Source organism: Glutamicibacter sp. JC586 (assembly GCF_009805585.1).
Classification (GTDB): domain Bacteria; phylum Actinomycetota; class Actinomycetes; order Actinomycetales; family Micrococcaceae; genus Glutamicibacter.
This window is the reverse complement of sequence record NZ_VHIN01000005.1, coordinates 230,687-288,357: the sequence shown is the minus strand read 5'-3', so window position 1 is coordinate 288,357 and position 57,671 is coordinate 230,687. Positions and strand designations below refer to the sequence as shown.

The 57,671-nt window shown below is 53.4% G+C and carries 57 protein-coding genes, 4 tRNA genes and 1 riboswitch (2 of these 62 running past the window's edge); of the genes, 41 read left to right on the top strand and 20 right to left on the bottom strand.

Annotation, left to right across the window (positions count from 1 at the left end; all coding sequences use genetic code 11):
• The 4 genes from yidC to rpmH form a co-directional block, all read right to left on the bottom strand.
• Positions 1-572, bottom strand: partial view of a membrane protein insertase YidC gene (gene yidC, locus FJV47_RS04885; RefSeq protein WP_159610585.1) — the 5' portion only. Its footprint begins 403 nt before the window's first position; 572 of the gene's 975 nt are visible here — the first part of the coding sequence; it begins with the start codon at positions 570-572; the stop codon falls past the left edge of the window.
• The gene (yidD, locus tag FJV47_RS04880) at positions 572-949 is read right to left on the bottom strand and encodes a membrane protein insertion efficiency factor YidD (protein WP_159610583.1); all 378 of its coding nucleotides are present in this window, start codon (positions 947-949) and stop codon (positions 572-574) included. The genes yidC and yidD overlap by 1 nt, the downstream gene beginning before the upstream one ends.
• Positions 949-1,302 carry a ribonuclease P protein component gene (gene rnpA / locus FJV47_RS04875; RefSeq protein WP_159610581.1) on the bottom strand — a complete coding sequence of 118 codons (354 nt, stop codon included), beginning with the start codon at positions 1,300-1,302 and terminating at the stop codon, positions 949-951. The genes yidD and rnpA overlap by 1 nt, the downstream gene beginning before the upstream one ends.
• A 65-nt stretch (positions 1,303-1,367) precedes the next feature.
• Entirely contained in the window at positions 1,368-1,505 is a 138-nt protein-coding gene (gene rpmH / locus FJV47_RS04870; protein WP_075972541.1) for a 50S ribosomal protein L34, read from the bottom strand.
• Between the two features lie 515 nt (positions 1,506-2,020).
• On the opposite strand from rpmH, the gene dnaA reads away from it, so the two are divergent.
• The 11 genes from dnaA to FJV47_RS04820 all read left to right on the top strand — a co-directional run bounded on the left by dnaA (position 2,021) and on the right by FJV47_RS04820 (position 13,030).
• Complete coding sequence (gene dnaA, locus FJV47_RS04865) at positions 2,021-3,457, top strand: chromosomal replication initiator protein DnaA (RefSeq protein ID WP_159610579.1); 1,437 nt, start codon at positions 2,021-2,023, stop codon at positions 3,455-3,457.
• Positions 3,458-3,925: 468 nt separating this feature from the next.
• Positions 3,926-5,053 carry a DNA polymerase III subunit beta gene (gene dnaN, locus FJV47_RS04860; RefSeq protein ID WP_159610577.1) on the top strand — a complete coding sequence of 376 codons (1,128 nt, stop codon included), beginning with the start codon at positions 3,926-3,928 and terminating at the stop codon, positions 5,051-5,053.
• Positions 5,054-5,110: 57 nt separating this feature from the next.
• Entirely contained in the window at positions 5,111-6,274 is a 1,164-nt protein-coding gene (gene recF / locus FJV47_RS04855; protein ID WP_159610575.1) for a DNA replication/repair protein RecF, read from the top strand.
• Positions 6,267-6,824, top strand: a complete 558-nt coding sequence (locus FJV47_RS04850) for a DciA family protein (RefSeq protein WP_159610573.1) — start codon at positions 6,267-6,269, stop codon at positions 6,822-6,824. The genes recF and FJV47_RS04850 overlap by 8 nt, the downstream gene beginning before the upstream one ends.
• Before the next feature lie 342 nt (positions 6,825-7,166).
• Positions 7,167-9,170 carry a DNA topoisomerase (ATP-hydrolyzing) subunit B gene (gene gyrB / locus FJV47_RS04845; RefSeq protein ID WP_200831956.1) on the top strand — a complete coding sequence of 668 codons (2,004 nt, stop codon included), beginning with the start codon at positions 7,167-7,169 and terminating at the stop codon, positions 9,168-9,170.
• 90 nt (positions 9,171-9,260) lie between these two features.
• A complete protein-coding gene (gene gyrA, locus FJV47_RS04840; RefSeq protein WP_235026363.1) occupies positions 9,261-11,855 on the top strand; it encodes a DNA gyrase subunit A in 2,595 nt (864 codons plus the stop codon).
• On the top strand, positions 11,852-12,439 hold the full coding sequence (locus FJV47_RS04835) for a DUF3566 domain-containing protein (protein WP_159610567.1): 588 nt from the start codon (positions 11,852-11,854) through the stop codon (positions 12,437-12,439). Before gyrA ends, FJV47_RS04835 begins: the two co-directional genes overlap by 4 nt.
• A 120-nt stretch (positions 12,440-12,559) precedes the next feature.
• Positions 12,560-12,633: transfer RNA gene (locus FJV47_RS04830), tRNA-Ile, on the top strand.
• Between the two features lie 31 nt (positions 12,634-12,664).
• Complete coding sequence (locus FJV47_RS16750) at positions 12,665-12,784, top strand: DLW-39 family protein (protein WP_211286071.1); 120 nt, start codon at positions 12,665-12,667, stop codon at positions 12,782-12,784.
• 7 nt (positions 12,785-12,791) lie between these two features.
• Positions 12,792-12,864: transfer RNA gene (locus tag FJV47_RS04825), tRNA-Ala, on the top strand.
• Between the two features lie 93 nt (positions 12,865-12,957).
• A tRNA-Ala gene (locus tag FJV47_RS04820) sits at positions 12,958-13,030 on the top strand.
• Positions 13,031-13,100: 70 nt separating this feature from the next.
• Here FJV47_RS04820 and FJV47_RS04815 read toward each other — a convergent pair.
• On the bottom strand, positions 13,101-14,243 hold the full coding sequence (locus tag FJV47_RS04815; RefSeq protein WP_235026342.1) for a glycosyltransferase family 1 protein: 1,143 nt from the start codon (positions 14,241-14,243) through the stop codon (positions 13,101-13,103).
• A gap of 110 nt (positions 14,244-14,353) precedes the next feature.
• Here FJV47_RS04815 and FJV47_RS04810 point away from each other — a divergent pair, with 110 nt between their 5' ends.
• Positions 14,354-15,349, top strand: a complete 996-nt coding sequence (locus FJV47_RS04810; RefSeq protein WP_159610563.1) for a bile acid:sodium symporter family protein — start codon at positions 14,354-14,356, stop codon at positions 15,347-15,349.
• 105 nt (positions 15,350-15,454) lie between these two features.
• Complete coding sequence (locus FJV47_RS04805) at positions 15,455-16,327, top strand: DMT family transporter (protein WP_159610561.1); 873 nt, start codon at positions 15,455-15,457, stop codon at positions 16,325-16,327.
• Between the two features lie 3 nt (positions 16,328-16,330).
• On the opposite strand, the gene FJV47_RS04800 is transcribed toward FJV47_RS04805, so the two are convergent.
• On the bottom strand, positions 16,331-16,537 hold the full coding sequence (locus FJV47_RS04800) for a hypothetical protein (RefSeq protein WP_159610559.1): 207 nt from the start codon (positions 16,535-16,537) through the stop codon (positions 16,331-16,333).
• A gap of 171 nt (positions 16,538-16,708) precedes the next feature.
• Between FJV47_RS04800 and FJV47_RS04795 the strand changes: the two genes are divergently transcribed.
• Entirely contained in the window at positions 16,709-17,254 is a 546-nt protein-coding gene (locus FJV47_RS04795) for a peptidylprolyl isomerase (protein WP_159610557.1), read from the top strand.
• A gap of 237 nt (positions 17,255-17,491) precedes the next feature.
• Positions 17,492-18,202, top strand: coding sequence for a rhomboid family intramembrane serine protease (locus FJV47_RS04790; RefSeq protein ID WP_235026341.1), 711 nt, complete (start codon positions 17,492-17,494; stop codon positions 18,200-18,202).
• Between the two features lie 481 nt (positions 18,203-18,683).
• Here FJV47_RS04790 and FJV47_RS04785 read toward each other — a convergent pair whose 3' ends face one another.
• Positions 18,684-19,301 (bottom strand): LysE/ArgO family amino acid transporter, encoded by a 618-nt coding sequence (locus tag FJV47_RS04785; protein WP_159610553.1) that lies wholly within the window; start codon positions 19,299-19,301, stop codon positions 18,684-18,686.
• Positions 19,302-19,372: 71 nt separating this feature from the next.
• On the opposite strand from FJV47_RS04785, the gene FJV47_RS04780 reads away from it, so the two are divergent.
• Together FJV47_RS04780 and FJV47_RS04775 are read left to right on the top strand one after the other, a co-directional pair.
• Entirely contained in the window at positions 19,373-20,257 is an 885-nt protein-coding gene (locus FJV47_RS04780; RefSeq protein WP_159610551.1) for an ArgP/LysG family DNA-binding transcriptional regulator, read from the top strand.
• A 2-nt stretch (positions 20,258-20,259) separates the two neighbouring features.
• Positions 20,260-20,328: riboswitch (guanidine-III (ykkC-III) riboswitch) on the top strand.
• A 13-nt stretch (positions 20,329-20,341) separates the two neighbouring features.
• Positions 20,342-20,659 (top strand): multidrug efflux SMR transporter, encoded by a 318-nt coding sequence (locus tag FJV47_RS04775; protein ID WP_159610549.1) that lies wholly within the window; start codon positions 20,342-20,344, stop codon positions 20,657-20,659.
• A gap of 57 nt (positions 20,660-20,716) precedes the next feature.
• Here the strand turns inward: FJV47_RS04775 and FJV47_RS04770 are convergent, their stop codons facing one another.
• On the bottom strand, positions 20,717-20,974 hold the full coding sequence (locus FJV47_RS04770; RefSeq protein ID WP_159610547.1) for a cell division protein CrgA: 258 nt from the start codon (positions 20,972-20,974) through the stop codon (positions 20,717-20,719).
• A 220-nt stretch (positions 20,975-21,194) separates the two neighbouring features.
• Between FJV47_RS04770 and FJV47_RS04765 the strand changes: the two genes are divergently transcribed.
• Positions 21,195-21,998, top strand: coding sequence for a class E sortase (locus tag FJV47_RS04765; RefSeq protein ID WP_159610545.1), 804 nt, complete (start codon positions 21,195-21,197; stop codon positions 21,996-21,998).
• Between the two features lie 176 nt (positions 21,999-22,174).
• Positions 22,175-22,819 carry an aminodeoxychorismate/anthranilate synthase component II gene (locus FJV47_RS04760; protein WP_159610543.1) on the top strand — a complete coding sequence of 215 codons (645 nt, stop codon included), beginning with the start codon at positions 22,175-22,177 and terminating at the stop codon, positions 22,817-22,819.
• A 10-nt stretch (positions 22,820-22,829) separates the two neighbouring features.
• On the opposite strand, the gene pknB (FJV47_RS04755) is transcribed toward FJV47_RS04760, so the two are convergent.
• The 7 genes from pknB (FJV47_RS04755) to FJV47_RS04725 are packed head-to-tail and all read right to left on the bottom strand — an operon-like array spanning position 22,830 to position 32,160.
• The gene (gene pknB, locus FJV47_RS04755; protein ID WP_159610541.1) at positions 22,830-24,779 is read right to left on the bottom strand and encodes a Stk1 family PASTA domain-containing Ser/Thr kinase; all 1,950 of its coding nucleotides are present in this window, start codon (positions 24,777-24,779) and stop codon (positions 22,830-22,832) included.
• Positions 24,776-26,626 carry a Stk1 family PASTA domain-containing Ser/Thr kinase gene (pknB, locus tag FJV47_RS04750; protein ID WP_159610539.1) on the bottom strand — a complete coding sequence of 617 codons (1,851 nt, stop codon included), beginning with the start codon at positions 26,624-26,626 and terminating at the stop codon, positions 24,776-24,778. Before pknB (FJV47_RS04750) ends, pknB (FJV47_RS04755) begins: the two co-directional genes overlap by 4 nt.
• Positions 26,623-28,083, bottom strand: coding sequence for a penicillin-binding protein 2 (locus FJV47_RS04745; RefSeq protein WP_159610537.1), 1,461 nt, complete (start codon positions 28,081-28,083; stop codon positions 26,623-26,625). The genes pknB (FJV47_RS04750) and FJV47_RS04745 overlap by 4 nt, the downstream gene beginning before the upstream one ends.
• A complete protein-coding gene (locus FJV47_RS04740; protein ID WP_159610535.1) occupies positions 28,080-29,477 on the bottom strand; it encodes an FtsW/RodA/SpoVE family cell cycle protein in 1,398 nt (465 codons plus the stop codon). Before FJV47_RS04740 ends, FJV47_RS04745 begins: the two co-directional genes overlap by 4 nt.
• Entirely contained in the window at positions 29,474-30,871 is a 1,398-nt protein-coding gene (locus FJV47_RS04735) for a PP2C family serine/threonine-protein phosphatase (protein ID WP_159610533.1), read from the bottom strand. Before FJV47_RS04735 ends, FJV47_RS04740 begins: the two co-directional genes overlap by 4 nt.
• 3 nt (positions 30,872-30,874) lie before the next feature.
• Positions 30,875-31,354 (bottom strand): FHA domain-containing protein, encoded by a 480-nt coding sequence (locus FJV47_RS04730; protein ID WP_159610531.1) that lies wholly within the window; start codon positions 31,352-31,354, stop codon positions 30,875-30,877.
• Positions 31,351-32,160, bottom strand: coding sequence for a DUF3662 and FHA domain-containing protein (locus FJV47_RS04725; protein ID WP_159610529.1), 810 nt, complete (start codon positions 32,158-32,160; stop codon positions 31,351-31,353). Before FJV47_RS04725 ends, FJV47_RS04730 begins: the two co-directional genes overlap by 4 nt.
• Before the next feature lie 281 nt (positions 32,161-32,441).
• On the opposite strand from FJV47_RS04725, the gene FJV47_RS04720 reads away from it, so the two are divergent.
• Together FJV47_RS04720 and FJV47_RS04715 are read left to right on the top strand one after the other, a co-directional pair.
• Positions 32,442-32,525: transfer RNA gene (locus FJV47_RS04720), tRNA-Leu, on the top strand.
• 346 nt (positions 32,526-32,871) lie between these two features.
• Positions 32,872-33,408, top strand: coding sequence for a YdeI/OmpD-associated family protein (locus FJV47_RS04715; protein ID WP_159610527.1), 537 nt, complete (start codon positions 32,872-32,874; stop codon positions 33,406-33,408).
• 12 nt (positions 33,409-33,420) lie between these two features.
• Here FJV47_RS04715 and FJV47_RS04710 read toward each other — a convergent pair whose 3' ends face one another.
• On the bottom strand, positions 33,421-34,470 hold the full coding sequence (locus FJV47_RS04710) for a LacI family DNA-binding transcriptional regulator (protein ID WP_159610525.1): 1,050 nt from the start codon (positions 34,468-34,470) through the stop codon (positions 33,421-33,423).
• A gap of 176 nt (positions 34,471-34,646) precedes the next feature.
• Between FJV47_RS04710 and FJV47_RS04705 the strand changes: the two genes are divergently transcribed.
• From FJV47_RS04705 to FJV47_RS04690, 5 genes are all read left to right on the top strand, one after another.
• Positions 34,647-35,618 carry a nucleoside hydrolase gene (locus tag FJV47_RS04705; RefSeq protein WP_159610523.1) on the top strand — a complete coding sequence of 324 codons (972 nt, stop codon included), beginning with the start codon at positions 34,647-34,649 and terminating at the stop codon, positions 35,616-35,618.
• Positions 35,619-35,705: 87 nt separating this feature from the next.
• Positions 35,706-36,413, top strand: coding sequence for a dienelactone hydrolase family protein (locus tag FJV47_RS04700; protein WP_159610521.1), 708 nt, complete (start codon positions 35,706-35,708; stop codon positions 36,411-36,413).
• A 49-nt stretch (positions 36,414-36,462) separates the two neighbouring features.
• Positions 36,463-36,894: a universal stress protein gene (locus FJV47_RS04695; RefSeq protein WP_159610519.1), complete on the top strand. Its 432-nt coding sequence runs from the start codon at positions 36,463-36,465 to the stop codon at positions 36,892-36,894.
• Between the two features lie 95 nt (positions 36,895-36,989).
• Positions 36,990-37,472: a helix-turn-helix domain-containing protein gene (locus tag FJV47_RS16420; protein ID WP_200831943.1), complete on the top strand. Its 483-nt coding sequence runs from the start codon at positions 36,990-36,992 to the stop codon at positions 37,470-37,472.
• Positions 37,358-38,323: an IS3 family transposase gene (locus FJV47_RS04690; RefSeq protein WP_200831954.1), complete on the top strand. Its 966-nt coding sequence runs from the start codon at positions 37,358-37,360 to the stop codon at positions 38,321-38,323. Before FJV47_RS16420 ends, FJV47_RS04690 begins: the two co-directional genes overlap by 115 nt.
• A gap of 81 nt (positions 38,324-38,404) precedes the next feature.
• Here the strand turns inward: FJV47_RS04690 and FJV47_RS04685 are convergent, their stop codons facing one another.
• Complete coding sequence (locus tag FJV47_RS04685) at positions 38,405-38,857, bottom strand: DUF3515 domain-containing protein (protein WP_159610517.1); 453 nt, start codon at positions 38,855-38,857, stop codon at positions 38,405-38,407.
• A 135-nt stretch (positions 38,858-38,992) separates the two neighbouring features.
• On the opposite strand from FJV47_RS04685, the gene FJV47_RS04680 reads away from it, so the two are divergent.
• The 4 genes from FJV47_RS04680 to rsmD are packed head-to-tail and all read left to right on the top strand — an operon-like array spanning position 38,993 to position 43,815.
• Entirely contained in the window at positions 38,993-40,036 is a 1,044-nt protein-coding gene (locus FJV47_RS04680; protein ID WP_159610515.1) for an LCP family protein, read from the top strand.
• A 22-nt stretch (positions 40,037-40,058) separates the two neighbouring features.
• Positions 40,059-41,027, top strand: coding sequence for a DAK2 domain-containing protein (locus tag FJV47_RS04675; protein WP_159610513.1), 969 nt, complete (start codon positions 40,059-40,061; stop codon positions 41,025-41,027).
• Positions 41,020-43,206 (top strand): ATP-dependent DNA helicase RecG, encoded by a 2,187-nt coding sequence (locus FJV47_RS04670; protein ID WP_159610511.1) that lies wholly within the window; start codon positions 41,020-41,022, stop codon positions 43,204-43,206. The genes FJV47_RS04675 and FJV47_RS04670 overlap by 8 nt, the downstream gene beginning before the upstream one ends.
• A gap of 18 nt (positions 43,207-43,224) precedes the next feature.
• Complete coding sequence (rsmD, locus tag FJV47_RS04665; protein ID WP_159610509.1) at positions 43,225-43,815, top strand: 16S rRNA (guanine(966)-N(2))-methyltransferase RsmD; 591 nt, start codon at positions 43,225-43,227, stop codon at positions 43,813-43,815.
• Here rsmD and FJV47_RS04660 read toward each other — a convergent pair.
• Both FJV47_RS04660 and FJV47_RS04655 read right to left on the bottom strand, forming a co-directional pair.
• Positions 43,786-44,565, bottom strand: a complete 780-nt coding sequence (locus tag FJV47_RS04660) for a spermidine synthase (RefSeq protein ID WP_159610507.1) — start codon at positions 44,563-44,565, stop codon at positions 43,786-43,788. The genes rsmD and FJV47_RS04660 overlap by 30 nt on opposite strands.
• Entirely contained in the window at positions 44,562-45,773 is a 1,212-nt protein-coding gene (locus FJV47_RS04655) for an aminotransferase class I/II-fold pyridoxal phosphate-dependent enzyme (RefSeq protein WP_159610505.1), read from the bottom strand. Before FJV47_RS04655 ends, FJV47_RS04660 begins: the two co-directional genes overlap by 4 nt.
• 111 nt (positions 45,774-45,884) lie before the next feature.
• Between FJV47_RS04655 and coaD the strand changes: the two genes are divergently transcribed.
• Both coaD and galU read left to right on the top strand, forming a co-directional pair.
• Entirely contained in the window at positions 45,885-46,352 is a 468-nt protein-coding gene (coaD, locus tag FJV47_RS04650) for a pantetheine-phosphate adenylyltransferase (RefSeq protein WP_159610503.1), read from the top strand.
• Positions 46,353-46,441: 89 nt separating this feature from the next.
• The gene (gene galU / locus FJV47_RS04645) at positions 46,442-47,341 is read left to right on the top strand and encodes a UTP--glucose-1-phosphate uridylyltransferase GalU (RefSeq protein ID WP_159610501.1); all 900 of its coding nucleotides are present in this window, start codon (positions 46,442-46,444) and stop codon (positions 47,339-47,341) included.
• 156 nt (positions 47,342-47,497) lie between these two features.
• On the opposite strand, the gene FJV47_RS04640 is transcribed toward galU, so the two are convergent.
• The gene (locus FJV47_RS04640; protein WP_159610499.1) at positions 47,498-48,136 is read right to left on the bottom strand and encodes an SGNH/GDSL hydrolase family protein; all 639 of its coding nucleotides are present in this window, start codon (positions 48,134-48,136) and stop codon (positions 47,498-47,500) included.
• 501 nt (positions 48,137-48,637) lie between these two features.
• Here FJV47_RS04640 and FJV47_RS04635 point away from each other — a divergent pair.
• The 9 genes from FJV47_RS04635 to FJV47_RS04595 all read left to right on the top strand — a co-directional run.
• Positions 48,638-49,705 carry an LCP family protein gene (locus tag FJV47_RS04635; RefSeq protein ID WP_159610497.1) on the top strand — a complete coding sequence of 356 codons (1,068 nt, stop codon included), beginning with the start codon at positions 48,638-48,640 and terminating at the stop codon, positions 49,703-49,705.
• A 135-nt stretch (positions 49,706-49,840) separates the two neighbouring features.
• Positions 49,841-50,689: an ABC transporter permease gene (locus FJV47_RS04630; protein ID WP_159610495.1), complete on the top strand. Its 849-nt coding sequence runs from the start codon at positions 49,841-49,843 to the stop codon at positions 50,687-50,689.
• A 10-nt stretch (positions 50,690-50,699) separates the two neighbouring features.
• Positions 50,700-51,557, top strand: coding sequence for an ABC transporter ATP-binding protein (locus FJV47_RS04625; RefSeq protein ID WP_370514950.1), 858 nt, complete (start codon positions 50,700-50,702; stop codon positions 51,555-51,557).
• Between the two features lie 7 nt (positions 51,558-51,564).
• Positions 51,565-52,602, top strand: a complete 1,038-nt coding sequence (locus FJV47_RS04620) for a glycosyltransferase family 2 protein (RefSeq protein ID WP_159610493.1) — start codon at positions 51,565-51,567, stop codon at positions 52,600-52,602.
• On the top strand, positions 52,599-53,420 hold the full coding sequence (locus FJV47_RS04615) for a CDP-alcohol phosphatidyltransferase family protein (RefSeq protein WP_235026340.1): 822 nt from the start codon (positions 52,599-52,601) through the stop codon (positions 53,418-53,420). The genes FJV47_RS04620 and FJV47_RS04615 overlap by 4 nt, the downstream gene beginning before the upstream one ends.
• A 44-nt stretch (positions 53,421-53,464) precedes the next feature.
• Positions 53,465-54,355 carry a glycosyltransferase family 2 protein gene (locus FJV47_RS04610; protein ID WP_159610491.1) on the top strand — a complete coding sequence of 297 codons (891 nt, stop codon included), beginning with the start codon at positions 53,465-53,467 and terminating at the stop codon, positions 54,353-54,355.
• 323 nt (positions 54,356-54,678) lie between these two features.
• Positions 54,679-55,932, top strand: a complete 1,254-nt coding sequence (locus tag FJV47_RS04605; protein WP_159610489.1) for a stealth family protein — start codon at positions 54,679-54,681, stop codon at positions 55,930-55,932.
• A gap of 169 nt (positions 55,933-56,101) precedes the next feature.
• Entirely contained in the window at positions 56,102-56,563 is a 462-nt protein-coding gene (locus FJV47_RS04600) for an adenylyltransferase/cytidyltransferase family protein (protein ID WP_159610487.1), read from the top strand.
• Positions 56,564-56,610: 47 nt separating this feature from the next.
• Positions 56,611-57,671, top strand: the 5' portion of a protein-coding gene (locus FJV47_RS04595; protein WP_159610485.1) for a CDP-glycerol glycerophosphotransferase family protein. 214 nt of this gene lie beyond the right edge of the window; 1,061 of the gene's 1,275 nt are visible here — the first part of the coding sequence; the start codon lies at positions 56,611-56,613; its stop codon lies beyond the right edge, outside the window.

Here is a 57,671-nt window from a genome sequence, read left to right as displayed (position 1 = left end):
AGGATCATGATGATAGCCACGACGACTACGGACCAGTTGGTGTGTCCCGAATTGAAGGTGCCTAGGAACGTCTCAGACAGTGGAGCGCCAAAAATCTGAGCGCTATCAAAGCTACGGATGTTGTCAACAGACAGAGCACCAACTGACTGATGGTTCTCACTAGCGTGGGAAGCGTTATTCAGCACGCGGAACAGCGCGAAGAAGAACGGCATCTGAATCAACAGAGGCAAGCACGAGGACAGCGGGTTAGTCTTGTGCTTCTTGAACAGCGCCTGCTGTTCTTGCACCATGGCCTGACGCGACATCTGGTCGGTCTTACCCTTGTACTTAGCCTGAAGCTTACGCAGGTCCGGCTGCAGGGCCTGCATGGCGCGCTGCGACTTGATCTGCTTGACGAAGACTGGAATCAGCAAGGTACGAATCAGCAACACAAGGAAGATGATCGACAGAGTCCAGGTAACACCTGAACCCTCATCCATCCCAATCTTGGTGAACAGTTCGTGGAAAGCCCACAAAACCCACGACACCGCGTAAGTAAACGGAGTCAGTATGGTGTCTAGAAAGTTGTTCATCAGTGGTCGAGCTCCTTGCGGCCGCTTTCCGCGGCGTCTTCATCGTCGGGAATCACAGGATGATTCAGAACTATGATCCTCGGCAGTTTGCCTTCTGGCCAAATCCTCGGTCCCTCAGGAACATGATCGACGCCCCCGTGAGACCACGGATTGCACCGAAGGATTCGCCAAGTGGTCAGTCCGGCACCTTTAACAACACCGTGCTGAGTCACTGCTTCGAGCCCATAGGCAGAACAGCTAGGAAAGTATCGGCATACATCGCCATATAAGGGCGAGATGATTTTTCGGTAAATCTTAAGCAACCCGATGACAGTGTTGCGTGGAATATCAATGATGAACCACAGCAAACCAGTGCGGGGAGCTGAATCTTTACGCATCAGCGATCCTCGAGCTTTCGTAACGCAGCTGAAAATGATGCGTTGATTTGGGAACGAAGTTCGTCCCAAGAAAGTTCCGAGGCACCAGGAAGTGCGCGTATAACAACGTCAACATCGCCGTGTGTTCGCCGAAGCTCATGGGCAATTTCTCGCATCCGTCGTTTGGCGAGATTCCTTTTAACAGCAATACCAACAGCCTTGGAAACTATGAATCCAAACCGGTCCCCCACAACCTCATCGGTTTCGCGGCGGCGTGCATATAGCACGACGTTCCGGCGTCCGCTTCGGACGCCGGAACGTACTGTGACTGTTAGGTCCTGCGCTAAGCGCAGTCGCTGATTCTTTGGCAACATGATGTTTCAACCAGCTCTTTAGTTGAGCTCGTTGAGATCATGAAGCCAACAGCTGAGTCGCAAATTTATGCTGAGAGTTCGGTACGGCCCTTGCCGCGACGTGCCGAAAGGATGGCACGACCTGCACGGGTACGCATACGAAGACGGAAACCGTGCTTCTTCGAACGACGACGGTTGTTTGGCTGAAAAGTCCGCTTGCTCACGGTGACACTCCAAGACGATGTAGATGATGCGCACTACCCGTGGACTATCTAACCAAGACCACTAAGTTGACGCTCGTAACTTATAAAATGTGCGCGTATTTCGCGGGCTCTTCGAAAATGAGCAAGTCGCAAATGAAGCACACAGGACTAAATAACAATAGAAAAATGTTCGCCACAGGTCAAATTGGCGCGTTAACTCCACCAACACGACTCGCTTCGAGTGTTGGCCTGTGAATAATCTACCTCAAACTTGTGGATTACTTCCGTGTACAACGAAAGAAAGTTCACATATTCTCACGAAAGCGCAAGTCATCTCGGAGCTTAAAACGCTTATTATCAAGGGAAAACCCCTTTTCCACAGCTTGGAGCTCAACTTTTTCCACTTGGCTGTGCATAAGTTTGTGGATGGTAGATAGAATCAATGGTGACGTCGTCCAAAAAACGGCGTTTTCGGGCCTTGGAAACAAGATCCGTGTGACCAAGATTGCATTTTTATCGAGAGTGGGGCGCCCTTAGTGAGCAGCGACGAAACCAATAGCATTGGTAGCTCCTGGCGCCAGGTGATTCGCAAGATCGAGGACGACGATCGCGTTAAAGCCCGCTACCGTGCCTTCGTATCGTTGGCTAAGCCACAGGGGCTGATCGGAACGACGTTGCTCGTTGCCGTTCCGAACGACTTAACGCGCGATATCCTGCAGACCCAACTTCGTGAACCTCTAGATGAGGCTCTACGTGAAGTTTTTCAGGACGATATCCGCTGCGCTGTCAGCGTCGATCTTTCTCTTTCTGACGAACTCGAAGAGGAAGCGCCAGAAACATCCGCTCCGGCTCCTGCGACTCCTTCGGTCACTGAGACTCCAGGTCCTCGGCCACAGCCAGCGCCTCAGCCGACTCCCCCATCGAACTCGCAAGAGTTTGGCCGGCTAAACCCTAAATACATTTTTGACACCTTTGTCATTGGCTCTTCGAACCGTTTCGCCCATGCTGCAGCGGTGGCAGTGGCCGAAGCACCTGCCAAGGCCTACAACCCGTTGTTCATTTATGGTGATTCCGGGCTAGGTAAGACCCACCTGCTTCATGCTATTGGTCACTACGCTCGTCACCTATACAAAGGCATTCGCGTGCGTTACGTGAATTCGGAAGAGTTCACCAACGACTTCATTAATTCCATCCGTGATGATGAGGGTGCCAGCTTCAAACAGACGTACCGCAACGTCGACATTCTGTTGATTGACGATATCCAGTTCTTGGCCAACAAGGACGCCACGCAGGAAGAGTTCTTCCACACTTTCAACGCGCTGCATAATCACAACAAGCAGGTTGTGATTACTTCTGACCTGCCTCCCAAACAGCTGCAAGGCTTCGAAGATCGCATGCGTTCTCGCTTCGAATGGGGCCTGCTCACTGATATTCAGCCACCTGAGCTGGAAACTCGTATCGCGATCCTGCGCAAGAAAGCCGACGCTGAGAACCTTTCAGCTCCTGGAGATGTCATGGAGTACATCGCTTCACGCATCTCCACCAACATTCGTGAGCTCGAGGGAGCACTGATCCGAGTCACGGCCTTCGCCTCGCTGAACAACCAAATAGTTGACTTGGCTCTAGCGGAAACCGTGCTCAAGGATCTAATCAGTGAGGATGGTGCGCAAGAGATTACCCCATCCACCATCATCAAACAGACTGCTGAATACTTCGGTCTGACTATCGATGAGCTTAATAGCAAGTCTCGGACGCGCACATTGGTCACCGCCCGACAGATCGCTATGTACCTTTTGCGTGAGCTTACTGACATGTCGTTGCCAAAGATTGGCGCTGAGCTTGGTGGACGTGACCACACCACCGTGATTCACGCTGATCGTAAGATTCGTGAGCTGATGGCTGAACGCCGGGCCATCTTTAACCAAGTCACAGAGCTAACGAACCGTATCAAGCAGAGTCAGCGGGAGCATTAATCCCAAGAAATCACAGGTGTGGATAAATCTGTGGATGGTCTGGTGACTACCTGCGGATAAAGGTGGGTACCCGTGTGGACGTTAAAAATGGTGGAACTGAGTTTCAACAGACCTCTGGAACTGAGTGTCAATTTCAACCACAGATTGTTCACATGCACAATCGCCGAGATTTCTAGGTGTTTGCGGGTTGTCCACAGTATCCACAAGGGTTATTAACACTTCTCCTTTAAACACTTATTCATCCAAATAACGAGTCCACTCCTGTACCTCGAGCCAAACCTGTTCAAATCTTTTTCTCGCAGCGCTCATCAACAAGCCAGAGGTAATGATGACTTTGCACCAACAGCACGTGGCAAGATTAAGATGGAGAGAACGTGCAACTACCTGCTCTATGCTTAAGAACTTGGCGAGGGAACAACCTTCTTGGCCTGACTTAAGATTCAAAGGGTTCCGAAAGGCGGATTTTTCGTGAAGTTCAGCGTTGAAAAGGATGTATTGGCAGAAGCCGTATCCTGGACCGCCCGGTCCTTGGCACAACGCCCACCCTCACCAGTACTAGCTGGCATCCTGATCACTACCCATGAAGGCCTAGTTCGCCTCGAGGGATTTGATTATGAGATTTCCTCGCATATCGAGATTCCTGCGGACATCTCTGAGCAAGGCTCAATTCTGGTATCAGGCAAGCTTTTAGCCGAGATCACCCGATCGCTACCAAACTCAACAGTGACTCTTGAGACCGATGGCACCAAGATCTCTTTGACTTGTGGTCGCTCACGCTTCCACTTGGCTACCATGCCAGTCGAAGAATACCCATCGCTTCCAGAACTTCCAGCTATCGCTGGCACAATCGACGGCCAGGCATTCTCGGCTGCAGTTTCACAGGTGATTGTTGCTGCTTCGAAGGATGACACTCTTCCAGTGCTCACCGGCATCAAGGTTGAGATTGAAAACGACCTCATCACTTTCCTGGCAACTGACCGCTATCGTTTGGCACTACGCGAACTGAACTGGACTCCAAACACTTCGGAGATTTCCACTTCCTTCTTGATCAAAGCCAAGACCCTGAGCGAAGTTGCTAAGACTCTCTCTGGTGCTGGAGAACTGAAGCTTGCGATCAGCGAAAATCGTGACATGGTGGGCTTTGAAAGCTCCAACCGCCGCACCACCTCATTGCTAATCAACGGTGAGTACCCAAAGATCCGTTCGCTATTCCCAAGTGATACGCCAATCCATGCCACGGTTCGCACTAGTGAACTTATGGAAGCTGTACGTCGTGTATCGGTTGTTGCAGAACGTAACACCCCGGTTCGTATGGCGTTCACTGATGGTCAATTAACCTTGGATGCTGGTACCGGCGAGGACGCACAAGCTGAAGAAGCTATCGTTGCTTCATTGCGTGGCGAAGACATCGTTGTAGCGTTCAATCCAACCTTCTTGTCTGAAGGATTGAACTCGTTCACCACCGATTTTGTGCGATTCTCCTTCACCAGTGCTCCCAAGCCAGCGATGCTCACTGGCCAGAAGAAGTTGGATGAAGCCGATCAGGATCAGTACCGCTACCTTGTGATGCCGGTACGTTTGCCAAACTCGAACTAAGCCCATCCGATGGCGACTGAAGTCCTCAGTTGCCATCTCGAAGTTGTCAGGACCTAGGTGTACATTTCGCAGCTTTCCCTCACGAGCTTCCGCTCGTATGCGCAGGCTGACGTGCATCTAGCTCCTGGCATCAATGTTTTAATCGGCCCCAATGGGGTCGGCAAAACGAACATTGTCGAGTCCATCGGTTACCTGGCTAACCTGGCCTCTCACCGCGTCAGCAACGACGCACCATTGCTGAATTTCGGTGCCGAGCGTGCCTTGATCCGCGGTACTTTGCACCGCGGTAGCCAGAAAACCACGCTCGAAGTGGAGATCACCAGCGGGAAAATAAATCGGGCACGAATCAATCGAGCCAACCCAGTTCGCGCTCGCGAAATCTTGGGCATGCTCAGAACCGTGTTATTTGCCCCCGAAGATTTAGCCTTGGTCAAGGGAGATCCGTCCCACCGCCGAAAGTTCCTAGACGAGCTCTTAGTAGCGCTGCGTCCGATCGAGGCCGGTACCAAAAATGACTACGAAAGAATCGTCAAGCAGCGTAACGCGTTGCTCAAATCCATTCGTGGCAAGTCCAAACTTTCTGCCTCACAAGAAAACACCTTGCAAGCGTGGGACCTGCAATTAGCTACGTGCGGCGCCCGGCTCATGCGGGGACGCCTTGATGTTCTTATGCTGATTAGGCCATATATGCAGGCCGCGTATGCTGACCTGGCCGATGGAGCCAAAGAAGCTAAAGCAATCTACAGGTCATCTTTGGAGTCTGAGAGCGACGAGAACCTGGAGACTCTGCCTGCGTTGGAAGAGTTGAGCCAACCCGAGATTCAAGATCTCATCCTTGGAGCTATCGAGGCTAACCGGAACCGGGAACTTGATCGTGGCATCTCATTATTCGGGCCCCACCGTGATGACCTCACATTGATTTTGGGTCCAACCCCCGCGAAGGGTTACGCCTCCCATGGCGAGACATGGTCCTTTGCAGTGGCCTTGCGACTAGCTGCCTACCGGGTCTTTGGTGATGACGACCCTCGACCAGGTTCGGGACCAATTCTGATCTTGGACGATGTTTTTGCCGAACTTGATGCCACCCGCCGAGACCGATTGGCGCATATTGTCGCCGGCGCTGAGCAAGTATTAGTCACCGCTGCCGTTGTAGAAGATGTCCCCGAAGCACTGAAGGGACATTTCTTCCAGGTATCCCCTGGCCAGGTTGTCGATGCGTGAGCCCGAAGAGCGGGACGAACACCGCTTTGATCCGGAAATTGACGCCGCCAAGGCGTTGCTCAATCGGATGCGTCGGCTGGCTGAAGAACGTGGCGAGCGCCGTGTTGATGCGGCACGCATGGAGAAAGTCCGCAAACGTCAGGCCGCTCGCCGCGGATTCATGGAGAACAAGTCACCAGCGCAACCTGGCGCCCAGCGTGACCCGCGGGCCATCGGAGAGGTCGTCGCACGCCTGTCCAAAGCACGAGGCTGGAACACTCAAGTCGCCGTGGGATCAGTGCTCGGTCGCTGGGCAGAGATCATCGGTGAGGAGAATGCGAAGCACTGCACGCCGGAGTCGTTTGAGGATACGGTCGTGGTCATGCGCTGCGATACCACCGCACGGGCTGCACAGATGCGCCTGATGAGCCACGATATTTTGAAGAAGTTTGATGCCGAACTAGGTCCTGGAATTGTCACGGTGCTTAAGGTTCTAGGGCCTAATGCTCCATCGTGGCGCCACGGGATGCGCTCGGTCGCCGGACGCGGTCCTCGAGACACCTACGGATAAAAATAGCTGGCACGGCATATGGCGCGCTAACGCACCCGGAGGGTGGATCCCCCCTCACTTAAGCTCCGCGACTGCCTCAGATGGTCAATTACTAGCTTTATGTGGCCGATTTAGGCCACAGAAGCACCGAATATTTTGCTATACGCGGTAGAATTAGAAGCAGTGAAATGGTGTTGCTGTGGCTTAAACCCACGGTGATGTCCCTCCAGACCATGATTACCCGAAACGTTGATTGCAACGTCACGGTGATCGCGCGCTTAATTCGAGGAGTTCGTAGCACCCGTGTCTACTGAAAATGCTTCACCGCAGGATCCGGCAGAAAGCCAGGTTCCCGCGGAATCGATGACTTCCAAAGTCGAACATACCTATGGCGCCCAGGATATTACCGTCCTCGAAGGACTCGAAGCGGTACGTAAACGCCCTGGCATGTACATCGGTTCCACCGGCCCTCGCGGCCTTCACCACTTGGTTTATGAAGTAGTCGACAACTCCGTCGATGAAGCATTAGCGGGTTACTGCGACACCATCAACGTCACCCTGCAGGCCGACGGCGGCGTACGTTGTGAGGACAACGGCCGTGGCATTCCGGTGGATGTCCACCCGACCGAGGGCAAGCCTACCGTTGAGGTAGTCATGACCATCCTGCACGCTGGCGGTAAGTTCGGCGGTGGCGGTTATGCCGTGTCCGGTGGTCTGCACGGTGTGGGTATTTCCGTAGTTAACGCGCTCTCGCGCAAGGTAGATACGATCGTTCGCCGTCAGGGCAACGCCTGGCGTATCGGCTTCAGCAATGGCGGTGTCACCACCAGCCCGCTGGCCAAGGGGGAAGAGACCGAGAAGACCGGTACCACCCAAACCTTCTACCCAGATCCGGAAATCTTCGAGACCGTCGAGTTCGACTTTGAGACCCTGCGTGCTCGCTTCCAGCAGATGGCCTTCTTGAACAAGGGCCTGCGTATCACCCTGACCGATGAGCGCACCCCGGTGAATGCCGAGCCTGAGGCTGAAGTCGACGAAGAGATCGAAAACCAGGTAGTCAAGCCACGTACCGTGGACTATCTCTACAAAAACGGCCTGCTGGACTACGTCAAGCACCTGAACGCCGCCAAAAAGGTAGAACTGGTTCACGAAGAGGTTATCGCCTTCGAATCTGAGGATTCAGCTCGTGGCATCAGCCTGGAAATCGCGATGCAGTGGACCAGCGCCTACGCCGAATCCGTGCACACCTACGCGAACACCATCAACACCCATGAGGGTGGTACCCACGAAGAAGGCTTCCGCGCAGCGTTGACCGGCCTGCTCAACCGTTACGCCCGGGATAACAAGATCCTGCGTGAAAAGGATGACAACCTCACCGGTGAAGACGCTCGTGAAGGTCTGACCGCAGTCATTTCGGTCAAGCTCTCCGAACCACAGTTCGAAGGCCAGACCAAAACCAAGCTGGGCAACTCGATGGCCCGTGGCTTTGTCCAGGGTGTAGTCAACGAGGAACTTAGCGACTGGTTCGAGCGCAACCCCAACGTTGCCCGCGACATTATCCGCAAGGCACAGCTAGCTTCCCAGGCACGTATGGCGGCCCGCAAGGCCCGCGATAACGCCCGGCGTAAGTCGCCGATGGAATCCTTCGGCATGCCAGGTAAGCTCTCGGACTGCTCCTCGAAGAACCCTGCCGAGTGCGAAGTGTTCATCGTGGAGGGTGACTCCGCAGGAGGCTCGGCCAAGCGCGGACGTGACCCACACACCCAGGCCATCCTGCCGCTGCGTGGCAAGATCCTGAACGTGGAGCGCGCCCGGTTGGATCGTGCGTTGGGCAATGCCGAAGTTCAGGCGATGATCACCGCCTTCGGCACCGGCATCGGCGAAGAATTCGACATGGCCAAGCTGCGTTATCACAAGATCGTGCTGATGGCCGATGCTGACGTGGACGGTCAGCACATCACCACCTTGCTGTTGACCCTGATCTTCCGCTTCATGCGCCCGCTGATCGAGCACGGCTACGTTTTCCTGGCTGCTCCCCCGCTATACCGCATCAAGTGGTCCAATGCGCCACATGACTACGTGTTCTCCGATAAGGAACGCGACGACGCACTGCTGGCCGGACAGGCCTCCAACAAGCGCCTGCCAAAGGACAACGGAATCCAGCGTTACAAGGGTCTGGGCGAGATGGACTACTCGGAATTGTGGGACACCACCATGGATCCAGAATTCCGCACCCTGCGCCAGGTCACCATGGATGATGCAGCCGCTGCGGATGAGGTTTTCTCCGTGCTGATGGGTGAGGACGTGGAGTCCCGCCGTAACTTCATTCAGCAGAACGCCAAGGACGTGCGCTTCCTGGATATCTAATCGGCCTAGGGCCTTGAGGAAATTCACCGAAGACTTTTTGACTTATAAGGGAACACATTGAGCGACGAGCAAACCCCACAGGATGAACCGCTGGACGGCGAGGTTATCGAACCGATCCATGAAGGCGGGCGGATCGATCAGATCGACCTGCAGACCGAAATGCAGCGGTCCTACCTGGACTACGCCATGGCAGTTATTGTTGGCCGTGCACTGCCGGACGTGCGCGATGGCCTGAAGCCAGTGCACCGCCGCGTGCTGTACGCGATGTACGACGGTGGCTACCGCCCCGAGCGCGCCTACAACAAGTGCGCACGCGTGGTCGGCGAAGTCATGGGTCAGTACCACCCGCACGGCGACACCGCGATTTACGATGCGCTGGTTCGCCTGATCCAGGACTGGGTCATGCGTTACCCACTGGCACTTGGCCAGGGTAACTTTGGATCCCCGGGTAACGATGGCGCCGCCGCCCAGCGTTACACCGAAACCAAAATGGCCCCACTGGCCATGGAAATGGTCCGCGACATCAACGAAAACACCGTTGATTTCCAGGACAACTACGACGGTAAAAACCAGGAACCTACGGTTCTTCCGGCCCGTTTCCCGAACCTTTTGGTCAACGGCTCATCCGGTATCGCCGTGGGTATGGCCACCAACATTCCACCGCATAACCTGCGTGAAGTCGCCGACGGTGTGCAGTGGTATCTGCAGAACCCAGAAGCAACCCGCGAAGAGCTGCTCGCCGAACTGATGCTGCGCGTGAAGGGCCCGGACTTCCCATCGGGCGCGATGATCCTTGGCACCAAGGGCATCGCCGACGCCTACCGCACCGGACGTGGTTCGATCACCATGCGCGCGGTAGTGAATGTGGAGGAAATTCAGGGACGCACCTGCCTGGTAGTCACCGAACTTCCCTACATGGCCAACCCGGATAACCTCGCGGTGAAAATCGCCGAGCTGGTTCGCGATGGCAAGATTGCCGGCATTGCCGATATGCGCGATGAAACCTCGGGCCGTACCGGTCAGCGCCTGGTGATCGTACTTAAGCGCGATGCCGTGGCCAAGGTTGTGCTGAACAATCTGTACAAGCACACCGAGCTGCAGACCAACTTCTCGGCCAATATGCTGGCCATCGTTGACGGGGTGCCACGCACCTTGCCACTGGATGGGTTCATCCGTCACTGGGTCACCCACCAGATCGAAGTCATTGTTCGACGCACCCAGTTCCGCTTAAAGAAGGCCGAAGAAGAGGCTCACATCCTGCGTGGTCTGCTCAAGGCCTTGGATGCTCTTGATGAGGTCATTGCGCTGATTCGACGCTCGGCTACCACCGAGGCAGCCCGCGATGGTCTGATGGAACTGCTGGATATCGATGAGGATCAGGCACGCGCCATCCTGGATATGCAGCTACGTCGTCTGGCCGCCTTGGAGCGCCAGAAGATTCAGGATCGCCACGCAGAGCTCGAGCGGATGATCGCCGAATTCCAAGGAATCATCGCCTCCCCAGAGCGCCAGCGCGAGATCGTCTCCGAAGAACTGGGCGAGATCGTCAACAAGCACGGGGATGATCGCCGCACCAAGATTCTGATGGGTTACGACGGCGACATGAGCGTCGAAGACCTGATCCCAGAAGAAGAAATGGTTGTGACCATCACCCGCGGCGGTTACGTTAAGCGCACCCGCATCGACAACTACCGCTCGCAGGCTCGCGGTGGCAAGGGTATCAAGGGTGCAAACCTTCGCGGGGACGATGTGGTGGAGCACTTCTTCGTCACTTCTACCCACAACTGGCTGCTGTTCTTCACCAACCATGGCCGCGTGTACCGCACCAAGTGCTATGAGCTAGCCGAGGCCGGTCGTGATGCCAAGGGTCAGCACGTGGCAAATGTCATGGCCTTCCAGCCAGACGAACACATCGCCCAGGTACTGGATCTGCGTACCTACCAGGATGCTGCCTACCTGATGTTGGCCACCCGCAACGGTTTGGTGAAGAAGACGCGCCTGGAGGATTACGACACTAACCGCACCGCCGGGGTGATCGCGATCAACCTCCGTGATGATGATGAACTGGTCTCCGCACAGCTGGTCAGTGAATCCGATGATGTGATGCTGGTCTCGCGCAAGGGTCAATCTGTGCGCTTCACCGCTACCGATACCGCGCTGCGTCCGATGGGCCGCGCTACTTCGGGTGTTACCGGTATGAAGTTCCGCGAAGGGGACGAGCTGCTGGCCGCCGATGTGGTCCGCGAGAACTCCTTCGTGTTTACGGTGACCAACGAAGGTTACGCCAAGCGTACCGACGTTGCCGAATACCGTGTTCAATCACGTGGTGGCTTGGGCATTAAGGTTGCCAAGCTAAACGAGGAACGTGGCGAGTTGGTCGGCGCTTTGATCGTTGATGAAACCGACGAAGTCCTGGTCGTCATGAGCGGTGGCAAGGTTGTTCGCTCCGCTGCCTCGCAGGTTCCTGCTAAGGGTCGAGACACCATGGGTGTGATCTTCGCGAAGCCGGATAAGAAGGACTTTATTATTGCGGTAGCCAAGAACTCCGAGACACAGCTCGAAGAGAACTTGGAGGAAGATGCCGTAACGTTGGACGCAGAAAACACGATCGATCAGTCATCAACCGCGCCGGAAACCGAATCTGACGTCCAGGACGATGACACCACTAACGGAGGTAACGCATGAGCACGCCCTCGACGCCACGCCCCAACGGCAGTGCCCCGAAGAGCGAAGCGCCGCGAGGTGCCCAGGTAAAGCGTCCGGCGCCAACCACCACCGGTAATCGCCCAGCAGCTGGCGGTGCAAGGCCAACCGGCAGTCAGGCTCGTCCTGCCGGCCAACGACCTACCGGTGGCCAACAGCGCCCCGCCACCACCCAGGAGCGCCTGGTTCGCCCAGCACCTAAGGCTAAGGCTCGCAAGGCTCGCCTGCTGGTTTCCAAGGTTGAACCGTTCTCGGTGCTTAAGCTCGCCTTCCTACTTTCGGTAGCTTTCGGTGTGATCACCGTGGTTGCGTCCGTAGGTATTTGGGCATTGCTTGATCTGATGGGTACCTTCGACGCCTTCAACCAGCTGATCCGCGATGCTATTGCTCAGGGAAGCTTCGACCTGCGACAGTCCATGTCGTTGGGTCAGGTTGCCTCTTACGCAACGATCATCGCAGTGGTGAATGTAGTTGTTATTTCGGTGATCTCCACCTTGGGAGCGGTGCTGTACAACATTGCTGCTTCGCTGGTCGGTGGCGTGGGTGTAACCCTCACCGACGACTAGAAACACGCCTAGTCGAGCCCGGGATTTATGCTGTGATGCATGACACCCGGGCTCGATTTGTAAGTTCTGGAAATCCCCGGTAGAGTTTTATTTCGTTCCAAAGGGAACAAACAAAAGCAAGGGCGTATAGCTCAGGCGGTTAGAGCGCTTCGCTGATAACGAAGAGGTCCCAAGTTCAAGTCTTGGTACGCCCACGGAAACCTTGCTGGAGAGAAAGAGGAAGAAATGAAAAAGTTCCTGGTTCTCGCATCGATTGCGACTGCTGCGGTAGTCTTGGTCAAGAAAGCGAAGGCTTCTTCGGAAACAAAGGAAACCTGGCATCAGGTAGCCGACAAAGTTTCTTAAAGCTTTTGGGGCCTTAGCTCAGTTGGTAGAGCGTCTGCTTTGCAAGCAGAATGTCAGGAGTTCGATTCTCCTAGGCTCCACAAAAAGACTGGCGGAAAGCATCAGCTTTCCGCTAATTCTTTTTGATTGATCCGCTGAGGATCGATCGGTGTGGAACACCAAAAACTGTATACGGGGCCTTAGCTCAGTTGGTAGAGCGTCTGCTTTGCAAGCAGAATGTCAGGAGTTCGATTCTCCTAGGCTCCACAGTATTGAAGGACGGAAAGCATTAAGCTTTCCGTCCTTCTTCATTTACCAACAACTTTGTTCTGTTCGGTTAGCGGCTGATTCGGGCAGTCTGAACTTCTTGATAGTGTCCGAGAAGTTGCTCGCCAATATTGAACCATGAGCGCCCCTGAACACTTCTCAACGCTGCGCTAGCAAATGCTAAACGCTTAGCATCGTCATAGACGAGGTCACTGACACGACTTCGAAGCTCCGTGAGGTTTCCTGGTTGATAAAGCCAGCCGGTGCGCGAGGAATCCACCAGGTCAAGCGGACCTCCGCGGCCTACGGCCACGACCGGTACACCGCAAGCCATAGCTTCTTGAATGGTTTGGCAGAAGGTTTCGGAGGCTCCCGGATGCACAAAGACATCCATGGATGCCATGACTTCCGCTAGTCGATCTCCAGAGAGGAATCCCGTGAAATGCGCTTGAGGTAGTAACGCTCGTAGCTCGGCCTCTAACGGACCGGAGCCTACGATAACGAGCTTGGTGTCCTTGAGGTCCGCTAAAGCCCTCAGATCAGCCACCTGCTTCTCTGCGGCTAGGCGACCGACATAGCCGATAACAACCTCTCCATTAGGTGCTATGGCATCCCTGAAGTGCTCGCTACGGCGTTTAGGGGTGAATTGGAGTGTGTCGACTCCCCTGCCTGAGATCCTAAGTCTATCGATGCCAAGGTTCTTGAGCTGCTGGAAAGAAAAGGTACTGGGAACGAGGGTTACATCGGCAGCACTATGAATGGCATGGACATGATCCCAGAGTCGTTGGGTGAGCCATGGCATCTTGTATCGACTGGCGTAGTTGGGGACCTCTGTTTGATAGAGGGCTACGGTAGGCAAATTCAGCTCTTGAGCCGCGCGCAAACCTTGCCATCCTAGAATGAAGGGGCTGGCCAGGTGAACAACATCGACACGTTCGCGGGCAAGGATCTTTCGCAGTCGGCCAACACTAGTAGTCGCTAACCGAACTTCTGGGTAGCTTGCCAACGGCATTGAGGGGACCGTGTGGATTCGAAAGCCACGATAGTGGCTTGGAACCCCATGACCGGTAAGTTCGCCGGCGAGTGAGCCGGCAGGGGTGATGACCACGGCATCGTGTCCCGTAAGGGCCAGATGATCCAGGGTCTTCAGAATAGAGTTGGTGACCCCATTGAAGTGGGGCAGGAACGATTCAGCAACGATTGCAACCTTCACACATTCAGGATGGCGACCAAGGATGACATCAAGGTAAATAGGACTGGGGCAGTTCATTAACTTCTGTTGGTCATTGTTGGTTTTCGTTCATTGGTGGCAAGATATCGTAAGTGGAAAATGAAAAAACCGGCAATGGTGCCGGAGCAGCTCAGAGCGAAAAAATCGAGAGAGATTCGCGCATAGCTGTCTTGCTCTTTCCGGTACTGATCCTGCTCGGCGGGCTGTTCGGGATGCTACTCCCCCAGGTTTTTGTTGGTTTTGCTGGTTGGATCAATCCATTATTGATGATCATCATGTTCTGCATGGGTTTGACCTTGACCCTGCCGGACTTCGCCTTAGTCGTGAAAAATCCGTTACCAGTTCTTGGCGGTGTAGTTGCCCAATTTGTCGTGATGCCGACCATGGGCTGGTTGGTAGCCACGGTTCTCCAGCTAGATCCGGCACTGGCAGCTGGACTGATCTTAGTTGGGTGCGCGCCGGGCGGAACCGCTTCAAATGTCGTGTCCTACTTAGCACGAGGCAACGTAGCGCTATCTGTTGCGATGACTTCCGTATCGACCCTGATTGCCCCGGTGCTGACGCCCCTGTTGGCGTTGTGGCTAGCCGGCCAATATATGCCGGTGGACGCAGGATCTATGGCTCTAAGTGTTGTACAGATCGTTTTGATCCCAGTAGTTCTAGGTATAGCGCTGCGCATGATCTTCAACCGGTGGGTCACCGCAGTGAGTGGCATCCTGCCATGGGCTTCGGTTGTGGCGATCACCGTTGTCGTAACAATTATTGTGGCCGGTAGCGCGCAAGCGATCCTGTCTGCAGGTTTGTTGGTCCTGCTTGCGGTCATCTTGCATAACGGATTAGGACTTTTGCTGGGCTACGGCGCGGGTGTACTGATGCGCGTTCCGGCAGACGCTCGCCGAACCATGGCTATCGAAGTGGGGATGCAGAATTCAGGGCTTGCCGGTGGACTCGCGAAGCAGTATTTCACTCCGGAGGCAGCATTGCCAGCGGCTGCATTCTCTGTCTGGCATAATTTGTCCGGCGCAATGTTCGCTGCCTACTGGAGACGCAAAGACTCTATGAAACCAGTGGTCAGTAAGGAAAAATGATCATATTCCAAAGTGAGAATATTACTTCTTTATAAGAAAGACAGGTCCATGGTGGGCTTGGTTATTGCTGAAAACAGCAACAAAAGACGAAGGTGTTTTTAGTCAATGACGTCCTTGCTCGCAGCCCTTGGGATCCTCGGAATTTCTGCTTCCGGACCCATCATCGCCGCATTCCCAGGCGTCCCGGTACTCTCCATGGCTTTCTGGCGCAATGGCGCTGCAGCGGTTATCTTGAGCGTCCCCGCATTGCGAAAGAACCCACGTGTATATCTGAGAATGACTTCTCGCGAATGGATCTTCACAGGTATTGCAGGAATTTCTTTGGCGCTACATTTTGTGTGCTTCATGTACTCAATGAGATTGACCAGCGTGGCTGCCGGGACTGCCTTGGTGTGTATCCAAGGTGTTTGGATAGCTGTCTTTCAAGTGATGAGGAAAGTGCAGTATCGAACCCAGGTGTTCGTAGGAATGGCTATTGCTCTGGGCGGGGCGATTGTGATCACCGGGTTCGACATGAGCTTGGGCGGTCAAGCGTTGTTAGGAGACTTCCTGGCTCTAGCTGGCGGCATTCTCGCCGCAATCTATACCCTTGCAGGATCTGTAGCTCGTCAAACCATGAGCACCGCGACCTATGCCTCGAGCTGTTATGCCATCACCGCTCTGGCGCTTTTGGTTCTTTGCTTTTCGACGCGGATGCCCATCTGGGGATTTGATGCCCATGGATGGTTGGGCATTGTGTTGCTGACTCTCTGTGCTCAAATACTCGGTCACACCGCCATGAACCACCTACTCAACGTCTTAGGCGCGTTGACGGTGTCGATGTTGATCCTGCTCGAGATCCCAGGTGCCGCGCTTTTGGCTGCTCTATTGCTTGGACAAGTAGTTTCACCGGCGACCTACGTTGGACTGGCTGTCATACTCGCAGGGCTTGCCCTCGTAATACGAGGGCAAGCCCAACCAAAACGGACGAGTATCTAGTTTTTATTTGTCATCTTCGATGATCTCTCGAATTTCTTCCACACTGGCTTCTCGAGAATCTAGAGGCTCCTGCGGCGTAGCTACCCCTGGTTCGTTTTCCCATGGGTCTTCGATGGGCTTTGAGGCTTTCCACATGGCAACCAGAATGGCAACGACTCCGGCAATCAAGCCAACGGCTAGTACTTTTCCTACTTTGCTCTTCTTGCTCATGCATAGCTCCAGACTGAAAGTCGATCACGGTCTCCGACAGTCCAAGACTATGCAGATACGGCGGTGCAAGCCAGTGTTAGCCCGGATGCCATCAGAGATTGTTCTAAATTTTCACTCAACGCGTACGTCAGTTTTTAGCGGGTCACGCCCTGATCATGGAACAATGTAGACATGACCGCAAACGCAACTCATAAAGCCACGATTCACACTACTTTGGGCGATATTGTTGTCGATCTCTTCGGCAACCACGCACCTAAGACCGTAAAGAACTTCGTTGGCCTCTCAACCGGTGAGCAGGAGTGGGTACACCCAGAGTCCGGTGACAAGAAGACCAACACCCCGCTGTACAGCGGAACCATCTTCCACCGCATCATCTCTGACTTCATGATTCAGGGTGGCGACCCACTGGGCCAGGGCTTCGGCGGCCCAGGCTACCAGTTCGACGATGAGATCCACCCAGAACTGAACTTCAACGAGCCATACAAGCTGGCCATGGCTAACGCGGGTATCCGCATGGGCCGTGGAACCAACGGTTCGCAGTTCTTCATCACCACCGTTCCAACCACCTGGCTGCAGGGCAAGCACACCATCTTCGGTGAAGTTATTGATGCAGACTCCCGTAAGGTTGTCGACGCTCTGAACGCTGTAGCAACCGATGGCCGTGACAAGCCACTGGAGGACGTTGTTATCAACTCGGTCGATATCGAGACTCTGTAACACCGACTCCAAAAGCTCAGGCCCCGACGATCCACCTAGTGGCGTTGTCGGGGCCTGAAGTTTAAGCACTTCTACACAAGGCAGGTACTGATGTCCTACGGGCAGATCAACCCTCAGAGCCAAGTGGCTCCGACATGCTATCGTCATCCGGACACGGTTGCTTACGTTTCCTGCAACAGGTGCGGTCGCCCGGTATGTCCGCAATGTCAGGTATCAGCTCCGGTAGGTGTGCAGTGCGTGGAATGTGTGGCCGAAGCTAACCGACGAATTCCCCAGCAGAAGACGGAATTCGGGGGACGGCTGCGAGCCGGCGCACCGGTAGTCACCTACATTGTTATCGCACTGAACGTCTTTGTGTACCTGTTGCAGTGGATCATTCCGGGATTCACCAACTCGTTGGTTCTGGCCCCTGCGATCGCTGCCTATGAACCATGGCGTCTAATTACCAGCGCTTTTGCTCACTCAATGGGTTCATTCCTGCACTTGGCTATGAACATGTACGGAATCTATATTTTCGGTACATTGCTCGAACCTCGTCTAGGTCGGTTGCGATTTGCTTGGTTGTATCTGCTCAGCGCTATCGGCGGATCCCTCGGCATATTACTGCTCAGCGAGCCATTGAGCGCCACATTAGGTGCGTCCGGAGCGCTGGCTGGCCTCTTCCTGGCAACATTTGTTGTTTTCCGCTCTAACAAGCAAGCGTTACGTCAGATGGGCATCATTCTGGTACTGAACATCGTGCTTGGCTTTGTCGTTTCGGGGATCTCTTGGCAGGGACACCTAGGTGGTGCGATCACTGGCATCATCGCCTCGGCGAGCATTGTGATGATTCCTCGAAGTAATCCACAGCGTTCGCGAATACAGCTGGTCTTGTTGACTGCTTTATCGGTCATTCTCCTGACCGCTGTGTATCTAGCTATGCAGTCGGTCAAATACTCCGTAGGCTAGTTCGAAAACACGCACATTCGTTATCCACACAGATTATCCACACTGTTAATAACTTACAGCCATGTAACTTGTGAGGTTGTGGAGATATTAACAGGCGTGGATGCCCTTGAAACCAAGGATATTCCGGGGGAGTTAAGCAATACTCACAACCTTGTCCCCAGTTGTGGATAACTTTTAAACAACCCCTGTAGATAGCGCATATACGAACCGGCGGCTTGTTAATAACTTGAGGTTCGAAAGTTTAACCGATTAGCAGGATTGGCTGCAAATAGCACACATTGCACGACTATCCACAGCCTAAATCCACAGTGTTAATAACTTACAACCGTGTCATTTGATTCACCAATAGGCAATTTGACTAGTGCAAACAGTTTTATGCCAGTAGTATCATCGAACTTGTCCCCACTTGTGGATAAGTTTGTGAACAACTGTTGATGGGAGTTGTGCACACTGGGTGTGGATAACCCGGGGGTGCTGTGGATTACTTGGTGAAAATCGGCCAAATGAGCAACGTTGCGAATAGCAACATGAGGATCCCGATGGTGAAGTCGAGGACTTGCCAAGCTTTCGGCTTTGCGAATAGTGGCGCGAGTAGTCGGGCCGCATAGGCAAGCAAGAAAAACCAGATGAAGCTAGCAAGGATGGCGCCAAAGGCGAACCAGGGAGCGCCTTGGCCTTGAGCTACGGCCACCGATCCGAGTAATAGCACCGTGTCGATATAGACATGGGGATTGAGCCACGTCAAAGCCAGTGTTGTACCAATAATAGAAAGGGTCGTGACCGATCGGTTTGATACTGAAACTTTGAGCGCGTCAGGTTTGAGAGACCGGCGGAATGCGAATACAGCGTAGGTGGCAAGGAACAAGAAGCCACCCAGTCGAGCAATGGTTAGCAGCCAGGGCAGTCGCTCAACTAGAACGCCCATCCCGTTAACTCCCGCACCGATGAGAACAGCATCGGATAGTGCACAGACTGTAGCAGTGACGAAAACATGCTCTTTTCGAATTCCCTGACGGAGCACAAAGGCATTTTGTGCGCCGATGGCAACGATCAGCGACAACCCAGTTGTTAAGCCGAGGAGAAACGGTGCAGGAGTCATGAAGAAAACCGTATGAGAGTCTCTTACCTAAGTCGAACTTAACTTTCTCATTCTAGATTAGAGTTCCTAATGTGAATATCGACGTTGAACACCTCGAGACCCTCTTAGCTGTGATAGATACTGGAAGCTTTGACGATGCTTCTATTGACTTGGGCGTGACTGCCTCTGCCGTGAGTCAGCGCATCAAGGCCCTAGAAAATAGAATCGGTGCGATTCTGTTGATCAGAAGTCGACCGGTGATGCCAACAGAACAGGGATACAAGGTGCTGCGCTACGCGCGTCAAATGTCGCTACTTAGTGCCGAGTTCGCAAGAGAAATTTCAGATGAATCACCACTGTCGGTGGCTATCGGTGTGAACGCTGATTCTTTGTCCACCTGGTTTTCACCTGTATTTGAACAGTTGGCAGAGCTCGAGAACCTATCGGTTGAAATCCTGCGAACCGATGAACATAGGGGACTGGAACTGCTTCGCAGTGGACGAGTCAGCGCTGTGGTCACTACGACTTCTGAAGCGCTTCAAGGTTGCGTAAGCAAGAAGCTTGGTGCCATGCGATACCGCGCGGCGGCAGCGCCACGCATTGTTCAGCGTTACCTTGCGAAACCGAATCCACGAGCCTTGGCGAGAACACCGATGGTCGTTTTTGACCGCGAGGATCCATTGCAATACCGGATGCTCGAGCGCCTAGCCGGTTCGGGCCAACGGCCTGAAGCACAGGTCCATCATGTTCCTGACTCGCTGAAGTACGTGAGCGCCGTTAAAGCTGGAATGGGATGGGGGATGATTCCCGAACTGCAACTTGCGCAATCTGATCGGCTCGAGGTCCTACATGATCAATGGTTTACCGATGTTCCGTTGTACCTGCAGCGATGGGCCGTGGATTCGAAAATCTTGAGCACGATTGATGACATTTTGGTCACAGCCGCGCGTGCGCACGAATTGCATTTGATACCCTGAACGCGACGTAGGTAAACAAAGCCTACGCCCGGACGAGGGAGCCGTACCCGGAGATCGACAAGACGGCCAGTGAAGGATCCTGGCATGTATTGGTTAGTTCTAATTGTTTCCGGTGTTTTCGAAGCCGTCTGGGCCGTTGCCCTTGGCATGAGTGATGGCTTGTCGAAGTTAGTTCCCAGCATCATCTTTTTTGCTGGATTGGTAGTCTCGATGGCGGGACTTGCCTACGCCATGAAAGAGATCCCGGTAGGTACTGCCTATGCAATTTGGGTAGGTGTGGGTGCTTCCCTCGCGGTGATCTACTCCATGGTCACCGGACAGGAGGCATTCTCTGTGCTCAAAATGGTATTCATTCTTGGCTTGGTCGGTTGCGTCATTGGACTCAAAGCCGTCAGCCACTAAAGCACCTCGAGAGCTTTAACGAACTAACGTCGGTCCCTGTGGGGACCGACGTTAGTGCTATTTCCAGCCTGTTGTCATGAAGAATCCGACCATCGCGATGCCGAATCCAACAACAATGTTCCATCCACCGATGTTGGGGATTGGGAACATAGTCTGCGAAATGTAATACACAATGATCCACAGCAGACCAAGGAGCATTAGGCCAAACATGACAGGCTTGTACCAACCTGGCATAGGCGCGTCAATGGAGTGGGCTCGCTGGCGCTCAGTGGCATCCTGCGTTTTGTTCTTGCGTCGTGGTTTTGACTCCGGCACTCGAATGCTCCCTCGGCTTCATCTGCTTCATGTAGTAAAGGTGGGAGACGAAAGGTCTTCCCGGTAGGCTTGGGCACAAGGATGCTCAGAACTGCTTGTTGCATTCCTACGTAGCTTCCATACTAGCCGTAACACCTGAGAACTATCGGGTTTTGGCCTGCGATGCTCCAAGTAGATTGACACATTCTTAAGTACAAGTTTCTGAAGGAGTCGCAGAGCCGTGAATCGAGATCTCACAGCACGGGGGCGTCGGGCAAGGCATCGTCCTCGCTCCGCGGGAAATGTCATTCTCGGATTTCTTGGTGAACTGTTCATTACCTTGGGGATCTTGCTCATGCTGTATGTCGCATGGGAACTGTGGTGGACCAACATCGATTCCGCCAATGCTCAGAAGGAAGCTACTCAAGGACTTGTTCAAGAACTGGGTGACGTGGTTATTCCAAATGAACCGGGAGATTCTTCGCAGGGAGATTCTGAGCAGGAAAAAGAAGAACCCAAAGATTACGGACCAGCACCGGTCACCAAGATTACCCCTGGCAGTACTTTTGGGATCATGTACTTCCCGCGCTTTGGCAACGGAGGATCCCATCACCCGGTGACCTCGGGTGTGGATGATCACGTCATCGATAATCTCGGCATTGGCCATTACCCAACAACTCAGCAGCCTGGGGAATTGGGGAACTTTGCGGTGGCTGCTCACCGTCAAACACACGGTCAGGTTTTCTGGGACATCGACAAGTTGCAAAAGGGCGACAAGATCTATCTGCAGACCGCAGAAGGATATTACACCTACACCTGGTATGCCACTGAAGTTGTCGCTCCTTCTAACGGTGATGTCTTACTACCCACCCCACATCAGTGGGGAGTGAAGCCGACCAAAACGATCTTGACGATGACTACATGCCACCCGAAATATACGACCCAACAGCGAATGATTGCCTACTCGGAGCTTACTGATTGGCAACCACCTGATGCCGGTCCGCCAAAGGAAATCCGCGACATGGTTATCGACGCAACGAGTTAGGAGGAAACAATGTATGCCTGGATTTTTCGGAACCTACCCGGTCCCTTGTGGCTTCGCATTATTGAAGCATTAATTGTCATCGCTGCCATCGTGCTATTACTGATGGTGTACGTTTTTCCGTGGCTGAATCAGTACATCAGCCCCTTCACCGATTCTACGATTGGCCAGAGTACCTCGTGAGCAGCACCAAGATCTTAGTGATCGATAACTACGACAGTTTTGTCTACACCCTCGTGGGCTACCTGCAGGAGCTCGGCGCACAGACAACTGTGTACCGCAATGACGACCTCAGCGCGCAAGAAGCGATCGAGCTAGCCGCTGACTATGATGGCGTCTTAATCTCTCCAGGCCCTGGCGATCCAGCGGGCGCCGGCGTGAGTATCGAACTGATCAAGTGGTGCGGTGTGCAGAACAAGCCCATGATGGGTGTCTGCCTTGGGCATCAGGCGTTAGCCGAAGCCTACGGTGGAACGGTAACCCATGCCGAGGAACTGATGCACGGCAAGACTTCGCTGGTGCATCATGAAAACCACCCGGTCTTCAAAAATGTGGCCAACCCATTTACGGCTACCCGTTATCATTCGTTGGCGGCCGTGCGTGAGAGCATCCCAGAAGAGTTGGAAATCATTGCTGAGACTGCTGGGGGAGTCATCATGGCCCTGGCGCACCGCGATGCACCGCTATGGGGTCTGCAGTACCACCCAGAGTCGGTGCTAACCGAACAGGGCTACCAAATGCTGGGTAACTGGCTGGAATTTGTAGGACTTCAGGGAGCGGCACAGAAGGCCGCTACCCTGAGTCCATTGTTCAGTGGCGAATAGTCGCTAAGAACTAATTATCGTTGCCCTCGTCAGGATTTTCTGGTGAGGGCAACGGTTTACCCTGTCTAGGCCCACCGTCGGATGAATCCGATTCATCAGCTGAATTCTCATTGTCCTCAGATTCAGACGGTGACTCAGAAGCTGATTCCGATGGGGAGCTGCTTTCTGATGGGCTAGGAGTCTCAGATTCAGACGGGGTCGGCTCCGCTGGAGCTTCCGCTAGAACCACGGAAACCGTGCCACCCTGATCAATGGTTCCGGAATCATCGGGGCTCTGCTCAACAATCTGACCAGGTTCAACCTCATCGGTGATCTTTGGATCGGCGCTCGAGTCGATTGACATCTTCTCCAGGCCCTGATCTTTCAGTTCCTGATTAGCCTCATCAAGGGTTTTGCCAATCAAGTCCGGAACCTGAACCTGTCCCGTGGAGAGAATCAGGTCAACCTCGGAACCGGCTTTAACCTTGGAACCCAATTCTGGGCTGGTGCCAATAATGCGGTCCGTTTCAACAGTCGCCGAGTCCTCGCGGGTAATCTTGCCTACCACCAGTCCGGCTTCGCGCAGCGCGTCTCGCGCGGTGGCTTCAGACTGATTGGCAAGATTCTCTGGGATCGTGCGCTGTTCTGAGCCTTCGGAAAGATACAGGGTGATCGTGGATTCCTTGGCTACTTCTGAACCAGATGTTGGATCGGTACGAGTGGCCTTGCCCTCATCCACATCCTCATCGAATTCACGCTCTACCTTGACGTTAAACGTGGCATCACGCAACAGGCTGCTGGCATCATCCTCGGACATATTCTTGACGTCGGGAACCGCCACCGGAGCACGTTTCTCTTGCTCGGCCTGAATCGAACGAATGATTAGGAAACTAGCTACTGCCACCGCGATGACAGCGATCAGCGACAGTAAAACAATGAGGGTGCGATTGGACTTGTGCCGGGTAGTTTCTACCGGTTCATGCTCGGTAGGGAACACCGGATGCTCAGGGGTCAGCTCAGCTGCCTGGGCAGCGAAACCTACCTCGGTGTCATCATGGGTACCGTAAATCGGCAAAGTATACGGGGCCGCGACGTCCTGATCTTCACGGAATTCAATTCCATTCAGTGCGTCTTCGAGAGCAGTGGCAAATTCATCGGCGCTCTGGAAACGCTCATCACGATCTTTGGACAGTACCTTGGCGACGATTGGATCATAGATTGGGTCTAGATCCTGGTTTACGTCGCTGGGGGCCATCGCAATTTCGCCCACATGCTGGTAGGCGACCGAGACAGGGGAGTCCCCGGTAAATGGTGGCCGCCCGGTCATTAGCTCATAAAACAGGCAACCAGCCGAGTAAATATCGGAACGGAAGTCTACCTGTTCACCACGAGCTTGCTCCGGGGAGAAATACTGTGCGGTGCCCACTACGGCAGCGGTTTGCGTCATGGTCGCGGAGTTATCGGTTGCCCGGGCGATGCCAAAGTCCATGAGTTTGACGTGCCCAGCGTCGCTGACCATCACATTGGCCGGCTTAACGTCGCGGTGCACCACGTTATTAGCGTGCGAATGTCCCAAGGCATCAGCGACGCCACGGGTAATGCGAACCGCGAACTCGGGTTCAATCTCGCCTTCGGAGATGACCTGTTTCAAGGTCTTGCCGTTGACATATTCCATCACCATGAACGGCAGGCGTTCGTGATGCTGCTCCGTAGCCGGAAGCTCGCCGGTGTCATAAACGGCGACAATATTAGGGTGGCTGAGCGCCGCCACGGCTTTGGCCTCACGCCGGAAACGGTTAACAACCATCGGGTTGCTAGCGGTATCAGGGCGCAAAACTTTCACGGCCACCTTGCGGGAGAGCACGTGGTCCGTGGCGAGGTAAACATCCGCCATGCCACCACGACCAATGAGCGATTCGATCTCGTATCGTTCATTGATCATGCGTGGCAAACCTGGCGGCAACGCGTCGACTTCACTCATGGTGCGTCGCTTTGAGCCGATTCACTCGGTGTTGCCGACGTGGCTGGAGTTTCAGAGGCAGTTTCAGACGGGGTCGGGGTGGCCGACGGCGTTTCTTCAGGACCACTGGAAACCGTGAGGGAAACGGTGGTGCCTGGCTTTGCCTGGCTACCAGCAGTCACACTCTGGCTAAGTACGGTACCGGCTACGGAGGAATCGCTTTGTTCTGCACCCTTGGATACCGCAAGACCGGCGTCTTGAATCTGCTTCTGGGCAGCTTCGTAGCTCATGCCAACCACCGAAGGTACTTCAACGGTTTCCGGAGCCATGGCGTAGTTGACCGTGATGGTCTTTCCCTTTTCCACGTTGCCCGTTGGGCTCAGCGAAATAACCTTGCCAGGGTCAGCGTCGGACGTTTCCTTAGCTACGGCGTTGACCTGTAGCCCCAAGCCCTCAAGCTGAGCGGTGACCGTGTCAATATCCTGTCCTACCAAGGAAGAGGACACCTGAACGTACTCAGGGCTTTCGCTTTCGCTGGCTGATTCGCTCTCGCTAGGAGATTGGGAATCATCAGTAGGCGCGGTAGTTTCCTCAGATGGTTCCGTAGTCTCTTCAGACGGGGACGAAGATTCCGATGGGTCGGTGGACTCTTCGGTGCTCTGGCTCGAGGAGGCTGCCGGTGGAGTATCACCCTTGTTGCCGGTCAGGGCAGGGACCAGCCATGCAGCGAGTGCGATCAGCACAGCAAGAACGATAATCACGATCAGCGGAATCAGCCAAGGGCTGCGCTTGGATTCGCGCTGCTCGGGATCTTGCGCGTCGGCGTCTTCATCATCAAAACCGCTGGCGCCCTGAGGTGCTGCGGCAGTGAATCCACTTTCGGTGCGCGTCGGTTCAACCACGGTAGGCATCGAATTGGTCATAGTTGGCGCCGAATCCATGCGATCCATCGCCCGGGTAGCATCGGCGTCCAAGTTCAATGCTTGGGTGGCATCCTCGGAAATACCGGTGGCGAGCATACCCGGCACAGCCATGGTGGCGGTGTTGGTGTCGCCGGCACGTAATGCGTCGGCGGCCTTGGCCAAAGCGGTCGCGTTTTTTGGGCGGTCCGAAGGGTTCTTGGCCAGCATCGACATGATCAGCTGGCGCACCGGAGCTGGGATGGTGTCCGGCAACGCTGGGGGAGCGTCGTTGACCTGGGCCAGTGCGATGGCGATCTGCGATTCGCCGGTGAACGGACGACGTCCTGCCAAGCACTCGTATCCGATGACGCCCAAGGCGTAGATATCGGAGCTTCCGGTAGCGTTCTGTCCGGTAGCCTGTTCCGGAGCCAAGTACTGGGCGGTGCCCATCACCTGACCGGTGGCGGTCAGCGGCACCTGGTCGGCCAGGCGCGCAATACCAAAGTCGGTAATTTTTACGACGCCAGAAGGCATGACCAAGATGTTGCCCGGCTTTACGTCACGGTGCACCAGACCGTGCTCGTGAGCCGCTGCAAGGGCCCGAGCGGTCTGCGCAATGAGTGAGAGGGTGCGGTCTACCTCGAGCTTGCGTTCGCGCTCAATGATGGTGGACAGCGGCGGGCCAGGAACAAGTTCCATGACCAGATACGCGGAGCCTTGCTCTTCGCCGTAGTCAAAGACGCCGGCGATGCCCGGGTGATTCAGCAGGGCAGTGTGGCGGGCCTCGACGCGGAATCGCGTCAGGAAGCTTTCATTGTCGGTGTATTCCTCTTTGAGGATCTTGATCGCCACAAGGCGTCCAAGTACTTGATCGCGAGCTTTCCACACTTCGCCCATGCCACCGATCGCAATGCGGTCGGTGAGCTTGTAACGACCGCCCAAGGTGGTGCCGGTTATTGGCCTCACTTGTTGAACACCGCCTTTAACATCTTCTTCATGATGGCACCGGTCGTGTTGTGACCAGTGTCGTAATCTACGTCTTGCAAGGTGACCGTGATGGCGACCTGGGGATCATCTGCTGGAGCGAAACCGGTCATCCACGAGTTCACGTAGGAGACACCGCCTTCTTGATACAGCTGGGCAGTACCGGTCTTGGCTCGGAAGTCCACACCTGGAACTGCTGCGTTCATCGCGGTACCGCGGGTGACTGGGCCTTCCATAAGCTCCTTGAGGTCTGATGCGACCTCCTTGGAGGTAGCGGTGGAGAACTTCTCAGGCTTTGGTTCTTCGATCACGCGAAGATCCGGCGCAATTACCTTGTCGATCATGTTTGGCTTCATGATCACCCCGTCATTGGCAATGGCCATGGCGGCCATGTTCATCTGCAACGCAGTGACCTTGTTGCTGCCCTGACCGATAGCCATACGAGCCAACTCGGCTTCGTCGGCTCCGTCGGAGGGGAACTGGCTAGGGGTGACTCGCTGTGGGATGTTCAGCTGCTGGCCGAAGCCAAAGCGTTCTGCAACATCGCCAAAGGCCTTAGCGCCCACGGTCTTGCTGATTCCGTAGAACGGAGTGTTGCAACTCTGCGCGAAAATGAAGGCCAACTTGGCGCGAGGCTCGCGGGCACAGACACCTTCACCGAAGTTGTTCATCGACCTCGTTGAATTCTTATACCGCACAGAGGACGGGTTATCGATGGTGGTGTCCAGGTCGTACTTTCCGGACTCCAGTGCTGCGACAGTACTCAAGATCTTGAACGAGGAACCTGGGAAATTTAGGTCGCTAATCGCAGGATTTAGATAAGGGCTCAGTCCGTCAATCTTGCTGACCTTTTTCAGGTTCTCAGCGGCCTTGGACGTGGAGTGCACTGCCAAGAGATTGGTGTCGTAGGTTGGCTTAGAAACCATAGCAAGGATGTCGCCGGTCTTTGGATCGGTAACAATAACCGTGGCCTTCACGCCGTCAGGAATGGCGTTGAAAGCGGTCTTCTGCAGATCGCCATCGATGGTGAGCTCAACTGAGGCACCCTCAGTCTTCTTGCCAGTGAACATGGCCAGCAACCGGTCGTAGAGCAGATCTGAGCTCTTTCCGGTCAGCCAGTCGTTGAGTGAAGACTCCAGCTGGGTGGTGCCGTTTGCTAGCGAGTAGTAGCCAGTGAGGTGCGCATACATCTCAGCGTTGGTGTACTCGCGCTGGTATTCAAACTGACCGTCGTCGGTAGGTACCGACTCGGCAATGGGCTTACCATCAACCAAGATGGCACCACGGGGAAGGTCAAACTCACGGTAGAGCTGGCGCTTGTTCAGCGCGTTGTCGGTAAGTTTGTCAGCGTCGAAGAACTGGATGTAGCTCAGCCCGCCGAGACAGATGACAAAGAGCATGGTCAGTGCAATCCATACTCGCTTGATAGCCTGATTCACTTGCTCTTCACCACCTTGGTGCTCGTAGTTTGAGGTTTTCTGGGCGTTGCAATTTCATCGGTGGGTCCTGAGACGCCTATGGCTGGGCGCCGTGAATTGTGGGAAATCAAGAGCAGCAGCGCGATGATGATCCAGTTCGCCAGCAAGGACGAACCACCAGCAGCCATAAATGGCGTGGCCAAACCGGTCAGCGGAATCAATCGAGTGACACCACCGATGATGACTACGGCCTGCAGGCCCAAGGTGCAGGACAGGCCGGCAGCCAAAAGCTTGCCGAACGTGTCTCGCGAACCCAAGGCAGCGCGTAGTCCGCGGGAAACCAACAGCATGTACAGCAGCACGATGGCAGTAACGCCAATCAGACCGATTTCTTCACCGAAGGAAGCGATAATCATGTCCGAATTAGCCAGCGGTACGCGGTACGGGGAGCCAGCACCAAGGCCGGTGCCAAATAGTCCACCGTCGGCCATGCCGAACAGGCCTTCCACGATCTGCATACTGCCACCCTTGGCTTGGTAGATGGCTGGGTCAAAAGCGTTCAGCCATACATCAAGTCGTCGGGTCACGTGGCTCATGGTCGAGCCGGCGACCAGACCACCGATCACCACCATTAACAGACCGATCAACACCCAAGAGATACGGGCGGTGGCCACGTAGACCATGACGATAAACAGGCCGAAGAACAGAATTGCGGAACCGAGGTCGCGCTGGACAACCAGTACGCCGATGGAAAGCAACCACGCGACGAGCATTGGTGCCATATCGCGCAGTCGTGGAAGCTGCAGCGGGCCGAACTTGTGACCGGCCATCAGGATCAAGTCGCGGTTTGAGGACAAATATCCAGCGAAGAAGATCGAGAGCGTAATTTTTGCCAGTTCGCCTGGCTGCAGGGAGAAGCTACCTACTCGGATCCAGATTCGTGCACCGTTGATGGTGACACCAAAGTGTGGAATCAATGGCAAGAGCAACAACACAATGGATAACAGCAGGGCAATGTAAGTGAATCGGCGCAGTACGCGATGGTCCTTGACGGCCCACAGAACGGCCGCCGCAATCACGATGGCAATAGCCGTCCACAACAGTTGTCGCGCTGACTGCGAGGTTCCTTTTGCCAAGTCAATGCGGTGAATCATGGCTAGGCCAAGGGAGTTCAGCGCGATGGTAATTGGAAGTATTACCGGATCGGCATATTTGGCGAAGATGCGTAGCAAAACATGAACTACCAAAGCCAAGGCGGCCATGATGCTCATTTGTACATAGAAGTCGGTGTTATCGACGCCCTCGGTAGTGCTACCCACCAAGAAGAATGCTGCAGCTCCAACGCCCAAGGCGAGGACCAACAGGACTAGCTCAAGATTGCGCCGTGGTACCGGGGCGGTCTGCACTTCGTTCATTGCATGATCTCCAGACAGTAGGCGGGCAATTGGGCTTGGTTATTCGATGTGTCGGTGCCGCTCGGGGCTTGAACCGGACAGTTTTGCTTCGCGGTGACCAATAGTTCTTGAATGATCATTTGAGCATGCTCGCGGTTATCAGCCGAGATCGTGGCCTCAACTCGCTGGCGCGAATACTCCGGTAGCGACTCAATAGGCACTTGAGAGACCGTATCAACTTCAGAGAGCGAAATCGGTCCGAGCTCCTGCGGGACACCCTTGTAAATGGCCACCTTGTTATCCACGGTGCCTACAAAGTATTGGGTCTGCGTCCACATGTAACCCCACACTGCCAGGGCCACGACGAGGAAGGCTGCAAGCGTCAAGAGAATTGGCATCATCCAGCGACGGTGAGCAATCGGACTCTCTAGCGGATCTAGGATCTGACCCGCTGCAGGTGAGCGGTGGGTCAGCAGCGCCGCTGCGCGACGTTCACCGGTGTACTGAGTTACCACAGGGATCTGACCGGTTTGTGTGGCCAGCTGGGCAGCACCCACCAGTAGGTGAGGGCGCTGGGAAATCTCGTGGCGCAGTATCGAAGCGCTCGCTTCAACATCGCCTTCAGCAGCGATAGAAAGCTGAGCGGTATCCGGTGCCGGCTCAAAAACGGCAGGCTCACTGTCCTGACGATCTGCAGCTTCGATGACCTCAAACATCACTACCGTGACATTATCCGGGGCACCGTTTTTTAGTGTGACGGCGACCAGATCATTCACGGCTTCATCCATGTCGGCGGTATTGCGAATGATCTCTTCGATCACCGGCAATGGCACGGCATCGGTCAGACCATCAGAACAGAGCATCCAGCGTTCACCGGGCTCTGCCTCGATTTGCTGAACATCAAGTTCTGGGGACGCGTCGGAGTCGCCGAGAACGCGCAAAAGCACATTCTTGTGAGGGTGGACTTCTGCCTCGGCTGGTTTGATGCGACCTTCATCAACGAGTCGTTGCACAAAGGTGTGGTCACGACTGATTTGCTCAAAAGTGCCGTTTTTCAGACGGTAAGCCCTCGAGTCACCGATATGGGCCATTTGCAGAGTGCTGCCCGACAACAGGAGTGAGGTCACAGTGGTGCCCATGCCCGAAAGCTTTGGGTTGGAACCCACAAGTTCATTCAAAACCAGATTAGCGGCCTGAATTTCATCGGGTAGGGCGTTCTGTGGATCGTCAATATCTGGATGATCTAGGTGAACAAGATCCAAGACGGTTGATGCCGAGGCGACGTCGCCACCAACGTGGCCACCCATGCCATCGGCGAGTACTGCAAGGTATTCACCGACGTAGGCGGAGTCATCGTTTTTCTTACGAATCCGTCCAACATCAGACTTTGCTGCAAATTTGAGTTTGAGGCCCATAGGCTAGGCCTTCAATTCCAAGACAGTCTTTCCAATGCGGATCCGCTGTCCTAGTTCTACTGCTTGGGCGCGGGAAAGCTGAGTTTCACCGACAAAAGTTCCATTGGTGGAACCAAGATCTTCAATAAACCAACGTGATCCCTGGGGGAACAGGCGTGCGTGACGTCCTGAAGCGTAATCATCGTCCAGAACCACCGTGGCATCTTGGGCACGGCCGAACATGATCGGTTGGCCGTTGAGCGGAATGCTGTTTCCGGCCAAAGGACCTTCAACGATGGCCAATGTGGTGGCAGCTTTGCGTGCTGGAGCTTCAGGCTCGGCTAGCTCTGGGTGTTTCTTGAGCTGACGGGCGCTGGGCTTGCCGGTACGGTCTCGTTTTCCAACGGCCAAATCACGGCGCATCGATCCAACAACACTCAAAACGAGTAGCCAGATGAGGACAAGAAAACCTATTCGGAACAGGCTGAGAACCAGATCGTTCACGCGCGACCTCCATTATTCGAGGTAATGAGCCGGAAGACGATTTTTGTCTGGCCGATAGTAATGATCGATCCGTCAAAAATACGAGTTTCGGCTGAAATCTTCTTGCCGTCCACGTAGGTTCCGTTGGTTGAACCTAGGTCGGTGACGACAAAGCTAGTTTTGCCACGAGTTTCTACGCGAATGTGCTGGCGTGAAACACCGGTGTCATCAACAGGGATGTCGGTGCTAGCGGAACGTCCCAACACGATGGAGTGGTGGTTTAGTGCGTAACGCTGGCCGGCAACTTCGAGGATCGCCTGCTTCTGCGTAGGAACCTTAGGGATTTCTTCAATGGGGCGCACGGTTGGGCGTGACTGCCCGTTGGAATTTGAAGAAGGTGAAGATGGCTTACCAATCGGCATCTTCACCGGAGCTGAAGCAACGACGTTGGAGCTTGATTCCTTAACGGAACCGGTGATGTCCATTTCTCCAAGTTTAAAATCATCCTTGGAAACAAAGTGGATCATGATGTCGCCATGCACGGTGTAGTCCTGAGCGGTGGCGTGTTCGGCGGTGACCTTAGCCATCTCGTTAACAACGGCCCGTCCCCAGGTTTTTGCAGTGGCGAAGTCTTTACTGCTCAACGTCACGACGAAGTCGTTCGGAGCGAGGCTGCGCCCTTCACTGATGGGAAGGATTCCGCGGTCCATTTCGTTGCGCAACGCACTGGTCAGCTCGACTGGCTTCAGGTCTGCGGTGCTGGTTCCACGAAAGAAGCTTGTGACGACCTTCTCTAAGCCGCGTTCGACATTGTCGAGAAAGCCCATTATTCGTGCTCCTTCCTTGATGGTCCATTGCTTATCTAAGTGTCTCGCATTCAAGGCAAAAAGCAGTGAACACAGAACTTCATAATCGATCTTACTGTTTTCAGCTGTGGAAATGCCGAAAAATACGTGAGTGATAGGAGTATGCCCTGCTTAATGACGCAGTAGTCAGAGGGTGGACTCTGTGTCTCTGGCCACAGGAATGGGCTTCGATTAGGTGAACCGAAAATGTGTGTGTAAGCTATTTCTTGTTGCAAAAGCACGTGGCAACAAAAATTACATATGCGCGAGTGGCGGAATTGGTAGACGCGCTGGCTTCAGGTGCCAGTGATCGCAAGGTCGTGGGGGTTCAAGTCCCCCCTCGCGCACAAATGGAAATAACCTCTGATAATGAATGAAAGTTCATGTCAGAGGTTATTTTCGTTTTCACCCAGAGTGGCTTGTTTGGTTGCGGTCCAGCTTCGTGGACTCTTGTACTTTCGGCGATCTTCGACTGGGCAACATGAAGTCTCAACGTACTTAAGCGACGCGGCACGCGGATCACATGCCAAGCGGTACGTGCCAATCGTAGCTACCGTCTGAATTCACACAGGTGCACAAGATTAATCATCGTGGCGGCGGTACCGTCAGGGCGTGTTGAATTCAAACTTCGAGACGTGACCTCTTTACCCGTCTGCACTAGACTTCCTCTGAGAATTCGAAAGGCAGGACATTATGGCGGCGTCTAAAGAACCATTTGAAGTGCAGGGAAGAATTGACTTCATTAATGAGCATCGAATCCTGCGTCTGGACCAAGAGTCGAGCGATTTTCTCTCCAGTCGTGGTCAGGTTGCGGTGGATCTACTCGGAGACTTCGAAGGCCACACCATTGTGATCGACCCCGATGGCCGACGCGGTCATTGGATCGACCTGGAGGCTGAACAAGCGCCGGAGATTAACGCTGAGCAAGGCGCAATCATCACCCTAGCGATGCAACCAAGCGCTCAGTGGCCTGAAACTTCGGTGCCAGATGATCTGGCACAAGCCCTGGATCAGGCCAGCGATTTGGACTCGACTTGGACTAGCCTGACTCCCATGGCTCGCTGGGAGTGGGTCCGTTGGGTAGGTTCCACCAAGAATTTGGATACTCGTCAGCGACGAGTCGAGGTGAGTATTTCTAAATTGCGGGACGGTAAGCGTCGACCATGCTGTTTTGATCTCTCGTCGTGCACCACACCGGAACTGGCCAAAAGTGGCAAGCTCATCGAGTAGTAAGTGGTTGGCCTAGTCTTGGTCTGCCAACTGAGTTGACCCGCGCACGATCAGGGAACTTGGAAGCATGCTTTGCAGCGATTTAAGGTTTTCACCCTGGATTAGCTCGAGCAACTTCAACGCGGCCAGTCGACCGCCTTCCTGCGCGTTGAGTTGAACGGAAGTGATCGCCGGATTGGAAGTCGCCGAGTACGGAAGATCATCAAAACCGGCAACCGCAAGTTGCTGCGGTATGCGGATCCCCAGCTGTCGGGCGGCGTGCAGGACACCAAAAGCGTGATTGTCGGTGGCGCAACCCAGCGCAGTGACGCCGGCCTGCGTCCAGGATTTCCAGTGCTCACTGAAAGTTTCAGAAGCTGCGGTGACATCAATCGTCGAGCTAGCGACCGAGGTCGGTAACACTTCGATGCCGTACTCTTTTGCTGCGGCCAAAAACGCTTCGCGGCGCACCGCGAGGGTGTCGGTGCCGGTACTGGCATCTAGATAAGCGGCCTTGCGGTGTCCCAGAGCGGCAAAATGCGCCACAACATCTCGGGCGCCTTGGGCAACATCCATGTTGACCGCAGGGAACTTCTCGCTGATTCCCGGGGCGTCGAGAGCCACCATGGGCAGGTTTCCAGAAATCTCGTCGAGGAATTCTTGGCTCGGCGCGTGAACCAGTAGCCCCGCGGGGCGCAGACCCATAATCTTTCGGGTTTCGCTGGCGCTAGGGGAGACTCCTGCGTCCGTTACCGAGAGCATCAGCTGGTAGTCATTGGCGAGCACCGAACGAACGCCGGCGATCACCTTGGCAAAGAACGGGTTGGAAATATCCGGGGCCACCATGATGATCAGCGAGCTGACACCTTTGGCCAGCGAGCTGCCGATGCTGTCGACAAAGTAACCGAGCTCTCGGATGGATTCGAGCACGCGCTGTTCGTTGGTTGCTGAGACGCGTCCGGCGGATTTTCCGTTGGCGACCAGGGAGACCGTCGCGGTGGAAACCCCAGCGTGCGCTGCCACCATCGCCGCGGTAACTCGTCGGGGTTCGCGGGAGCTGCCGGTCTTTTCGCCATAGGTCATGGATCTATCGTAGTCGTTGCGTTCCCCAGAGAGTTCTACAGTTAAGCGCTTGACGTTCAAGAGTCAACACGAAAGAATTAGCCAGACGGCTCTTGCATAGCTTAAGAACCGACATCAATCATTCCCGCACCACACACAGTAACTGGCTCACTGCCGATAGATATGAGGATGACACCATGGCCCAGGATAGCGTTACGCCCCGAAAAATCATTCTGGACTGCGACCCGGGACATGATGACGCGGTAGCGATGATTCTGGCCCACGGCAGCGAAGCCATTGACCTGTTGGCAGTGACCACGGTGGCCGGAAACCAGACCCTTGATAAGGTCACCGCCAACGCACTGGCCGTGGGAACCATCGCGGGCATCACCGGCATCCCTTTTGCCGCCGGGTGCGCCCGTCCGCTAGTGCGCGAGGTGGAAACCGCAGCCGATGTGCACGGTGATTCGGGCATGGATGGGCCAGCGCAGCCAGAATCCACCATCGAACTCGATCCGCGTCACGGCGTGGATGTCATCATCGATCTGGTCATGAGCCACGAGCCCGGTGAAATCACCCTGGTGCCTACCGGCGCGCTAACCAACATTGCCCTAGCCGTGCGCAAGGAACCACGCATTGTTCAGCGCGTTCGCGAGGTGGTGCTTATGGGCGGTGGCTATCACACCGGTAATTGGAGTGCTGTCGCAGAATTTAACATCAAGGTGGACCCCGAAGCTGCCCACATTGTCTTTAACGAGAAGTGGCCGGTAGTTATGGTCGGGTTGGATCTGACCCATCAGGCACTGGCAACTGCCGAGGTAGTGCAGCGCATCGAAAACATTGGTACCGGCCCGGCGAAGTTCGTACGTGAACTGATGGACTTCTTTGCTCAGGCCTACCGCGATCACCAAGGCTTCGACGCTCCACCGGTGCATGACCCTTGCGCTGTCGCCTACGTGATTGACCCGCAGATTGTCCGCACCGTCAAAGCGCCGGTTAACGTGGAACTGCGCGGAGATCTGACCCTGGGCATGACCGTCACCGACTTCCGTGCCCCTGCCGATGAAAACTGCAATACTTCGGTAGCTGTGGACCTAGACCACGACGGATTCTGGAATTTGGTCACCGACGCATTGGAGCGCATCGGCGAGGTCACACCGGGAAAGTAGAAGAACTTCTGATCAATGTGGGGCAGATCAATGCCAATTAGGCTCAGACCTGCATAAACTGGTGTCACACGAAGATCAGGAGGCGTAATGGCAGGAAAAACACCACACCAGAACGTGACGTTCCCATCCTCGGGTGCGCAAGCACACGGTTACCTCGCGGTCCCCGAATCGGGCAAAGGTCCAGGGGTCATTGTCATTCAGGAATGGTGGGGACTGACCGACCACATTCGTGACGTGGCAGACCGACTAGCGGCCCTCGGCTTTGTCGCTTTGGCACCGGACCTATATGGCGGATCCATCACCCACGACGGGGAAGAAGCCGGGCAAATGATGTCCGAACTCCCCGAAGAAAAGGGTGCGCAGCTACTCTCGGGAGCTGTGGACTACCTGCTATCTAACGAACATGTGACCAGCCAGAAGCTCGGCGTGATCGGGTTCTGCATGGGTGGCGGCTTTGCTCTGCAGCTGGCTGCCCAGCAGGGAGAAAAAATCGCCGCCGCGGTTCCGTTCTACGGAGTCGGACAGGGTGTGCCAAATGATTTCTCTGGAATCCGCGCCGATGTTCAGGGTCACTACGCAAACTTTGACCAGATGTATCCACCTGAGCAGGCTCGTGCTCAGGAAGAGCAAATCCGTCAGCAATCCGGCGCGAACGTGAAGTACTACTTCTACGACGCCGGCCACGCCTTCCATAATGACGAAAATACCGCCGGAAATTACGACCCTGAGCAGGCAGTTATCGCTTGGGAACGCGCCGTCGGCTTTTTGCAGGATAAAGTGGCCTCAAGGCCTTAAAGTGTTATCAATCACTTAATAGCATCACTCACAACATAAGGAGCACAATATGTCAGAAACCATCATCGTAGGTGTCGACGGTTCGGAAACCGCACAGCGCGCAGCACGTCGTGCTGCTGAACTGGCACTGAAGATCGACGCTGAACTGGTGGTCATCACCGCTCACGCATCGGATAACACCGAAGTTGTTTCCATCGGTTCCGATACCTGGATCCTGGACGACGCAGAGCAGGCACGCAAGCTCGCGCAGCGCGTAGCTAACGACGTGAAGAACGCTGTTCCAGGCGTGAAGATCTCCGCCGCTGCCGGTCACGGCAAGCCAGGCGACGTGCTGATCTCCGACGCGGAAGACCGCAAGGCTTCGATGATCGTTGTAGGTAACGTAGGCATGAAGGGCCTGGGTCGCGTGCTCGGTTCCGTAGCTTCCTCGGTGGCTCACTCGGCACCATGTGACGTACTGGTCGTCAAGACCGATAAGTAAGCCCACAGCTGGCCTACTGACAGGCGGGTACCGATTTTTGAACTGCTCCCCGAAAGTTGGACTGAAAAAGTCAACAACTTTTGGGGAGCAGTTTCATGTACGCACAAAGCACACTATCCGAGTACCAACGCGAGCAACTTGTCGACCTCTTCGAGCAAGGATATGGGCGTATGTCTGCGGCTTCAAAGATCAAAGTGGGCGCTAAGGCTGCCGAGCGACTCTATGAGCGGTGGAAGCTACATGGCAAGCTATGCCTCATGGAGAAACCAACAAAAACGCAGTATTCCTATGAGACCAAGAAGGAAGTCGTTGACCGCTATCGTGCCGGTGAAACTGCCATGGAACTCGCCGCAGAGTTCAATCTCAGCTCCGCAAATCTTGTCAAGAATTGGGGACTGGCATGGCGAAAGGGCGGCGACGAAGCGCTGATGCCCAAGCCTAAGGGACGCCCCAAAGGCTCAGCATCGAAGCCGCCGTTGAGCGAAGAAGAAAAACTCCGCCTGGAAAACAAACGATTGTTAGCCAAGGTGGCTTATCTGGAAAAACTCCGAGACTTGAGGGATCAAGGGCATCGGTAAAAACCAAGGCGATTCTCACTCTCAAGTCAGAGCACGACCTCACAGACCTGCTAGCCGCAGCAGGCCTGGCCAGATCAACCTATTACTACCACCTGAAACTGATGGACCAGACGGATCCGCATTCGGAACTCAAAACAGCCATCACCACGTCCTTTGAGAACAGCAAACGACGCTACGGGTACCGAAGAGTCCACATGGACCTTCGCGCTGAAGGCTGGAAAGTCGGTAAGAAGCTGGTCCGCAAGCTCATGCGGATCCTCGGATTCCAATCCAAAGCGCGCCCGAAGCGACGTTACAACTCGTATCAGGGTGAGCAGAGCAAGATCGCTGAAAACCTGCTACAACGAAAGTTTGACGTGGATACCCCGGACACTGTTTACGTCAGTGATGTGACTGAGTTTCGGGTTGATCAGAGAAAACTGTATTTGTCACCCATCATGGATCTGTTTGACCACAGCATCCTGAGCTACACGATCGCCTCGTCACCAACCACGGCATTCACCAACGAAAGCTTGACGCTGGCTTTAGGATCCCGGGACTTCAACAAGAAGCTGTTGGTGCATACGGATCAAGGTTTCCAGTATCAGCATCAATCATGGAAACGATTGTTGGAGGAGCATGGCGCGGTGCAGTCTATGTCTCGTAAAGGCAATTGCTTCGACAACTCGGTCATGGAGAATTTCTTTGGTCATCTCAAGTCAGAGATGTTTCATGGAGAGCATTTCGCAGATTTTGCGGAGCTCAAGGTGGAAATTGAGGCGTATATCGATTGGTACAACAGGCATCGTCGTCAGGAACGACTGAAGGGCATGACACCGACGGAATATCGGTGTCATACCCTTGCAGCCTGAGTCGGTCTATTATTTAGCTAGTCCAACTTTCGGGACCTAGTTCATTTCGTATCCTCGCCTCTTTAGTTACCATCAGTCTTTCTACAGCTCTTCGGACTTCTCCACGCTGACACATGCCTTTTGCGCTGGGATCTTTGCGGCTGCATCGGACAAGGAAGCCAAAACGGTGCTGGAAGGAATAACATTCGGGTCAAGCACAACTTCCGTGGCGGGAGTGCGACCGTAAGTCGTTAACGTCCAAATTTTAGTTTTTTCGTCTTCGTGCGCTACCCAGTCAACATCATTGACAGACACACACGGATCCGAGGTAGGCGTTGGAACCTCAACGCCACATCGCAAAATCACTTGCGAAGGATCGCCCCAAGCCGATGTTGCTTGGGATGTGGTCTTCCGGCGTTCTGCATCACCAATTGCGTCGGGCAGAGCTACCATCATTTCTGCACAAGAAGGATTAGCAGCATCAGGCGCTGCATCAACGGAGGCAACCGAGGAACAACCAGTGATCGAAGCCAGAGCTATGACGCTGACTGCCATGGCAGTAAACTTCTTTGTCTTTGCATAACATTTCGGCGACACTTCGGAATTCACACTGAGTTTAGACACTTCATAAGCCTACATCTCCGCGCTGACCGATAAGATGTATTCAGTTGAAACTGTGAAAGGTAGCATATGTCCTTCGATGCACACGCGAGTCAGCCAGTGAAGAAAAAACACACTGGCCGCGCGATTGTCCTAAGTCTTGTAGCGCTGGTCGCCATCGCGGCTCTTGTAGCTGCAGGATATCTCTGGAACTTGGGGCGAACTTTCGACTCTGAGAGCGGCAAGATTGCCGATGCCTTCCCAAATGAAGAAACCCGTCCCGAGGTCAAGGACGAGTCTAAGGACGCTGTCAACATCCTCCTTCTCGGTACTGACACTCGCGCTACTCGCGATGCCTCAGACGGTGATGAAGAATTTGGAACTCTGCCCAACGGCGGCCGTTCTGACACGATGATGCTTGTTCATATCCCGTCAGATCATAAGAATGTATTTGTTACCTCCATCATGCGTGATACCTGGGTGAACATTCCTGGCGTAGGTGAAGCCAAGATTAACGCGGCCTTCGCCCATGGAGGTGTTTCCAAGGCAGTTGAAACCCTCGAAGGTCTGTTCGGTGTTCGAATTAACCACGTTGCATCCATCGACTTTGAAGGATTCAAAGGCCTCACCGATGCAGTTGGTGGTGTGACTATCAATAACCCACGTGCTTTTACTTCGACTTCATTCAAGGGCAATACATTCCCTGAGGGAACCCAGACTCTCAATGGGGAACAGGCACTGGCCTTCGTACGTGAACGTCACGCCTTCCCTGAAAGCGACTACCAGCGTGTGAAGAACCAGCAGTTGTTCGTCAAGGCATTGCTAGGACAGCTCATGTCCAAGGACACTTTGACCAACCCCGCGAAGGTGTCAGATGCAGTAGGCCAAATTGCCCCATACATCGCTGTCGATGATTCGCTGGATTCGAAACAGGTGGCTTCCTACGCTTCGTCCATGCTCAACGTGCGCCAGAGCGACATGGAATTCTTCACCCTTCCAAATAGCGGCACCGGGACTTCGGCCGACGGTCAGTCAATCGTGGTGCCAGACATGGCCGCCATTAATAAGTTTGGTAAGGCACTCCAAGAGGACAAAGTTGCTGACTTTGTGAACTCAACCGACCTGTCTCGATAGTTCACCTTTAGATTAGGAATTCATGACCCCCCAAAAGCTCGATACCTCCGTGCACGCAATCCATGAGTGGCTTGCGCGGAGCGTCAAGAGTCTCGGGAATCACTCTGATCGGCTCAATGCCATCAACGTTTTTCCCGTGGCAGACGGAGATACCGGGAGTAATTTGTATCTCACTGCTCGGGCTGGACAAGATGCCGTCAGCGAGCTGGAAACTGACGATATTGGTGGATTTCTTGAAGTTGCCGCGCGTGCCTCGATGGAGTCCGCGCGCGGTAACTCCGGAACGCTCTTGGCAGTATTTCTTAGCGGGCTCAGCGAGCCTTGGATTGGCCATGAACGACTCACTGCGCCTTTACTTGCCGTAGGGTTGGAACGCGCCAAAGTACGTTCGTGGTCAGCACTGAGTGAACCGGTAGAGGGCACGATGCTCTCGGTTATTAATGCGATCGCTCTGGCCGCAAATTCAACGCTTGCCTATATCAAGACGGACCTCGAAAGTCGTGCAGCACTAGACGCACTTTTGACTCAAATGAATCAAGCAGCCCAACTGGCGGTCAAAGGTACAGAGACGGAACTTGAGCCATTGCTTGCAGCTGGAGTTGTTGATGCTGGCGCGGTAGGGATGCTGATCATCATCGATGAACTTTGTGCTGCGATACGTAATGAAGAAACCGACTTTGAATCATATGAAGCATTTAAAGGGTACAAGGTGCAGGATCCTCACATTCATTTGAACAGTGAGTCTGAGAGCGGCGTTGAAGTGATGTGCACCGTATCCTTAGATGCTTTGGGTGCAGCCACGCTGCGTGGTCAACTTGATGCCCTAGGCAATTCGGTGATTATGTCTCCGGTGAATCAGTTGGAAGAAGACACGTACCGTTGGAGAGTGCACGTCCACGTACTAGAGGCGCAGCCGGCTATTGAACTCATCGCAAAATTCGGCGAACCCGTCAACGTTACCGTCACGGACTTGTGCACCACCGATGACTGAGCAGGCATCGGTTTCATTTGAAACCTCAGAACTGTCCATCTACCTTGGCGACAAAAACGCGAAAGCCCTAAAAAAGGCTTTTGGGTACACGACGGTGGGGGAATTCTTGTGGCACTTCCCACGACGTTATGTTGAGGTCGGTGAGCTCACACCAATAGCCGAATTGCCCTTTGACGAACACGTCACTGTGGTTGCCCAAGTCATCAACGTTAGTCAGCGTCAGATGCATTCGCGGCGCGGATTCATCTACGAAGTCACCGTCAGTGACGAACTGAGTCACGGCGGACAAGAGCTGAAGATGACGTTCTTTAATGGTTATCAAGCACGCACAGACCTGGTTGTCGGAACAATTGCCATGTTTAGCGGCAAAGTCGGCTGGTATCAAGATCATCTACAGCTAAGTCAGCCAGACTACGCAGTACTTGATGAAGCGTCGCAAGCGGATCCGCGACCGATCCCGATTTACCCGGCTTCAGCAAAAATGCCAAATAAACGAATCAGGGACCTGATGGGACTACTGCTCCCACACGTCACCACCGAAAATCTGCCCGAGTTCTTGCCGGAAGACATCGTTGCGGCGAATCACTACCCTCAACGATTCCAGGCATTTTTACGGCGACACGCACCACGCGAAATTAAACATGCGTATGTTGCGCGCCAGCGATTTGCTTTCGAAGAAGCCTTTATCTTGCAACTGACCCTGGCTGAGCGTAGTCGCCAGCTGGGGGCGCAGCATGCGGTGGCGCGGCCTCGCATTAGTGGGAAGCTCGCTGAGAAATTTGATGGACAACTCCCTTTTAGTTTGACCGAAGACCAACTACAAGTTGGTGACCAAATTTCTGCTGATCTCTCCCAACCGCACCCAATGCATCGATTACTACAAGGTGAAGTCGGTTCGGGCAAGACGATCGTAGCTCTACGCGCAATCCTTCAAGTCATTGATGCCGGGGGACAAGCAGCATTGCTGGCGCCAACTGAAGTGTTGGCTGCTCAGCATTATGCATCAATTACTAAGATGCTGGGACCACTTGCTGATTCTGGTCTGTTCGGTGAGGGCGAAGGCGCAGGAGTGGCGTTGCTGACTGGTTCGGCGAAAACGGCGCAACGACGTGAAGCCCTACTGGGCATTGCCAGCGGCGAGACCGGTTTGATTATCGGTACCCATGCCTTGCTAGGGGACCAAGTCCAATTTGCAGAGCTGGGATTGGTTGTCGTTGATGAGCAACACAGATTTGGTGTTGAGCAGCGAGACGCTTTGCGGGCTAAATCAGGTGATGCAGTCCCACACACACTGGTTATGACTGCCACCCCAATTCCGCGTACTGTAGCGATGACTGTCTTTGGCGACTTAGACACCTCAACAATTAAGCGTCTGCCTGCAGGACGCGCTCCCATCCAAACTCACATTGTTCCGATGCAATTAACCGGCTTCCGGGACCGACTCTTTTCAAGAATTACGGAGGAAGTGAGCAAAGGTCACCAAGTTTATGTTGTGTGTCCTCGGATCACTGATACCGCCGCTGAACAAGGCGTATTGCTTGCAACCTATGAAGACTCTTCAGGTCAGACAATGAGTGTTGAGGCAATGACTGAACTGCTCGCCGGGATGCCATCCTTTGCGGATATTCGTATCGAAGCATTGCACTCGCAACTAGATTCTGGGCAAAAGCAGGCTGCGATGGATTCTTTTGCCAACGGTAATATTGACGTGTTGGTTTCTACCACCGTCATTGAGGTTGGTGTAGACGTTCATAATGCCACCTTGATGGTGATCATGGACGCTGAGAGATTTGGTATTTCGCAGCTACATCAGCTGCGTGGACGTGTTGGACGTGGCGGACTTCCCGGTACGTGTTTGATGACTACATGGCTTGATGCGGACCATCCGTCTGTTGCCCGTCTCAAGACTATCGAATCCACGATGGATGGTTTTGAACTGGCAGAGGCAGACTTGGCCGAACGCAGGGAAGGCAATATTCTTGGTGCTCAGCAGTCGGGAAGCAGGTCTTCGCTCAACGAATTGAGCATCATCAAGGACCGGAAGCTCATTGAGCTCGCCAGAGACAATGTTGAAGGGCTGATGAAGGTTCGGGATTGGCACGAGAAATACCCGGAACTACTAGAGACGGCTAGCTCGTGGGTGGACGAGTCTTCACAAGAATTTTTGAACAAAAACTAGGTAAAGGTAAAGGCTACGATGAGCCGTATTATTGCCGGGACAGCAGGCGGCAACCCGTTAAAGTCGGTCCCAGGAGATGCCACGCGACCAACCACGGACAGAGTGAAGGAAGCGCTATTCTCGCGATTGGAAAGCTGGGATGTCATTTCCGGAGCGCGAGTTCTTGACTTATTTGCGGGATCTGGTGCGTTGGGTATCGAATCAGCCAGTCGGGGAGCTCGCCAGGTGGTGCTCGTTGAAAAAGCACCCAAGGCGGCCAGCGTGTGCCAGCAAAACGCATCCATGGTCAACAAGGCGCTGAAGAATTCAGTGGTTGGTGTTCAGCGGGGGGCCGTTGATTCTGTTCTGGATAGTTTTGTCTCGGGTAGTACAGGATTGCCGAACCGTACCTTTGACCTTGTGGTTTTGGACCCGCCGTACCCACTGACTGAGGAAGAACTCACGATCACCTTGGGCAAGATTTCGAAGATTTTGGCTGATGACGCGACAGTCGTTATTGAGCGGTCAGCTCGTTCCCCCGAGCCCACTTGGCCCGAGGGGCTGCAGAATTTCTCAGACAAGAAATATGGGGAAACACACCTATGGTTTGCTGAACCGGTCCAGGTCTAGAGAATGACGCACTTCTGAGGGATAGGGGCCAGCTGCTTGGCATTGCTGAACCAGATCTTCAGAAAGTGGTTTCTTTGTGGCGGTGAGAATTAGATTCCCCGGGTAGCGCTGGGTAAACATCTCGGGGCTTGAACTGAGCATGACAAATTCAAAAGCACGTTGACTTGCGTGCACTTGAGATTTGGCAAAGTTCAACGGAGGATCGTCTCCGATATTCACGAAAAGCAGTCCATCCTCGGTGAGGGAATCGCGCAGTTCTTCATAGTAGTCAGGTGTTGTCAGATGTTCGGGAGCTTCTGGGCCGGAGAAGATATCCAAAACGATGACGTCAAACTTTTCGTCCTTTAGTTGATCAGTAAGTACTGATCTTGCATCGGCGACTATTGGATTTAGCTGGCACTTTTCTGGCAACGGTAGTTGCGTGAGCACAAAGTCCAACAGTTCTCGCTCAATGTCTACCGCAACGTGGGTACTCGAAGGATAAACCACTGATGCCCAGCGGGCTAAGGTCAACGCTCCTGCGCCTAGGTGAAGCATCTTCAGTGGTTTCTCGGGGGAGTGAAGTACGGCCAAATGGTTGGCGATGCGTGCAAGGTATTCATAGAAGACCTCTTCAGGGTGGGCTAAATTCACATGCGACTGCGGTGCCTCGCCGATGGCCAGTATTTTGGATCCTGGAATCAGATCATCGTCATAGATCGTCGCGTGTTCTTGCACAAACCCCAGCCAACGTTTTGGAATCTTGCTCATCGGTTCAACACCTCTGGAAGTTGCTGAAGTTTCTTTGCAGCGGCAGAAATAACTTGTGGCTGTTTGCAGAAAGCGAAACGCAAGAAGCCTTGATAGTGCCGAACATTTTCTGGCTGTACGAAGACGGATAAAGGTATTGCAGCGACACCAACTTGTTCGGGCATCATCCGTGCTACCTGCACCGCATCGTTGCGCTTGAACTGATTGATGTCAGCGACTAGAAAATACGTCCCGCTGGGCCTAATGACAGGAATGCCGGCAGCTTCCAGCCCGGCAGAAAGTGATTTTGCCCCCTCTTCAAGACTCCCAGCGAATTTCTGAAAGAAAGTGTCGGGCAGCCGCAGCGCCTGGGCCACTGCCGGTTGAAAAGCGGGCCCAGATGAGTAAGTAAGAAATTGTTTGACGGTACGTAAAGCTGTAATCAGATCTTTAGGTCCAGTTGCCCAACCGACTTTCCATCCTGTGAACGAAAATGATTTGCCAGCCGAGGAGATGGTGATGGTCCGTTCAAACCCGCCGGGCAAACTAGCTATCGGCGTATGTTTAGTTCCAAAAGTGAGATGTTCATACACTTCGTCGGAGACAATGATGCAGTCGTGCTTATGGGCTAAGGCAATAACTTCGTTGAGCACATCGGTTGAAAATACCGCACCCGTTGGGTTATGTGGGTTGTTTATCAGGATGATCCTCGTTTGGTCTGACACAGCGCTTCGAAGCTGATCAAGGTCAGGTTCAAAAGTAGGAGCGTGAAGCGGAACAACTTTGTGCTTCGCCTCGGTGAGACCGATCATGGCTGCATAGGAGTCGTAGAATGGCTCAAAAGTAACCACTTCATCGTCTGGTTCTATGAAGGCAAGTAATGCGGCGGCGATTGCTTCGGTGGCACCAGTGGAGACAACCACTTCGGAGACCGGATCAATTTTGAGAGAGTAAAAACGTTCTTGATGCTCACTGATGGCTTCTCTGAGTTGTCGGGTTCCGGATCCCGGTGCATACTGATTAGCTCCGCTCAAGATCGCGTCTACGGCAATCTGGCGGATCTCTTCAGGACCTTCAGTATCGGGAAAACCTTGGCCAAGATTAATCGCCTGGTGTTCGTTGGCCAGAGCTGTGATTTCCTCAAAGATCGTCACTCCCGGTTGACCGGTTGTGTCGAGGAGATTCGCACCGTGTGCCGTACGCTGCCAAGGCGTCATAGAAATACCCATAGGTTCATTATGGTCCTTGACCAGCGGTTGTTCGCCATTTCGTCACCAAATGGTTGCATGACATTTACCTAAGAACCAGCAATTGAGCTGAGTTCTTGATAGATTCAGTTCATGCGAAGAGCAGTATGCCCCGGATCTTTTGACCCCATCCACAATGGCCATGTTGAAATCATCGCGCGTGCGGCGAGCCTTTTTGACGAGGTAATCGTGGCGGTCTCCACTAACTATTCCAAGAAATATCGGTTTAGCGAAGATGAACGCGTGGCGATGGTTGAGGAAACTGTTGGGGGGTTGCGAGGTGTTTCGGCAGTTCCAATGGGACAAGGCCTTTTGGCTGATTTTTGCAAGGAAAATGGCGCCGAAGCCATTGTTAAAGGCTTACGAAGCACAGTTGATTATGCTTACGAAATTCCCATGGCCACCATGAATCGACATTTGACTGGAGTTGAGACCGTATTTCTTCAAGCGGATACTCGATTCACGCACCTTTCGTCCTCACTTCTGAAAGAAGTGCAGTCATTGGGCGGCGACGTCTCAGAGTATTTCCCTCGTTCTGTCAAGAAGCGCCTAGTCCAATAACTAGGTAACGCAATTGGTAATTACACGGGGTAGATATAAGATTAGTTTCTTGAAAGATCACTCTCACTTTTTGGACGGTATTTCATACAATGAATCCACGAGTCATCACTAAGGCTGTAATCCCTGCCGCAGGGTTGGGTACGCGCTTCCTGCCAGCAACCAAGGCAATGCCAAAAGAGATGCTGCCAGTTGTCGATAAACCTGCAATTCAGTACGTCGTTTCTGAGGCAGTGAAGGCCGGATTCACCGACCTTTTGATGGTCACCGGTCGCAGCAAGCGAGCGCTTGAGGATCACTTTGACCGTGTTCCATCGCTCGAGTACTCCCTAGAGGCTAAGGGCGACAAGAAGAAGCTCGATGCAATTCACGAAGCCACGCACTTGGGTGATATTCACTATGTTCGTCAGGGTGACCCGAAGGGCCTTGGACACGCAGTGCTGTGCGCCAAGCAGCATGTTGGCGACGAGCCATTTGCTGTGCTGTTGGGTGATGACCTCATCGACGAACGTGACGAGTTGTTGTCAGTTATGGCTGAAGTTCAACAGAAGACCGGCGGCTCTGTCATTGCACTGATGGAAGTTGAACCGGAACAGATCAGCGCCTACGGCTGTGCTGACGTCTCGGTGGTTGAAGGCGAAGAGTTCGTCAAGGTCAACGGGCTCGTTGAAAAGCCTGCGGCGGACGAGGCTCCAAGCAATTTGGCAATCATTGGTCGTTACCTGCTTCACCCACGCGTCTTTGAAGTACTAGAACACACTGCTCCAGGCCGTGGAAATGAAATTCAGCTTACCGATGCCCTTCAGGTGCTGGCTGCGGCAGATGGAGAAGGTTCTGGAGTTCACGCTGTGGTCTTCCGCGGTCGCCGGTACGACACCGGTGACAAGCTGAGCTACCTGCAGGCGAACATCACCTTGGCGGTAGATCATGAGGACCTTGGCAAAGGCCTGAAGACTTGGCTCAAGGAATTCGTTGCAGGTTTTGAAGACTAATAGGCAAGTATTTTTCCGTTAGCCCCGGCAACAAAAGGAAAGGTGACCTACTCCGGTAGGTCGCCTTTCCTTTTGTCGCACGCTACATCGTCGTAGCCATGAAAGATCAAGCGGTACGAATCACTGTGAGTAACAGTTCTGTTTATCCATCACTTGTTACTTGCTTTTATCGTGCAGTTCGTGGAGGAGCTTCGCGGCGATTGCCTGGTGCCCTGCATTATTTGGATGGAAAGCATCGGACTTCACGTTCCAGGTAGCTCTACCGGCAGGTCCACGGTTGCTAGCACGTGCGAAGAGGTCTGAAATTTGAACGTATGATCCACTGTGTTCGAGGCAGACGGATTTGATAACGAGGTCGAGTGACTGGGTAATTTTGGCTTTTGGATCGTGCCAAACACCAAGACAGATTAGCTTGACCTCCGGCGAACTGGCATTGATCTTTGCCAAGTATTTCTGGTATTGAATCTTGAACTCTTTGATCGGAGTTTGCCATCTAATGTCGTTCGTTCCGAGCTCGACAATGGCTAGATCCAAGTCGCTGGGTAACTTCTTGCTCTGAGCAATGTAGTTCAACCGCGCTCCGGATTTGGCGATAGTTGTGACGGAAGATGTACCCTCTGCTCGCAGCTCGCCGGCGACCAGTTCGCGGAAGCTCTGCGGTAACTTATCCGCATCTCGGCCAACGGTGAGGGAGTCGCCGGCGAATAGCACCCTTTGATATTCCGGGGACTGGAAAGGTTTTTCGGGCGCGGCTGATTCGGGGGAACTCGGTGCCTTCAGGAGGCTTCGAACCATAGGGATTGCTCCAATGGCAACAACGATGACTACGATTAGAACGATAGCTAGTTTGCGACCAACTGAGTTTATGGTGGGTATAGGGTTGTTTGGCACTCGCTTCACTCACTTTAGTTGTGTAAATCCCGTAGTCACTTCCTAGTTTATCGGCTGAGCCTGGGTGAAGCCGGGACGACTCTTCAAATCTGATAAGCCACACGGAGAATTACCGATTCTGAGCAAGTTTCGCCGGCGCTCTACACTTGAGATAACAATTTTTGCTGTTTCAAGTTGATCGCCAAAAATTCGAAATATTTGAGAATCTTTGGAGTTCAAACAGATGTTGAATCTGAATGCAGGACTTTCTCCATTGGTCTTTCATTACGTATTCGTGGTATTTATCACTGGTGTAATGCGCTCAAGCATTCAGCGCAAGCACAAGAATCTTGGGTATTGTGTTCCCTTGCATGAAGTCTCCCGAGTTGTCCGTTGGCTTCGCAGTGATAACCCGGTGGAGTTGGATTGAAAAAAGATGCACGCGAATCAACGCTCTTCGCTTCGCGAAGTGCGCGTAAAGAAGTTGAACGCAAGAAAAAGAGAACCCGCAACGTCCTCGTCGCTGTCGTAGCAACGATGTTGATCTGCGTTCTTGGTGCAGGCTATTTCGTCTTTGACCTTCAGCGTCAGTTCAACTCCAAGAGCAACTCCCTGTCTCTGGCTTTCTCAGACTCTGATCAAGAGGCTCGTCCGGTCAAAGATCCAGACGACAAGTCGATGAACGTGTTAATGCTTGGCGTGGACCACGCCGATGACGACAGCGACGGATCAGCTGCCCTCAGCGGTGCAGTAGAACAGCGCAGTGACTCGATGATGTTGGTTCACATCCCCGAGAACCGCTCCCAGATCTATGTGATGTCCATGGTCCGCGACATGTACGTTGACATACCTGGATATGGGAAAAATAAACTTAACGCAGCAGTCTCCTTTGGCGGCGTGCCGTTGCTCATGCAAACTGTTGAAGGCATGTTTGATACGAAGATTGATCATATCGCCATGGTCGACTTTGAAGGGTTTAAGGAACTATCAACTGCCTTGGGCGGCGTGACTGTTGAGAACGAGATCCCTTTCACCGCCAATGACACCGATTACTTCTATCCTGAGGGAACCGTGGACCTTGAGGGAGACAGAGCGCTTCGATTCGTTAGAGAACGCAAGTCCTTCACCAACGGCGATTATCAGCGTGTGGCAAATCAACGGAAGTTCATCGCCGCGGCGGCCAACAAGTTGTTGTCCGCGGATACACTCACAAACCCAGTTAAGCTTTACGACATCGTGGATACTGTTTCGCCTTATCTGACTTTTGATGAGGACTTTGATGCCGCAACTCTTGTCGGGCTTGGGATGCAACTAAAAAATGTTGATACGAACAACATGGAAATGTTTACCATGCCAACTGCAGGTACTTCGGTGGACGGACGCGGGCAATCCATTGAACTTGCTAGCGAGAAGGCCGTCGCCCAAATTGGTGAAGCTTTGCGCACTGACAACCTGGCCAAGTACTTGAAGGAAAATCCGCCCGAAGGGGAATAATCATGTGATCGGTGTGACAAATCCGCGCTTACTCAGGGTGGATCGCGAAGAACACCGCACCTATCTACTAGACTTTGAGCATCTGTGCTTACGAAGAGAGCTACAGTTAGCGTTCGAGAATGAGGACTTTTGGGGATGACAGTTGCAGAGGAGGCCGACAAGTTCGGCTTGCACCGTGTAGGTGCGCGCCCTTCATTGGGCAGCTATCTTAAGCAAACTTGGGAACGCCGCGATTTCATCTACGAGTTGGCGAAGGCTCGGGTTCAGAAGCAGAACCAACAGAACCGATTGGGAATGCTGTGGGTTGTACTGAAGCCAACGTTGAACGCCATCATGTACGGTGTGATTTTCGGTGTCTTGCAGGGAGATAAGAAGGGGCCAGATTTCCCGGTCTTCGTAGTGATCGGGGTATTCCTCTTTGAATTCTTCACCAGCTCAATGAATGGTGGAGCCAAATCCATCACGGGAAACTCGGCGCTAGTTCAGTCACTCTCATTCCCTAGACTGAGCTTGCCAGTTGCCCAAGTTACGCAGAATCTTCTGACTTTGATGCCAATGGTGTTGGTCATGTTTGTCTATGCTCTGATTCTTGGCACGACACCGAAATGGTCATGGTTTGGCATTCTGCCACTCATCGCTATTTTCTCTGTGTTCAATATGGGTATCGCACTGATTTGCGCTCGAATAACAGTACATATTCGGGACTTCACTCAGATCCTGCCGCTTGTCTCTCGTATGCTGTTCTACAGCTCCGGAGTCCTGTTCGACGTAGACCGTTTATTGGGTCACTGGCCATGGCTGGTCACCGTCTTTGATTTCCACCCTTTGTATCAGACCCTGCACCTCGCGCGAGCAATGATCATGAACGATTCCCCATACAACGCAACAAGCTGGATCATTGTCAGCGTTTGGGCCGTCGCTGTCTTAGTCATTGGACTTGTTTACTTCTGGAAGGCTGAGGAGCGTTACGGCCGTGCCAATTAGTTTTGATGATCTGATCAACCCTGGATTGCATCCAGAGTATGAGCCAGCCCCAATTTTTTCTGACGATACGTCATTCATTGATGTAGTAAAGCCTGAAGACATTAAGTCTTCTAAGCTGACCGTTGATGAGTCGCGGCAACCGGTAGTGATGGTCGATAACCTTCACGTGAAGTACCAAGTTTTCTCCAGCGGCAAAGCGGTCGGCAACGCCGGGGGACGAAAGCTTCTTCAGCCCAAAATGCGAGGCGTGAGAACGGTGCATGCGTTAAAGGGCATTTCCTTCGTTGCCTACGAGAATGAGTCCATTGGCATCATCGGTTCAAATGGTTCTGGTAAGTCCACACTCCTGCGTGCAATCACCGGTCTAACTCCTCCTGCTGAGGGTTCGGTCTACGCTCGGTCTCGGCCAAGTTTGCTTGGCGTAGGTGCAGCTCTAATCCCGGATCTTTCAGGCGACAAGAACATTACTCTGGGTGGTTTGGCACTTGGCTACAACCGCGAACAGGTTGAGCAGATGCGTGAGGAGATCACCAAGTTTGCCGAGCTGGAAGAGTTCATTGACCTTCCCATGCGAACCTATTCCTCGGGCATGGCCGCTCGCCTGAAGTTCGCTATCGCAGCTTCTAAGGAACACGACATCCTGATTGTTGATGAAGCGTTGGCTGTCGGAGATGCGAAGTTCCGCAAGCGTAGTGAAGCTAAGATTCGTGAAATCCGTGAGAATGCAGGAACCGTGTTCTTGGTGTCGCACTCGATGAACTCAATCAAAGAAACTTGTAACCGTTGCATCTGGATTGAAAAGGGTGTCCAGAAAATGGACGGAGATCCAGATACCGTGATCAAGGCCTACCAGCAACATAAGAAGTAAGAGACGAATGACTGAACTTCCCGGCGTTTCCTACGTCATGCCAGTGCTGAATGAAGCTGATTACCTAGAAGAAGCAGTCAGCTCAATTCTCACTCAGGACTATGACGGTGATAAGGAGCTGGTTATTGCTCTGGGCCCAAGTACGGATGAAACGGATGAAGTAGCACGGCGATTGGCCGCCTCCGACCCGCGACTAATCTTGGTCGATAATCCGCTAGGTCGCACGCCCATCGCCTTGAACCTGGCCATCCGGAAGTCTTCGCATCCGATTATTATGCGCGTGGACGCTCACAGTGAACTTCCCGAGAATTACACGCGTCGGGGCGTTGAAACGCTCAACCGCGTAGGCGCCCATGACGTCGGTGGACTGATGGATGCGCGAGGAAAGACACCTGTCCAGCGTGCTATCGCTGCCGCGTACCACTCGAAGTTTGGCTTTGGTGGACCGGCTTACCACTCCGGTGCACCAGAAGGCGAAGCGGAGTCAGCGTACCTTGGGATCTTCCGTCGTGAAATTTTTGATGAGGTTGGTTTCTATGACGAAAACATGTGGCGTGCTCAAGACTGGGAACTGTGTTTACGCATACGTCAGGCCGGACACAAGGTGTGGTTTGATCCAGAGCTAAAGGTCGGTTATTACCCTCGCGATAACTTCAAAGATCTTGCTTTGCAGTCTTATTCTTCGGGTACTTGGCGAGGTGAGATTGCTCGCCGATTCCCTGAGGGTAAATCGTTGCGCCATGATATCCCACCGTTATTGTTGGCCGGTGTCGGAATCGGTTCTCTTGCATTGATCGCGGCTCCCTTGACCCGGGGCCGTGTTTCCCGTCCGGTACAGTCTCTCATCGGTCTGGCCGCGTCTGCACCATTGGTTTACGTGGGAGGAACAGTAGCCGCGGGCCTCGCGTCTAAGGGCGAAAATTTGAAAGAGAAGCTGCTGACAGCCGTAGCTTTTCAATCTATTCACCTGCCGTGGGCTGCTGGATTCGTCAAAGGACGAATCTTTGGTGCTGCAGGTACCTTGGATAAAGGTCGTGTGAAGTGAGCGTGGAACGGCCCAAAAACCCCACCCTCGAACAGTTGCGGGAAGTGTGCCAGCCACCTGAGGTTAAGGCGCGCAAGAACGCGGAGCACTGGACAGCCGAGCTATATCTACGGCACATTTCCATCTATCTAACTGCCGTTCTAGTACGGACTCGCATTACTGCTAATGGCGTGACAGGTCTGATGATTTTGGCCGGCTGGTGTATGTCGTTAGCCTTACTGATCCCAGGCATTTGGGGGCCAATCCTTGCCATTGTTTTGTCGCAAGTGCAGTTGTACTTCGATTGCTCAGATGGTGAAGTAGCACGTTGGCGTGCTTCGCAGTCGCCACGCGGCATCTTCATCGACATGGTTGGCCACCACACGACCGAAGCCTTGATCCCTATCGCTTTGGGATATCGGGTGTTCAATGAGCTTTCTGCTCAAAGCGAGCTCAGCAATCAGGCCTGGCCGACCCTTTTCATGGGGGCATGCTTGGCAGTGCTTCTGGTGCTCAACCGTTCACAGTCGCTGATGGTTCACGCTGCTCGCGGCATGGCGGGTCTGGGTAAGCTTCCTGACACTGCAGCAGCAAGAGCAGTTTCAACCACCACGCTAATTGGGCGACTTCGTTCTCTAGCTCGTTTTCTTCCGTTCCACCGTTTACTGCATGCTGTGGAACTCAGCCTGATCATTCTGGTGTGTTCCATAATTTCAGCGCTGGCAGGGACACCTGGCATGGCCGAAAAGTGGATGATCTGGATCTTGCTGCCAGCCTGCGTGTTGGTCAATGTAGGACATTTCTTGTCAAATATGGTGTCATCGCGTTTGAAAGCGTAACTCCTAAGAACAGTAAGAACTTGAATCAACGGAAAGGGGAGTGCATGGAAAAGCGATTGGCTCCAACAATCGGTGTTGTCGTACTTACCATGGGCAACCGTCCGGTTGAATTGCGTCGTGCTCTTGACTCAATGCTCGCTCAGAGAGACGTCATTATCGACGCGGTAGTAGTGGGAAACGGTTGGGATCCGACCGATATCCCTAGCGGGATTAAGACACATTTTCTGCCTGAGAACCTTGGCATCCCTGCCGGACGGAATGCCGGTGTCCCTCAAGTAGAGGGCGAATACCTTTGCTTCCTGGATGATGATTCGTGGTTCCTCGATGATGACTTCTTAATCAACGCAATACAGAGATTCAAGAAGTATCCGCGGATGGGTCTTTTGCAGCCGCGAATCACCGACCCGGAACACAGCGATCAGAATCCGACGCGATGGATCCCACGCCTGAAGAAGCGCACCGCTGAGGAACCAAGCAAAGTCTTCCATGTAGGAGAGACCTGCTTGGTGACTACCCGTGAGCTTTTTGACCTCACAGGAGGGTGGGCCGGAGGTTTCTGGTACGCACACGAGGGTATTGAATTGGCCTGGCGAATTTGGGACACCGGTACTTACGTTTGGTACGCAGGTGACATGCGAATTGCTCACCCGGTGGTAGATCCACGCAGGCACGAAGAGTTCTACCGCCTGAATGCTCGTAACCGAGTTTGGCTTGCCCGACGAAACCTTCCGGTTCCCTTCAATTACATCTACCCGACTACCTGGATGCTGATTGAATGTCTGCGAATGCGCGATAAGCCAAATGCGGTGAAGCAGTATCTAGCGGGTTGGAAAGCTGGATGGAAGGGTAGCCCTTGGTATAAAGAGCCACGAGCTAAGCTTCGATGGAATACGCTACTGAGGATGACTCTGTCAGGGCGTCCACCGATTATCTGAGTCACTAAGAGTATCAAAAATTGCACCTCTGCTACATTCAATGCTGCATAAAAGCGTCGAGGCGATGAAGCCTCACGGCCGGTGGATTTCGTGTTTCTCATTGGTCTGTTCTAATTTTAGATGAACAGGCGGTAGAATGTTCATGAACGAAGCGCGATGGTGCTTATCAGATTTGTTACTTTTTGAAATGCTGGACGGTGTGTAGATTGGGAATCCGCGGGTGGAAAGGAAAGCTCAGCCGTAGACTCCCAGATTCGGTCTGGAAGCAGATTCTATTCTGGTCAACCAACAACACCGCAGATACATCTCTGAGTATTCCTCAAGTGCGAGCCGCCAACATTGATGGATCTCAATCCATCGCTGCTGGAATAGGGATTGAATTTTCACAAGACCCGATTTCAGGAATCTTATGTGTTTCAAAATCCGGGTGGGACCAACTCGTCGAGGAACTCTCGTCGACCGGCTATCGGCTAACTAGAGCGGATGCAGTGGCTGCCAGTTTCGGTGCACTGCAAGTATGGTCCGTTCAAAGATCTCATTCGGGCTCGGGTATTGCGCGTAGGCGTCAGTCCGGGTTGGGAGCGCTGTGGGCTGTCTATTCAGATGGAAAGACTCCATCCCCTGACATTCAAGACTTCACATCGCCGATTGACGCAGTCTACACCTGGGTTGATTCGTCAGATCCTGTCTGGCAGTCCTCCTATAGAGAATTCAAACAATCAGTGCCAGTAGGGGAATCTCACCCGACGAGTCGAGATCTCGGGCGTTATACGTCTCGAGATGAGCTCAAATATTCCCTTCGATCATTGGAAATGAACCTGCCATGGGTACGGAATATTTATTTGGTAACGGCGGGACAAGTTCCCTGTTGGCTAAACACGGATAACAGCAAAATTAAGGTCATTAGCCACGCGGACATTTTCGACTCACCAGAGGAATGCCTGCCAACTTTCAACTCGCATGCCATCGAGACTCAGATATCGAAGATCGATGGTCTTTCGGAGCATTTCATCTACGTGAACGACGATATATTTTTTGGTCGTCCTATGTCCCCAAATGTCTTCTTTACTGGCAGTGGTGCTGTGAAGTATTCATTGGCGAAGGCCCACTACGCGGAAGCAACAAACCCGCGCCTTGCAGTAAATTTGGCCGCTAAGCTGAATGCTGAGCTCATCGAGTCAAAATACGGCAAAACAACGTCGCTGAAGTTCAAGCACGTTGCTCATCCGCAGCTACGCAGTATCCACGAACTAATTAGAGAATCGTTTACTGCTGAAGTCCAGTCGACTGCTAGGCACAAGTTCCGACACGTCGAAGATGTCTCTGTTCCTTCCTCGCTTGCGCACTATGTTGCGGCAGCCGAAGGCGTTGGTGTCCCAGCTGACGTTGACTATTCATACGTTGATTTGGGCGGCGATCATTTGCCGATGAAGCTCTATAGACTCGTTCGTGGGCGTGGTATGCAAATGTTTTGCCTAAATGAGGTCGCCAGCGTGAGTGAGAAGGAAAAACGAGGAAGACTGACAAAGCGCGTACTTGACGCGTTGTTCCCGTTCAAATCTTCGTATGAAAAGTGACATTCGACATTCAGATTTCGTCCAGCTCTAGATGACATGATTTTCGAAGACTATGAACAAACTTACAAATAGCTAGTCACATGAACAATTACAAGTCAGGTGCGACTATCCTGAGAAGTGGGACTCGCAACCGAGGTATTATTTTGTTCATAACAGCAGGAGAACACGAATGACCAAGACAGTACTGACTTACGGAACTTTTGACCTGTTCCACATCGGACACTTGAACATCCTCAAGCGTCTGAAGGCTGAAGGAGACCGCCTGATTGTTGGCGTCTCAACCGATGAGTTCAATGCCATCAAGGGTAAGAAGCCAGTCGTTCCTTTTGAACAGCGCCGCGAAATCGTTCAAGCTATTGAGTATGTCGACTTGGCCATCCCAGAAGAAAACTGGGAACAGAAGCGTTTAGACATTGCCAAGTATGATGCCAAGGTCTTTGGCATCGGTGAAGACTGGAAGGGCAAATTCGACGACCTTGACGACGAAGTTCAGGTCATCTACCTGCCACGCACCGACGGAATCTCAACCACGGAACTCAAGCGAGTGCTCAGCGAATTTGATGAGCGTCACGTTCAGTCGCTGAAGGACACCTTGGATACCCTGAGCCAGATTGTTAAAGAACTGAGCTAAGCACGCCTTGTGCCACAAGCAGTTGAAGCACCATATTGAAAGATCCTATGTCCAGCGAGCAGTTCACCACTTCCATCAAATCCAGCGTGAAAGGCGTACTACGTAAAGTAGGTAGCCGACCCGTGGGCAAACGTATCACCCGAGCGATGGGCTTTGTTAACAAGCCAGGCGGTGCCAACGTTGGTGTGTCCAATGTACCGCTGCCCGGTACTGTGGCAGTCTACTTCGGTGACGGGGCAGACAAGATTTACCAGATCAACCAGTGGCTTCCGGTACTTGAGGAACTTCATCAGAAGGAAGAAGTTCTCCTAGTTTTCCGCACCATCAGCGCCTTTAACGCAGCTGGGAAGGTTACGGATCTTCCGAAGGTATTTGTCCGTCGATTCTCAGACTTGATGGATACCTATGACGATAATGATCTAAAGCTGGTGATCTACGTCAACAATTCGCGTAGCAACTTCCAGTCCTTGGATCATCCTCGGCTGGTTCACGTTCACGTGAATCATGGTGAGAGCGACAAGCTCTCTATGGTGTCCAACAAGGCTAAAGCCTATGACAAAGTCTTTGTTGCCGGCCCGGCTGCTATCAAGCGTCACGAAGCTATGCTGATTGGCTTTGACTTTAGTAAGTTGATGGTCACTGGTCGCCCACAGCTGGATATTGATTTTGAGCTTGAACTTGAAGCAAGTCAGAAGTTTGATGTCATGTACGCACCGACGTGGGAAGGCGAAAACGAGGATAACAACTACACCTCGTTGGACCACTACGGTGTTGCCATTGTCGAGTCCTTGTTGGAAAACCCGGAACTGCGCGTGATTTATAAGCCGCATCCTCGCGTGCAATCGAGCAAGACTCCAGGGGTGGCACAGGCGCACCAGCAGATCATGGAGATGCTTCAAGCTTCCATCGACGAGGGTAACAACCACGTCATTTCTGAGCAGGGCAACATCCTTGCCATGTTCGAATCTACGGATGCGCTCATCACCGATGTTTCTAGCGTTGGCTTGGACTACCTGTACCTACACCCGGAAAAGCCGCTGGTGATCTCGGATCGTCGAAATAACCGAGAAAACCTTCACCGGGATGCTCCGATCACCAAGGCATGTCA

Bases quoted from the DNA above. Each gene is read 5' to 3' on its own strand.
- yidD (WP_159610583.1), bottom strand. From the start codon at position 949: ATGCGTAAAGATTCAGCTCCCCGCACTGGTTTGCTGTGGTTCATCATT.
- rnpA (WP_159610581.1), bottom strand. From the start codon at position 1,302: ATGTTGCCAAAGAATCAGCGACTGCGCTTAGCGCAGGACCTAACAGTC.
- FJV47_RS04850 (WP_159610573.1), top strand. From the start codon at position 6,267: ATGCGTGAGCCCGAAGAGCGGGACGAACACCGCTTTGATCCGGAAATT.
- gyrB (WP_200831956.1), top strand. From the start codon at position 7,167: ATGACTTCCAAAGTCGAACATACCTATGGCGCCCAGGATATTACCGTC.
- FJV47_RS04835 (WP_159610567.1), top strand. From the start codon at position 11,852: ATGAGCACGCCCTCGACGCCACGCCCCAACGGCAGTGCCCCGAAGAGC.
- FJV47_RS16750 (WP_211286071.1), top strand. From the start codon at position 12,665: ATGAAAAAGTTCCTGGTTCTCGCATCGATTGCGACTGCTGCGGTAGTC.
- FJV47_RS04805 (WP_159610561.1), top strand. From the start codon at position 15,455: ATGACGTCCTTGCTCGCAGCCCTTGGGATCCTCGGAATTTCTGCTTCC.
- FJV47_RS04800 (WP_159610559.1), bottom strand. From the start codon at position 16,537: ATGAGCAAGAAGAGCAAAGTAGGAAAAGTACTAGCCGTTGGCTTGATT.
- FJV47_RS04795 (WP_159610557.1), top strand. From the start codon at position 16,709: ATGACCGCAAACGCAACTCATAAAGCCACGATTCACACTACTTTGGGC.
- FJV47_RS04785 (WP_159610553.1), bottom strand. From the start codon at position 19,301: ATGACTCCTGCACCGTTTCTCCTCGGCTTAACAACTGGGTTGTCGCTG.
- FJV47_RS04775 (WP_159610549.1), top strand. From the start codon at position 20,342: ATGTATTGGTTAGTTCTAATTGTTTCCGGTGTTTTCGAAGCCGTCTGG.
- pknB (WP_159610541.1), bottom strand. From the start codon at position 24,779: ATGAGTGAAGTCGACGCGTTGCCGCCAGGTTTGCCACGCATGATCAAT.
- FJV47_RS04740 (WP_159610535.1), bottom strand. From the start codon at position 29,477: ATGAACGAAGTGCAGACCGCCCCGGTACCACGGCGCAATCTTGAGCTA.
- FJV47_RS04735 (WP_159610533.1), bottom strand. From the start codon at position 30,871: ATGGGCCTCAAACTCAAATTTGCAGCAAAGTCTGATGTTGGACGGATT.
- FJV47_RS04725 (WP_159610529.1), bottom strand. From the start codon at position 32,160: ATGGGCTTTCTCGACAATGTCGAACGCGGCTTAGAGAAGGTCGTCACA.
- FJV47_RS04715 (WP_159610527.1), top strand. From the start codon at position 32,872: ATGGCGGCGTCTAAAGAACCATTTGAAGTGCAGGGAAGAATTGACTTC.
- FJV47_RS04710 (WP_159610525.1), bottom strand. From the start codon at position 34,470: ATGACCTATGGCGAAAAGACCGGCAGCTCCCGCGAACCCCGACGAGTT.
- FJV47_RS04705 (WP_159610523.1), top strand. From the start codon at position 34,647: ATGGCCCAGGATAGCGTTACGCCCCGAAAAATCATTCTGGACTGCGAC.
- FJV47_RS04700 (WP_159610521.1), top strand. From the start codon at position 35,706: ATGGCAGGAAAAACACCACACCAGAACGTGACGTTCCCATCCTCGGGT.
- FJV47_RS04695 (WP_159610519.1), top strand. From the start codon at position 36,463: ATGTCAGAAACCATCATCGTAGGTGTCGACGGTTCGGAAACCGCACAG.
- FJV47_RS16420 (WP_200831943.1), top strand. From the start codon at position 36,990: ATGTACGCACAAAGCACACTATCCGAGTACCAACGCGAGCAACTTGTC.
- FJV47_RS04685 (WP_159610517.1), bottom strand. From the start codon at position 38,857: ATGGCAGTCAGCGTCATAGCTCTGGCTTCGATCACTGGTTGTTCCTCG.
- FJV47_RS04680 (WP_159610515.1), top strand. From the start codon at position 38,993: ATGTCCTTCGATGCACACGCGAGTCAGCCAGTGAAGAAAAAACACACT.
- FJV47_RS04675 (WP_159610513.1), top strand. From the start codon at position 40,059: ATGACCCCCCAAAAGCTCGATACCTCCGTGCACGCAATCCATGAGTGG.
- FJV47_RS04670 (WP_159610511.1), top strand. From the start codon at position 41,020: ATGACTGAGCAGGCATCGGTTTCATTTGAAACCTCAGAACTGTCCATC.
- rsmD (WP_159610509.1), top strand. From the start codon at position 43,225: ATGAGCCGTATTATTGCCGGGACAGCAGGCGGCAACCCGTTAAAGTCG.
- FJV47_RS04660 (WP_159610507.1), bottom strand. From the start codon at position 44,565: ATGAGCAAGATTCCAAAACGTTGGCTGGGGTTTGTGCAAGAACACGCG.
- FJV47_RS04655 (WP_159610505.1), bottom strand. From the start codon at position 45,773: ATGGGTATTTCTATGACGCCTTGGCAGCGTACGGCACACGGTGCGAAT.
- coaD (WP_159610503.1), top strand. From the start codon at position 45,885: ATGCGAAGAGCAGTATGCCCCGGATCTTTTGACCCCATCCACAATGGC.
- galU (WP_159610501.1), top strand. From the start codon at position 46,442: ATGAATCCACGAGTCATCACTAAGGCTGTAATCCCTGCCGCAGGGTTG.
- FJV47_RS04640 (WP_159610499.1), bottom strand. From the start codon at position 48,136: ATGGTTCGAAGCCTCCTGAAGGCACCGAGTTCCCCCGAATCAGCCGCG.
- FJV47_RS04630 (WP_159610495.1), top strand. From the start codon at position 49,841: ATGACAGTTGCAGAGGAGGCCGACAAGTTCGGCTTGCACCGTGTAGGT.
- FJV47_RS04620 (WP_159610493.1), top strand. From the start codon at position 51,565: ATGACTGAACTTCCCGGCGTTTCCTACGTCATGCCAGTGCTGAATGAA.
- FJV47_RS04610 (WP_159610491.1), top strand. From the start codon at position 53,465: ATGGAAAAGCGATTGGCTCCAACAATCGGTGTTGTCGTACTTACCATG.
- FJV47_RS04600 (WP_159610487.1), top strand. From the start codon at position 56,102: ATGACCAAGACAGTACTGACTTACGGAACTTTTGACCTGTTCCACATC.